This window comes from Micromonospora sp. AMSO12t (assembly GCF_008806585.1).
Lineage (GTDB): Bacteria > Actinomycetota > Actinomycetes > Mycobacteriales > Micromonosporaceae > Micromonospora > Micromonospora reichwaldensis.
In genome coordinates, this window is the sequence record NZ_WAAS01000019.1 from 1 (window position 1) to 48,066 (window position 48,066).

At 75.0% G+C, this 48,066-nt stretch carries 44 protein-coding genes and 2 pseudogenes; 27 read left to right on the forward strand and 19 right to left on the reverse strand.

Annotation, left to right across the window (positions count from 1 at the left end; genetic code table 11):
- The coding region (locus F6X68_RS04830) for a GerMN domain-containing protein (protein ID WP_151453117.1) at positions 1–444 on the forward strand (444 nt) is incomplete at its 5' end.
- A 223-nt stretch (positions 445–667) separates the two neighbouring features.
- Here F6X68_RS04830 and F6X68_RS34820 read toward each other — a convergent pair.
- Positions 668–3,203 (reverse strand): annotated as a pseudogene (locus F6X68_RS34820) (CDP-alcohol phosphatidyltransferase family protein); the annotation flags it as partial.
- Between the two features lie 92 nt (positions 3,204–3,295).
- Here F6X68_RS34820 and F6X68_RS04845 point away from each other — a divergent pair.
- The 7 genes from F6X68_RS04845 to F6X68_RS04875 are packed head-to-tail and all read left to right on the forward strand — an operon-like array spanning position 3,296 to position 8,872.
- The gene (locus F6X68_RS04845) at positions 3,296–4,276 is read left to right on the forward strand and encodes a zinc-binding alcohol dehydrogenase (RefSeq protein ID WP_151453120.1); all 981 of its coding nucleotides are present in this window, start codon (positions 3,296–3,298) and stop codon (positions 4,274–4,276) included.
- Positions 4,277–4,279: 3 nt separating this feature from the next.
- Positions 4,280–4,678, forward strand: a complete 399-nt coding sequence (locus tag F6X68_RS04850; RefSeq protein ID WP_151453121.1) for a 6-carboxytetrahydropterin synthase — start codon at positions 4,280–4,282, stop codon at positions 4,676–4,678.
- Complete coding sequence (locus F6X68_RS04855; protein WP_151453122.1) at positions 4,679–5,716, forward strand: glycosyltransferase family 4 protein; 1,038 nt, start codon at positions 4,679–4,681, stop codon at positions 5,714–5,716.
- A complete protein-coding gene (locus F6X68_RS04860; protein ID WP_151453123.1) occupies positions 5,713–6,534 on the forward strand; it encodes a methyltransferase domain-containing protein in 822 nt (273 codons plus the stop codon). Before F6X68_RS04855 ends, F6X68_RS04860 begins: the two co-directional genes overlap by 4 nt.
- Positions 6,535–6,592: 58 nt before the next feature.
- Positions 6,593–7,519 carry a lysylphosphatidylglycerol synthase transmembrane domain-containing protein gene (locus tag F6X68_RS04865; protein WP_151453157.1) on the forward strand — a complete coding sequence of 309 codons (927 nt, stop codon included), beginning with the start codon at positions 6,593–6,595 and terminating at the stop codon, positions 7,517–7,519.
- Positions 7,520–7,530: 11 nt separating this feature from the next.
- Positions 7,531–8,187, forward strand: a complete 657-nt coding sequence (gene ribA / locus F6X68_RS04870) for a GTP cyclohydrolase II (RefSeq protein WP_151453124.1) — start codon at positions 7,531–7,533, stop codon at positions 8,185–8,187.
- The gene (locus F6X68_RS04875; protein WP_151453125.1) at positions 8,180–8,872 is read left to right on the forward strand and encodes a dihydrofolate reductase family protein; all 693 of its coding nucleotides are present in this window, start codon (positions 8,180–8,182) and stop codon (positions 8,870–8,872) included. Before ribA ends, F6X68_RS04875 begins: the two co-directional genes overlap by 8 nt.
- Here the strand turns inward: F6X68_RS04875 and F6X68_RS04880 are convergent.
- Complete coding sequence (locus tag F6X68_RS04880; protein WP_151453126.1) at positions 8,839–9,975, reverse strand: aromatic acid exporter family protein; 1,137 nt, start codon at positions 9,973–9,975, stop codon at positions 8,839–8,841. The two genes, F6X68_RS04875 and F6X68_RS04880, sit on opposite strands and share 34 nt — an antisense overlap.
- 333 nt (positions 9,976–10,308) lie before the next feature.
- Between F6X68_RS04880 and F6X68_RS04885 the strand changes: the two genes are divergently transcribed.
- Together F6X68_RS04885 and F6X68_RS04890 are read left to right on the forward strand one after the other, a co-directional pair.
- Complete coding sequence (locus tag F6X68_RS04885) at positions 10,309–14,862, forward strand: HAMP domain-containing protein (protein WP_151453158.1); 4,554 nt, start codon at positions 10,309–10,311, stop codon at positions 14,860–14,862.
- A 221-nt stretch (positions 14,863–15,083) separates the two neighbouring features.
- Positions 15,084–16,694, forward strand: coding sequence for a hypothetical protein (locus F6X68_RS04890; RefSeq protein ID WP_151453127.1), 1,611 nt, complete (start codon positions 15,084–15,086; stop codon positions 16,692–16,694).
- 49 nt (positions 16,695–16,743) lie between these two features.
- On the opposite strand, the gene F6X68_RS04895 is transcribed toward F6X68_RS04890, so the two are convergent.
- The 4 genes from F6X68_RS04895 to F6X68_RS04910 form a co-directional block, all read right to left on the reverse strand.
- Positions 16,744–17,310 (reverse strand): GNAT family N-acetyltransferase, encoded by a 567-nt coding sequence (locus F6X68_RS04895; RefSeq protein WP_151453128.1) that lies wholly within the window; start codon positions 17,308–17,310, stop codon positions 16,744–16,746.
- A 100-nt stretch (positions 17,311–17,410) separates the two neighbouring features.
- A complete protein-coding gene (locus F6X68_RS04900; RefSeq protein ID WP_151453129.1) occupies positions 17,411–18,250 on the reverse strand; it encodes an ABC transporter ATP-binding protein in 840 nt (279 codons plus the stop codon).
- A gap of 47 nt (positions 18,251–18,297) precedes the next feature.
- Positions 18,298–19,323: an iron chelate uptake ABC transporter family permease subunit gene (locus F6X68_RS04905; protein WP_151453130.1), complete on the reverse strand. Its 1,026-nt coding sequence runs from the start codon at positions 19,321–19,323 to the stop codon at positions 18,298–18,300.
- Complete coding sequence (locus F6X68_RS04910; protein ID WP_370518908.1) at positions 19,320–20,396, reverse strand: FecCD family ABC transporter permease; 1,077 nt, start codon at positions 20,394–20,396, stop codon at positions 19,320–19,322. Before F6X68_RS04910 ends, F6X68_RS04905 begins: the two co-directional genes overlap by 4 nt.
- A 90-nt stretch (positions 20,397–20,486) precedes the next feature.
- Between F6X68_RS04910 and F6X68_RS04915 the strand changes: the two genes are divergently transcribed.
- On the forward strand, positions 20,487–21,524 hold the full coding sequence (locus tag F6X68_RS04915; RefSeq protein ID WP_151453132.1) for an ABC transporter substrate-binding protein: 1,038 nt from the start codon (positions 20,487–20,489) through the stop codon (positions 21,522–21,524).
- Entirely contained in the window at positions 21,521–22,366 is an 846-nt protein-coding gene (locus F6X68_RS04920) for a siderophore-interacting protein (RefSeq protein ID WP_151453133.1), read from the forward strand. Before F6X68_RS04915 ends, F6X68_RS04920 begins: the two co-directional genes overlap by 4 nt.
- Positions 22,367–22,430: 64 nt before the next feature.
- Here the strand turns inward: F6X68_RS04920 and F6X68_RS04925 are convergent, their stop codons facing one another.
- Together F6X68_RS04925 and F6X68_RS04930 are read right to left on the reverse strand one after the other, a co-directional pair.
- Entirely contained in the window at positions 22,431–22,916 is a 486-nt protein-coding gene (locus F6X68_RS04925; RefSeq protein WP_151453134.1) for a GNAT family N-acetyltransferase, read from the reverse strand.
- A gap of 93 nt (positions 22,917–23,009) precedes the next feature.
- Positions 23,010–23,507, reverse strand: a complete 498-nt coding sequence (locus F6X68_RS04930) for a DinB family protein (RefSeq protein ID WP_151453135.1) — start codon at positions 23,505–23,507, stop codon at positions 23,010–23,012.
- 202 nt (positions 23,508–23,709) lie between these two features.
- On the opposite strand from F6X68_RS04930, the gene F6X68_RS04935 reads away from it, so the two are divergent.
- A complete protein-coding gene (locus F6X68_RS04935) occupies positions 23,710–24,150 on the forward strand; it encodes a hypothetical protein (protein ID WP_151453136.1) in 441 nt (146 codons plus the stop codon).
- 146 nt (positions 24,151–24,296) lie between these two features.
- Here F6X68_RS04935 and F6X68_RS04940 read toward each other — a convergent pair whose 3' ends face one another.
- On the reverse strand, positions 24,297–24,584 hold the full coding sequence (locus tag F6X68_RS04940) for a hypothetical protein (protein WP_225851988.1): 288 nt from the start codon (positions 24,582–24,584) through the stop codon (positions 24,297–24,299).
- Between the two features lie 243 nt (positions 24,585–24,827).
- Here F6X68_RS04940 and F6X68_RS04945 point away from each other — a divergent pair, with 243 nt between their 5' ends.
- The 4 genes from F6X68_RS04945 to F6X68_RS04960 all read left to right on the forward strand — a co-directional run bounded on the left by F6X68_RS04945 (position 24,828) and on the right by F6X68_RS04960 (position 27,662).
- Positions 24,828–25,190 carry a YciI family protein gene (locus F6X68_RS04945; protein ID WP_151453137.1) on the forward strand — a complete coding sequence of 121 codons (363 nt, stop codon included), beginning with the start codon at positions 24,828–24,830 and terminating at the stop codon, positions 25,188–25,190.
- Positions 25,191–25,205: 15 nt separating this feature from the next.
- Positions 25,206–25,601 carry a YciI family protein gene (locus F6X68_RS04950; protein WP_151453138.1) on the forward strand — a complete coding sequence of 132 codons (396 nt, stop codon included), beginning with the start codon at positions 25,206–25,208 and terminating at the stop codon, positions 25,599–25,601.
- Complete coding sequence (locus F6X68_RS04955) at positions 25,598–26,842, forward strand: RNA polymerase sigma factor (protein WP_151453139.1); 1,245 nt, start codon at positions 25,598–25,600, stop codon at positions 26,840–26,842. Before F6X68_RS04950 ends, F6X68_RS04955 begins: the two co-directional genes overlap by 4 nt.
- Before the next feature lie 121 nt (positions 26,843–26,963).
- Positions 26,964–27,662 carry a class I SAM-dependent methyltransferase gene (locus tag F6X68_RS04960; RefSeq protein WP_151453140.1) on the forward strand — a complete coding sequence of 233 codons (699 nt, stop codon included), beginning with the start codon at positions 26,964–26,966 and terminating at the stop codon, positions 27,660–27,662.
- Between the two features lie 141 nt (positions 27,663–27,803).
- Here the strand turns inward: F6X68_RS04960 and F6X68_RS04965 are convergent, their stop codons facing one another.
- Positions 27,804–29,381 carry an NAD(P)/FAD-dependent oxidoreductase gene (locus F6X68_RS04965; RefSeq protein WP_151453141.1) on the reverse strand — a complete coding sequence of 526 codons (1,578 nt, stop codon included), beginning with the start codon at positions 29,379–29,381 and terminating at the stop codon, positions 27,804–27,806.
- A gap of 227 nt (positions 29,382–29,608) precedes the next feature.
- On the opposite strand from F6X68_RS04965, the gene F6X68_RS04970 reads away from it, so the two are divergent.
- On the forward strand, positions 29,609–30,862 hold the full coding sequence (locus F6X68_RS04970) for a hypothetical protein (protein ID WP_225851990.1): 1,254 nt from the start codon (positions 29,609–29,611) through the stop codon (positions 30,860–30,862).
- A gap of 6 nt (positions 30,863–30,868) precedes the next feature.
- Here F6X68_RS04970 and F6X68_RS04975 read toward each other — a convergent pair whose 3' ends face one another.
- Together F6X68_RS04975 and F6X68_RS04980 are read right to left on the reverse strand one after the other, a co-directional pair.
- Entirely contained in the window at positions 30,869–32,101 is a 1,233-nt protein-coding gene (locus F6X68_RS04975) for an MAB_1171c family putative transporter (protein ID WP_151453143.1), read from the reverse strand.
- Positions 32,102–32,113: 12 nt separating this feature from the next.
- On the reverse strand, positions 32,114–32,587 hold the full coding sequence (locus F6X68_RS04980) for a hypothetical protein (RefSeq protein WP_151453144.1): 474 nt from the start codon (positions 32,585–32,587) through the stop codon (positions 32,114–32,116).
- 258 nt (positions 32,588–32,845) lie between these two features.
- Between F6X68_RS04980 and F6X68_RS04985 the strand changes: the two genes are divergently transcribed.
- Positions 32,846–33,454: a phosphoesterase PA-phosphatase gene (locus F6X68_RS04985; protein ID WP_151453145.1), complete on the forward strand. Its 609-nt coding sequence runs from the start codon at positions 32,846–32,848 to the stop codon at positions 33,452–33,454.
- An 18-nt stretch (positions 33,455–33,472) separates the two neighbouring features.
- Here the strand turns inward: F6X68_RS04985 and F6X68_RS04990 are convergent, their stop codons facing one another.
- Positions 33,473–33,877 carry a helix-turn-helix domain-containing protein gene (locus tag F6X68_RS04990; RefSeq protein ID WP_151453146.1) on the reverse strand — a complete coding sequence of 135 codons (405 nt, stop codon included), beginning with the start codon at positions 33,875–33,877 and terminating at the stop codon, positions 33,473–33,475.
- A 440-nt stretch (positions 33,878–34,317) separates the two neighbouring features.
- Positions 34,318–35,382: a LacI family DNA-binding transcriptional regulator gene (locus tag F6X68_RS04995; RefSeq protein ID WP_151453147.1), complete on the reverse strand. Its 1,065-nt coding sequence runs from the start codon at positions 35,380–35,382 to the stop codon at positions 34,318–34,320.
- A 290-nt stretch (positions 35,383–35,672) separates the two neighbouring features.
- Between F6X68_RS04995 and F6X68_RS05000 the strand changes: the two genes are divergently transcribed.
- From F6X68_RS05000 to F6X68_RS05025, 7 genes and pseudogenes are all read left to right on the forward strand, one after another.
- The gene (locus F6X68_RS05000) at positions 35,673–36,824 is read left to right on the forward strand and encodes a Gfo/Idh/MocA family protein (protein WP_151453148.1); all 1,152 of its coding nucleotides are present in this window, start codon (positions 35,673–35,675) and stop codon (positions 36,822–36,824) included.
- Between the two features lie 114 nt (positions 36,825–36,938).
- Positions 36,939–38,093, forward strand: coding sequence for a dihydrodipicolinate synthase family protein (locus F6X68_RS05005; protein WP_151453149.1), 1,155 nt, complete (start codon positions 36,939–36,941; stop codon positions 38,091–38,093).
- 124 nt (positions 38,094–38,217) lie between these two features.
- Positions 38,218–39,015 carry a sugar phosphate isomerase/epimerase gene (locus tag F6X68_RS05010; protein WP_151453159.1) on the forward strand — a complete coding sequence of 266 codons (798 nt, stop codon included), beginning with the start codon at positions 38,218–38,220 and terminating at the stop codon, positions 39,013–39,015.
- Between the two features lie 54 nt (positions 39,016–39,069).
- Positions 39,070–39,513, forward strand: a complete 444-nt coding sequence (locus F6X68_RS05015) for a hypothetical protein (RefSeq protein WP_151453150.1) — start codon at positions 39,070–39,072, stop codon at positions 39,511–39,513.
- Positions 39,514–39,718: 205 nt separating this feature from the next.
- Positions 39,719–41,104, forward strand: coding sequence for an FAD-binding oxidoreductase (locus F6X68_RS05020; RefSeq protein ID WP_151453151.1), 1,386 nt, complete (start codon positions 39,719–39,721; stop codon positions 41,102–41,104).
- Positions 41,101–41,328, forward strand: a pseudogene (locus F6X68_RS34825) (4Fe-4S dicluster domain-containing protein); the annotation flags it as partial. The gene F6X68_RS05020 and the pseudogene F6X68_RS34825, both read left to right, overlap by 4 nt.
- A gap of 35 nt (positions 41,329–41,363) precedes the next feature.
- A complete protein-coding gene (locus tag F6X68_RS05025) occupies positions 41,364–42,044 on the forward strand; it encodes a (Fe-S)-binding protein (RefSeq protein WP_225851991.1) in 681 nt (226 codons plus the stop codon).
- Positions 42,045–42,096: 52 nt separating this feature from the next.
- On the opposite strand, the gene F6X68_RS05030 is transcribed toward F6X68_RS05025, so the two are convergent.
- The 3 genes from F6X68_RS05030 to F6X68_RS05040 are packed head-to-tail and all read right to left on the reverse strand — an operon-like array spanning position 42,097 to position 45,562.
- On the reverse strand, positions 42,097–44,364 hold the full coding sequence (locus F6X68_RS05030) for an ABC transporter permease (protein ID WP_225851992.1): 2,268 nt from the start codon (positions 44,362–44,364) through the stop codon (positions 42,097–42,099).
- Positions 44,361–45,041 (reverse strand): ABC transporter ATP-binding protein, encoded by a 681-nt coding sequence (locus F6X68_RS05035; RefSeq protein WP_151453152.1) that lies wholly within the window; start codon positions 45,039–45,041, stop codon positions 44,361–44,363. The genes F6X68_RS05030 and F6X68_RS05035 overlap by 4 nt, the downstream gene beginning before the upstream one ends.
- Complete coding sequence (locus F6X68_RS05040; RefSeq protein WP_151453153.1) at positions 45,038–45,562, reverse strand: PadR family transcriptional regulator; 525 nt, start codon at positions 45,560–45,562, stop codon at positions 45,038–45,040. The genes F6X68_RS05035 and F6X68_RS05040 overlap by 4 nt, the downstream gene beginning before the upstream one ends.
- 80 nt (positions 45,563–45,642) lie before the next feature.
- Between F6X68_RS05040 and F6X68_RS05045 the strand changes: the two genes are divergently transcribed.
- Complete coding sequence (locus tag F6X68_RS05045; protein WP_151453154.1) at positions 45,643–46,218, forward strand: GNAT family N-acetyltransferase; 576 nt, start codon at positions 45,643–45,645, stop codon at positions 46,216–46,218.
- Here F6X68_RS05045 and F6X68_RS05050 read toward each other — a convergent pair.
- Both F6X68_RS05050 and F6X68_RS05055 read right to left on the reverse strand, forming a co-directional pair.
- Positions 46,189–46,776: a TOPRIM nucleotidyl transferase/hydrolase domain-containing protein gene (locus F6X68_RS05050; protein WP_151453155.1), complete on the reverse strand. Its 588-nt coding sequence runs from the start codon at positions 46,774–46,776 to the stop codon at positions 46,189–46,191. The genes F6X68_RS05045 and F6X68_RS05050 overlap by 30 nt on opposite strands.
- Before the next feature lie 243 nt (positions 46,777–47,019).
- On the reverse strand, positions 47,020–48,066 hold a 1,047-nt coding region (locus F6X68_RS05055; protein ID WP_151453156.1), incomplete at its 5' end, for a chitinase.

The following is a 48,066-nucleotide window of genomic DNA, read 5'->3' on the forward strand; positions in this document are numbered from 1 at the left end:
ACACCGACCCCCACCCTGACGGCGGGGCGGACGACGGAGGTGCTCTGCTTCGTCAGCGACGACCGGCTGGTCCGCGTCGAGCGTCGGGTCGACGGCACGCCCACCGTCGACGCCCAGCTCCAGCACCTGCTGGCCGGCCCGACCACCGCCGAGCGCGACCGGGGCCTGACGACGGCGCTGCCCGGGGCCGTGCCGGTCGCCGCCGCCCGGCCGCGGGGCAACGAGGTCGACGTGGACCTCGGCGGGGCCGGCGACGAGACGGGCCGCAGCGACGAGGTCCTCGCCTTCGGGCAGATCGTCTGCACCCTGACTGCCCGTTCCGACGTCGACACCGTGGCCTTCTTCCGGGGCGGGGCCCCGCTGGGGGTGCCGCGCGCCGACGGGTCGCTGTCCCGGCGGCCCCTGGCCGCCGACGACTACGCCGGCCTCGTGGCACCCCGCTGACGGAACCGGCCCGTGCCGCGGACGCCCCGCCGGGACCTGCCCGACGGCGGCCTCCGTCCGGTGCCCCGACGGCGGCCTTGTCCGGTGCCCCGGAGGCGGGCCGCCGGTGTCCCGACGCGGCTTGCCCGCGCTCCGGCGGCGGCCCCTTCGGCTCCCGCAGGCGCTCCGTCGGGCGTTCCGGGGGCGGCCCGCCCACGGTGTCGCGCGGGCGGGGTCAGCCGCCGAAGGCGGTGAGGAACCGGTCGCGGAAGGCGTCCATCGGCCAGACCGGCGCGCGCGGCCCGGGCCGGAGTCCGTCGTCCCAGCCCCATCCCGAGATCCGGTCGAGCACGGCCGGGTCCCGGGCGACGACGGTGACCGGCACGTCCCGGCCCGCCCGGGCGCCGGTGACGACCGGGGCGGGCTGGTGGTCGCCGAGGAAGACCAGCACCAGGTCGTCGTCGCCGTGGGCCTCCAGGTAGGACACGAGGGTGCCCAGGGAGTACTCGACGGACCGGCGGTAGCCGGCGCGGGGCTGCGACGACGGGTTGCCGGTGGTCTCGCCGTGGAAGACGGTCCCGTCGCCGACCCGCGACCAGTCGACGAGGCGCGGGATCTTCGTCCAGGGGGAGTGGCTGGACACGAGCGCGATCTCGGCCATCACCGGGGCGCGATCCGCCCGGGTGCGTTCCAGGCGCTCGAAGGTCGCCAGGGTGTACTGGTCGGGCATCGGGGCGTAGCTGAACTTCGGCCCCCGGTAGCCGAGGCTGCGGGCGTCGTAGAAGCGTTCGTAGCCGAAGAAGGCCCCCTCCGGCCAGGGCCGGGTGGCCGCCGGCATCACACCCACCGTGCGCCAGCCGGCCCGCCGGAAGGCGCCGCCCAGCGTCAACCGGTCGCTGGCCAGCAGGCTGCGGTGCCGCTGGTCGTTGTCCACCCACATGCCGGACAGCAGCGTTGCGTGGGCCAGCCAGCTGCCGCCGCCGGTGGTCGGCGAGGTGAGGAACCCGCTGCGCGAGGCGAAGCCGGCGGCCCGCAGCCGGCGGTCCCCGTCGGCCAGCACGGCGCCCACGCCCGGGGCGTACTCCGGGTTCTCCACCGCGTCGCGCCCGTAGCTCTCCACGAAGGCGACCACCACGTCCTTGCCGCGCAGCGCGGTCAGCAGGCGGTCGCCGGGGGCGTCCCGGAACGCGTCGACGCCGACCTGGGCCGCGAAGACCTCCCGGTCGCGCAGCCGGGCGCGTACCTGGCGGGCGTGGTCGCCGACCAGGTCGGTCGCGGCGGCGTCGGCCACCGGCACGCCGGGGGACACGCGCACGCCGAACGTGGCGCAGGCCAGCCAGACCACCACCAGTGCGGCGACCGTGCGCCGGGTGGCGGCGCGGTGCCGCACCAGCAGGGGGGTCAGCCGCAGCACGGACCGCGTCGTCGCGAGGAGCACGGCGGCGAGCAGCAGCACGGTCGCGACGACCGCCCCGGCGGCGCCCGCCCGCCCGGCCGAATCGGTGAGGAACCCGAGCGCGTCGTCGAGCAGGGCCCAGTCGAGCACCAGGTCGAAGGGGCGGCCGAGGGTCGCGAGGAAGCCCAGGTCGGCGACCTTCAGCAGGGCCAGCAACCCGAGCAGCGCGCCCGCGAGCGCCGCCACCGGCCGCCGCGCGCGGGCCGGCAGGGCGAGCAGCACGGCGACCACGAGCAGGCCTTCGAGGGGCACCCGCACGAACGCGCCGGGCGTGAGCCGGGCGGGCTGGTGCGGCGCGGTCAGGGCGACCAGCACGAGCAGGGCGGCCAGCGCGGTCGTCACCCGCGCCGCGCCCCGCCGCCTCCCGCCCGCTCCTTCGGAGGTACGGCCGCGCGCCCCGACAGCCGACCGTCCGGTCCCGGGCGGCGACGAGGGCCGGTCGTTCGCGGGCGGCGACGAGGTTGCGGGGGGCGACGAGGGCCGGCCGTTCGTGCGCGGCGACGAGGGCGGCTCGGTCCCGGGCGGCGACGGGGGGCGGTCAGTCACGGGCGGTGACGAGGTCGGGGCGTACCGCCGCGGGCCGGATCCGGCGGCGCGGGGCGCCCGGTGGCACCGCCCAGACCGAGCGGCGCCGCCACAGCCACCCGACGTCGCGGCCGAACGACTCGACGAGCAGGGCCAGCGCGACTGCCAGCACCAGCGCGTCGCCCGGTCCGGGCAGCACCCCGGCAGCCGCGACCAGCAGCAGCACGCCCTGCGCCGCCGCGACGACCTTGCGCCAGTACCTCGGGGGCAGCGGCCGGCGCAGCCAGGGCAGCACCCACCCGGCGGCGACGAACGCGTACCGCATGGCGCCGAGGGCGAGCACCCAGGCACCCACGGCGGGCGCGACGGCCGCCCCGAGGACGAGGATGAGGAACGCGTCGACCTCCATGTCGAAGCGGGCCCCCAGCGCGCTGGCGGTGCCGGTGCGCCGGGCCACGTACCCGTCGACGGCGTCGAGGACCAGCGCCACGGCGGTGAGGGCGACCAGCACCCCGACCGACGCGGCCCGGTCGACGGCGGTCGGGGCGAGCGCGTCCCCGGTCAGCGCCGTCACGCCGCCGACGAGGAGCGCCCGGGCCAGCGTCACCCGGTCGGCCGGCCCGAGGGCGTGCGAGCCCGACCGGCGCAGCCCCCGGTCGAGGATCAGGCACAGCGCCGCCCCGTACGCGGCCCCGGCGAGCCAGCCCGCCGGGCCGAGACCGACCGTCGCGGCCAGCCCCGCCAGCAGGACAATCTGGACGATCAGCCCGATCGCCGGGTCTTTTCGAACCGTGGGCACCGTGCCTCCGTGTCTATCGTCGACGACATCCGACAGGAACTACGGGAAATACCGCCGTTCGGTTCGCCCCGGATGCGGGTGAGGAGGAGCCGGTGACCGGTGAGGCGCGCGCCTTCTGGCTGCGTACGCCCGGCGAGGGTGAGATCCGGTCGGCACCGCTCGCCGACCCCGGCCCGGACGAGGTGCTCGTCCGCAGCCGGTACTCCGGCGTCAGCCGGGGCACGGAGACGCTGGTCTTCGCCGGCCGCGTCCCCGCCGACCAGCACGCGGCGATGCGCGCCCCGTTCCAGGAGGGGGACTTCCCGGCGCCGGTGAAGTACGGCTACCTCAACGTGGGGGTGGTCGAGCGGGGCCCGGACGAGCTGCGGGGCCGCACCGTGTTCTGCCTGCACCCGCACCAGACCGCGTACGTGGTCCCGGCCGGCGCGGTGGTGCCCGTGCCGGACGCGGTGCCGCCCGCCCGCGCGGTGCTCGCCGGGACGGTGGAGACGGCGGTGAACGCGCTCTGGGACGCCGCGCCCCTGGTCGGCGACCGGGTGAGCGTGGTCGGCGGCGGCATGGTCGGCTGCTGCGTGGCGGCGCTGCTCGCCCGCTTTCCGGGCGTGCGGGTGGAGCTGGTCGACACCGACCCGGCCCGGGCGACCGTCGCCGCCGCACTCGGCGTCGGCTTCGCCCCGCCGGAGGAGGCCGCCGGCGGGCGGGACCTCGTGGTGCACGCCAGCGCCACCGCCGCCGGCCTGCAACGCTCGCTGGAGCTGCTCCGGCCGGAGGGCACCGTCGTCGAGCTGAGCTGGTACGGCGACCGCACCGTCGCGCTGGCGCTGGGCGGGGCGTTCCACTCCGGACGGCTGAGCGTGCGCGGCAGCCAGGTGGGCGCCGTCGCGCCGGCCCGACGGGGCAGCCGCAGCTTCGCCGACCGGCTGGGGCTCGCCCTGGAGCTGCTCGCCGATCCCGCCTTCGACGCGCTGCTCACCGGCGAGTCCCGCTTCGCGGAGCTGCCCGACGTGCTGGCCCGGCTGACCGCCGGCAGTCTCCCCGCACTGTGCCACCTCATCACCTACGACGGAGAGTGACCCGTGTTCAGCGTGACCGTACGAGACCACATGATGATCGCCCACAGCTTCCGGGGGGAGGTGTTCGGTCCGGCGCAGCGCCTGCACGGGGCGACCTTCGTCGTGGACGCCACCTTCCGCCGCCCCGACCTCGACGCCGACGGCGTGGTGGTCGACATCGGGCTCGCCACCGACCAGCTCAAGGCGGTGCTCGGGGAACTGACCTACCGCAACCTCGACGACGACCCGGCCTTCGCCGGGGTGAACACGACCACCGAGGTGCTGGCCCGCGCGGTCGCCGACCGTCTCGCCGAGCGGGTACGCGCCGGCGACCTCGGCGCGGGCGCGCGCGCCCTGGCCGGCATCACCGTCACGCTGCACGAGTCGCACGTCGCCTGGGCCAGCTACGAACGGTCGCTCTGAATGGCGACGGTGCACGTCGTGCTGCCGAACGACATCGACGACCCGGCCGAGCCGAGCGGCGGCAACGGCTACGACCGCCGGCTCTGCCGGGGCCTCGCGGCGGCCGGCTGGACGGTCCGCGAACACGCCGTGCCCGGCGACTGGCCCCGCCCCGACCGGGCTGCCCGCGCCGGGCTCGCCACGGTGCTCGCGGCGCTGCCCGACGGGTCGCCGGTCCTGCTCGACGGGCTGGTCGCCTCCTGCGTGCCGGAGGTGCTCGCCACGCACGCCCGGCGGCTGCGCCTCGTCGTCCTCGTGCACCTGCCGCTGGAGCACGACGCCGAGGCCGCCGCCCTGGCCGCCGCCGGCGCGGTCGTCACCACCAGCGAGTGGACCCGGCGGCGGCTGCTCGACCGGTACGCGCTGCCGGCCGACCGGGTGCACGTCGCCCGGCCCGGCGTGGACCCGGCCCCGCCCGCGCCCGGGTCACCGGCCGGCGGAAACCTGCTCTGCGTCGCCGCCCTCGCCCCGCAGAAGGGGCACGACGTGCTGGTGGAGGCACTGGCGGCGGTCGCCGACCTGCCCTGGGGCTGTGTCTGCGTGGGGCCGCTGACCCGGGACCCGGGGTTCGTGGCGGCCCTGCGGCGGCGGGTGACCGGGCACGGTCTCGCCGACCGGGTGCGCCTGGTCGGCCCGCGCACCGGGGCGGCCCTGCACGCCGCGTACGCCGCCGCCGACCTGCTGGTGCTGGCCTCGCGCCGGGAGACGTACGGGATGGTGGTCACCGAGGCCCTCGCGCGGGGCGTGCCGGTGCTCGCCACGGCGGCCGGCGGGCTGCCCGAGGCCCTGGGCCGCGCGCCCGACGGCGCGGCGCCGGGACTGCTCGTGCCGCCCGACGACCCGGCGGCCCTGGCCGGCGCGCTGCGGCGCTGGCTCGGCGAGCCCGACCTGCGTCGGGCGCTGCGGCGGGCGGCGCGCGGGCGGCGGCGCACGCTCGACGACTGGACGGTCTCCGCGACCGTCGCTGGCGCGGTGCTGGCCGGGACGGCTGCGGCATGACCGGGCACCTGCCGCCGCGCTTCGCGCACTGGCTGGCGCTGCGGGAGCCCGCCGACGCGGCGGCCCGCGCCGAGGACCTGGTGGACCTGGTCCGCCCCCGGCTGGCCGGCGCCGGACCGCTCGTCGTGCACGACCTCGGCACCGGCACCGGCGCGATGGGTCGCTGGCTCGCGCCGCGGCTGCCCGGCCCGCAGCACTGGATCCTGCACGACCGGGACGCCGACCTGCTCGCCCGCGCGGCCGCCGGGATGCCCGCCGCCGGCGACGGCGGCCCGGTCACCGTCGAGGTCCGCCGCGGCGACCTCACCCGGCTGACGGCCGCCGACCTGGCCGACGCGTCGCTGGTCACCGCGTCCGCGCTGCTGGACATGCTCACCGCGGCGGAGGTCGAGCGGCTCGTCGCGGCCTGCGCCGGGGCGGGCCGTCCGGCCCTGCTGGCCCTGTCGGTGACCGGCCGGGTGCGGCTCACTCCGGCGGATCCGTGGGACGGGCGGATCGCCGCCGCGTTCAACGACCACCAGCGACGCACGGTCGACGGGCGCGCCCTGCTCGGGCCGGACGCCGTGCACGCCTGCGCGGCGGCGTTCGCCCGGCACGGCGTCGACGTGGTCCTGCGGCCCAGCCCGTGGCGGCTCGGCCCGCAGCGGGCGGAGCTGGTTGGCGAGTGGTTCACCGGCTGGCTCGACGCCGCCTGCGAGCAGCGGCCAGAGCTGACGGGCCCGACCCGGGCGTACGCCGGCCGGCGCCGCGCCGAGATCGCCGCCGGCCGGCTCGACGTGCTGGTCGAGCACCTCGACCTGCTGGCCGGCTGTGGCTGAACCGGGCGCCCCGCCGGTGCGCGCCCACCGGCGAGGCGAGCGTCCGGGACGGGCCCGGCTGGTGGCGCGCCGGTGCTGGCCATGGGTGCGGACGCTCGGCGGCGGGGGCGTGCTGGCCGTGCTGCTGGGCTGGCTGGGTGCCGGCCCGTTCCTCGCCGGGCTCCGCCTGGTCGACGGCCCGGCGCTGGCCGCCGCCGTCGCCATCGGAGCGCTGACCACGGGCTGCTGCGCCTGGCGGTGGAGCCTCGTCGCCAACGGGCTGGGGGTGCGGCTGCCGCTGCCGACGGCGCTCGCGCACTGCTACCGGGCGGTGTTCCTGAACTCGACTCTCCCCGGCGGTGTGCTCGGCGACGTGCACCGGGCGGTGCGGCACGGCCGCGACGTCGGCGACGTCGGCCGGGGGGTGCGCGCGGTGGTGTGGGAACGCGTCGCCGGGCAGGTCGTGCTGGCCGCCGTGGCGGTGGTCGTGCTCGCCGCGTTCCCGTCGCCGGTGCGGCCCCACCTGCCGGTGGTGGCGGCGCTGCTGGCCGCCGCCGGGCTGGGCGTCGTCCTGCTGGCCCGCGCGCTGCCCACCGCCGGGCCGTCGCGGTGGGCGCGCGCGGCGCGTGCGGCGGTGGCCGACGTGCGCGCCGGGCTGCTCGGCCGCCGCGCCTGGCTGGGTGTGCTCGTGGCCTCCACCGTGGCCGTCGCCGGCCACCTCGCCACGTTCGTGCTGGCCGCGCGTACCGCCGGCTCCACCGCGCCGCTGACCCTGCTGGTGCCGCTGACCCTGCTGGCGCTGCTGGCCATGGGGGTGCCGGTGAACGTCGCCGGCTTCGGCCCCCGCGAGGGCGTGGCCGCGTGGGCGTTCGGCGCCGCCGGCCTGAGCGCCGCCGAGGGCGTCGCCACCGCCACGGTGTACGGGGTCCTGGTGCTCGCCGCCAGCCTGCCCGGCGCCGCCGTCCTGCTGGTCCGCCGTGCCCGCGTGCCCGCCGGCACCGTCTGACGAGGAGCCCGATGTCCGAATCCCCGCCCGCCGCCACGGTCCGTACGCAGGTCACCGTGCCGCTGCGGTTCCCCGACGGATACCTCACCACCGCCCGGGTGTTCTCCTTCGACGGTCTCGTGGACGGCCGGGAGCACCTCGCGTTCGGCCTGGGTGACCGGGCCGGTCCCGTCGACAGGGCCACGGCGCGCCCGTCGCCGCCGCTGGTCCGCCCGCACAGCGAGTGCCTGACCGGGGACGTGTTCGGCAGCCGGCGCTGCGACTGCGGCCCCCAACTGCGCGAGGCGGTCGAACGCATCGCCGACGCCGGCGGCTACCTGCTCTACCTGCGGCAGGAGGGACGCGGCATCGGCCTGTACGCCAAGCTCGACGCGTACGCGTTGCAGGACGCCGGGCTGGACACCTACGAGGCGAACCTGGCGCTGGGCCACCAGCCCGACGAGCGGGACTACACCGTGGCCGCGCAGATGCTCGCCGCTTTGGGCGTGGACCGGGCCGCCCTGCTGAGCAACAACCCGGACAAGGCGGCACAGCTTCAGCGGCTCGGGGTGACGGTCACCGCGCGCGTACCCACCGGGGTGCACCTGTCCCCGGCGAACGCCGGCTACCTGGCGGCGAAGGCCGGGCGTGGTGGGCACGCCCTCGACCTGCCCCTCGTCCGTGACTGACCGCCCGTACGTCCTGCTCAGCTGCGCCACGTCGATGGACGGCTACCTCGACGACGCGAGCGGGCAGCGGCTGCTGCTGTCCAACGAGGCCGACCTGGACCGGGTCGACGCGGTCCGGGCGGGCTGCGACGCGATCCTGGTCGGCGCGGGCACGGTCCGCCGCGACGACCCGCGTCTGCTGGTCCGTTCCGCGCGGCGGCGCGCCGAACGGGTCGCGCGGGGCCTGCCCGCCTCCCCGACCAAGGTGACGGTGACCGGCTGCGGCGACCTGGACCCGACGGCCCGCTTCTTCACCACCGGCGACGCCGACCGGATCGTCTACTGTGCCACCCCGGCCGTGGCGAAGACGGGGGAGCGGCTGGCGGGCCGGGCCACCGTGGTGGACGCGGGCGAGCCGGTGGACCCGGCGTGGCTGCTGGCGGACCTGGCCGGCCGGGGCGTGGACCGGCTGATGGTGGAGGGCGGGGCGAGCGTGCTCGGGCAGTTCCTCACCGCGGGCCTCGCCGACGAGCTGCACCTGGTCCTGGCCCCGTTCTTCGTCGGTGACGGGCGGGCGCCCCGGTTCGTCGGCGACGGGAGCTTCCCCTGGCATCCCGGTCGCCGGGCGCGGGTGGCGGAGACCCGCCAGATCGGCGACGTCGTGCTGGTCCGCTACGCGCTCTCGGAGCGCTGCGACGCCACCTGAGCGGGCACCACCCCGAGCGCCTCGTCCACCCGCTCCAGCACGGCGACGTCGTCGTGGCCGACCCCGCGCAGCAGGTCGATGGCGGTCGCCCGGATCTGGCCGACGATCATCGTGACGGGCAGCGCCGGGTCGGACGCGAGCAGCCGGCCGGCGACCCGGACCGCGGTCATGGCCGCCTCGTCGGCCCGGGCGGCGTGCCGGGCGGCGTCCTCGCCGGTCAGGTCCGTCGCGACGGCCTCGCCAGCGGCGCGTACGGCGGCGGCCAGGGCGGGGATCGCGTCGCCCAGTTCCGGCGGCGTGTCGGTGCACAGCCGGGTCAGCGTCACCCCGGCGCGGGCCAGGACCCGGACGTTGCGCACGGCGTAGTCCAGCTGCCGGGCGGTCGCCTCCACCTCCCGTACCTGCCCGACGTGCCGCCGCCGGCGGACCCGGAACCGCAGCGTCTCCCCGGTGGCCCGGACCGCCGTGCGCAGCCGGTCCACGCAGTCGTCCAGTTCCCGGGCCCGGTCCAGCGCGGTCCGGGCGACGGTCTCGTCGCAGCGGGCGAGCGCGTCGTCGAGCGCGTCGAGCACCTCGGCGAGGTCGGCGAAGCTCTGCCGGGCCTCCCGCACCAGCGGGGCGAGGGGGTCGCGGGCCGCCAGGAGCTGGCTCGCGGCCAGCGCGACCACGCCGCCGATCAGCGCGTCGACGAATCGGAAGGGCATCAGCGTGCCGCTGGGCGCGGCGACCGCCACCAGGTACATCGCGGAGACCGCCGCCTGCACCACGAGGGTGGTGCGCGCCCCGATCGCCACCATCAGGCCGGTGGTCAGCAGCAGCACCAGGAAGACGGTGCCGGTGCCGGGGCCGAGCGTGTACACCAGCAGCTCGGCGACGAGCACCCCGGCCGCGACCCCGAGCAGGATCTCCACCGTCTGCCGGACCCGCCGCCCCCGTGCCTCGCCGAGGACGACCAGCGCGGCCGTGGGCGCGAAGAACGGGTCCGGGTGGCCGATCACCCGCGCGGCGAGCATCCAGGCGACGGTCGCGGCAAGGGTCAGCTCGACCACGGTCATGCCGTCGGCGCGGATCCGCCCGCGCGCGCCCCGCCACCACTGTCGCACCGTCGGCACTCCTTTTCCGGCGGGGCGCGCTCCACACCGGACCCGCTCGCCGGGCCGGCGTCGAGGACCGCCCCGGCGAGTCCCCCGTTCCGGTCGGACCGGTTCGAGCGTCGCCTCTACCCGCGCCGCGCCCCTGGTAACCGTGCTGGTGCGCAGCCGCCGGACGGCCGGCGCCGCGGGGTGCCGGCCGGCGCGCGTGCGGCGACCGGGCTGTGCATACTTGCGCGGTCGATGTTGTGCCGGCGGGCAGGCCCCCGGCTGCTGCGCGAGGTGGTTGTGGTGGTCGAGAAGACGGCGTCGCGGCGCAACCCGGCGACCGGAGGGGCCGCGGCGATGGCCGATCCGGGGCTCCGGCAGCTGCTGGCCGGCCTGACGGCGGTACGCGACGGTGACTTCGGCACCCGGCTGCCGGAGGACGCCGACGGCCTGCTCGGGGAGATCGCCACCGTCTTCAACGGCATGGTCGACCAGTTGTCGCTGTTCACCTCCGAGGTGACCCGGGTGGCCCGGGAGGTGGGCACCGAGGGGCAGCTGGGCGGCCAGGCCGAGGTGCCCGGGGTGTCGGGCACCTGGAAGGACCTCACCGACTCCGTCAACGCCATGGCGGGCAACCTCACCGACCAGGTCCGCGACATCGCCGAGGTGGCCACGGCGGTGGCCCGGGGCGACCTGTCGCAGAAGATCACCGTGGACGTGCGCGGCGAGATCCTGGAGCTGAAGATCACCATCAACACGATGGTGGACCAGTTGTCGTCGTTCGCCGACGAGGTGACGCGGGTGGCCCGGGAGGTCGGCAGCGAGGGCCGCCTCGGCGGCCAGGCCGAGGTGCCCGGCGTGGCCGGCACCTGGCGCGACCTCACCGACTCGGTGAACTTCATGGCCGGCAACCTGACCAGCCAGGTCCGCAACATCGCCCAGGTCACCACGGCCGTGGCCCGGGGCGACCTGTCGCAGAAGATCACCGTCGACGCCCGGGGCGAGATCCTGGAGCTCAAGAGCACCATCAACACGATGGTGGACCAGCTGTCGTCGTTCGCCGACGAGGTGACCCGGGTGGCCCGCGAGGTCGGCACCGACGGGCGGCTCGGCGGTCAGGCCCAGGTCAGCGGCGTGGCCGGCACCTGGCGCGACCTCACCGACTCGGTGAACTCGATGGCGGTCAACCTCACCGACCAGGTGCGCAGCATCGCGCAGGTGGCCACGGCGGTGGCCCGGGGCGACCTGTCGCAGAAGATCACCGTCACCGCGCACGGCGAGATCCTGGAGCTGAAGAACACCATCAACACGATGGTGGACCAACTGTCGTCGTTCGCCGACGAGGTGACGCGGGTCGCCCGGGAGGTGGGCACCGAGGGGCGCCTCGGCGGCCAGGCGGACGTCAAGGGCGTCTCCGGCACCTGGAAGGACCTCACCGAGTCGGTCAACGTCATGGCGGACAACCTCACCGCCCAGGTGCGCAGCATCGCCGAGGTGACCACCGCGGTGGCGAAGGGCGACCTGACGCAGAAGATCCGGGTCGACGCGCGCGGCGAGATCCTGGCGCTGAAGGAGACCATCAACACGATGGTCGACCAGCTCTCCGCGTTCGCCGACGAGGTGACGCGGGTGGCCCGGGAGGTGGGCACCGAGGGCCGCCTCGGCGGCCAGGCCCGGGTGTCCAACGTGGCCGGCACCTGGAAGGACCTCACCGACAACGTCAACGAGATGGCCAACAACCTCACCAACCAGGTGCGCTCGATCGCGCTGGTCGCCACGGCCGTCGCCCAGGGCGACCTGAGCCGGCAGATCACCGTGGAGGCCAAGGGCGAGGTGGCCGTGCTCGCGCAGACCATCAACACGATGGTCGGCACGCTCGGCGCCTTCGCCGACGAGGTGACCCGGGTGGCCCGGGAGGTCGGCACCGAGGGCCGCCTCGGCGGGCAGGCGCGGGTGCCGAACGTGGCCGGCACCTGGAAGGACCTCACCGACAACGTCAACTCGATGGCGAACAACCTCACCGGCCAGGTCCGCAACATCGCCCAGGTCACCACGGCCGTGGCCCAGGGCGACCTGACCAAGAAGATCGACGTCGACGCGCGCGGCGAGATCCTGGAGCTGAAGACCACCATCAACACGATGGTGGACCAGCTGTCGTCGTTCGCGGCGGAGGTGACCCGGGTGGCCCGGGAGGTCGGCAGCGAGGGCCGCCTCGGCGGCCAGGCCGAGGTCGAGGGCGTCTCCGGCACCTGGAAGCGGCTCACCGAGAACGTCAACGAGCTGGCCGGGAACCTCACCCGCCAGGTGCGCGCCATCGCCGAGGTGACCAGCGCGGTGGCCACCGGCGACCTGACCCGCTCCATCACCGTGGACGCCCCCGGCGAGGTCGGCGAGCTGAAGGACAACATCAACTCGATGGTGGAGTCGCTGCGCGAGACCACCCGCACCAACCAGGAACAGGACTGGCTCAAGACCAACCTGGCCCGCATCGCCGGCCTGATGCAGGGCCACCGCGACCTGGACGTGGTCGCCGGTCTGGTGATGAACGAGCTGGCCCCGCTGGTCTCCGCGCAGCTCGGCACGTTCCTGCTGGTGGACGACGGCCCCGGCGGGACCGGCCTGCGGGTCGTCGGCGGGTACGGGCACGACACCTCCGGCCGCCGGTACGCCCTCGGCGACTCGCTCGTCGGGCAGGCCGCGGTGAGCAAGCGGGCCATCGTGGTGGACACCGTGCCGGCCGACTACGTCACCGTCTCCTCCAGCCTCGGCGCCGCCGCCCCGCTGCACCTGGTGGTGCTGCCGATCCTCTTCGAGGACCAGGTGCTCGGCGTCATCGAGCTGGCCAGCATGAGCCGCTTCACCGAGGTGCAACGCGACTTCCTCGACCAGCTGACCGAGACCATCGGCGTCAACGTCAACACCATCGTCGCCAACGCCCGTACCGACGTGCTGCTCACCGAGTCGCAGCGCCTCGCCGCGGAGTTGCAGGCCCGCTCGGAGGAGTTGCAGGCCCGCTCCGAGGAGCTCCAGCGCTCCAACGCCGAGCTGGAGGACAAGGCGGCCCTGCTGGCCCGGCAGAACCACGACATCGAGACGAAGAACTCCGAGATCGAGCAGGCCCGGCAGGAGCTGGAGGCCCGCGCCCAGCAGCTCGCCCTCGCCTCCAAGTACAAGTCGGAGTTCCTCGCGAACATGAGCCACGAGCTGCGTACGCCGCTGAACTCGCTGCTCATCCTCGCCCAACTGCTCGCGCAGAACCCGAACCGCAACCTGACCGCCAAGCAGGTGGAGTACGCGACGGTCATCCACTCGGCCGGCACGGACCTGCTCCAGCTGATCAACGACATCCTCGACCTGTCCAAGGTGGAGGCCGGGAAGATGGACATCAACCCGGAGACGTTCGAGCTGGCCGCGCTGCGCGACTACGTCGACGCCACCTTCCGGCCGCTGACCACGCCCCGGGGCCTGGAGCTGGAGATCAGCACCGGGCCGGGCGTGCCGACCGAGCTGCACACCGACGAGCAGCGGCTGCGGCAGGTGCTGCGCAACCTGGTCTCCAACGCGGTCAAGTTCACCGAGAAGGGGCGGGTACGGCTGCGCATCGAGCGGGCCGCGCCGGGTGAGTTGCCCGAGGGGCTCGCCCAGACGGACGTCTTCCTCGCGTTCCGGGTGATCGACACCGGCATCGGCATCGCCGAGCAGCACCTGACCGCGATCTTCGACGCCTTCCAGCAGGCCGACGGCACGACCAGCCGGCGGTACGGGGGCACGGGCCTCGGGCTGTCCATCAGCCGGGAGATCGCCCACCTGCTCGGCGGCCGGATCCAGGCGCGCAGCGTGCTCGGCCGGGGCAGCACGTTCACCCTCTACCTGCCCGTCGGGCCGGTGCCCGCCGGGACCGGCGACGCGGCGGTCCCGCACGACCGCCCGACCGGCGCGCTGCCGGCCGCGGGCCGTGCCGGCGCGCTGCCCTGGACGTCGCCGGCCACCCTGCCGTGGACGCCCCCGGCCACCCTGCCCTGGACGCCGCCGGCCACGCTGCCGCCGGCCGTGACCCTCCAGCCCGGCGAGGTCCGCCGGATGCTGGTGTTGGAGCGTCACGACAAGGGGCTGCTGACGCTGCTCGCCCAGGGCGTCGCGGCGGACCTGGGCGACGCCCACCCGCCGGTGGAGATCTCCACCGCGGTGGACGTGGCCTCGGCGGTCGAGGCGCTCGCCGCCGGGCGGCACCACGTCCTGGTGCTCCAGCTCGACCTGCCCGACGACGGCGGTACGAACCTGCTGAAGGCGCTGCACGACGATCCGGCGCTGCGCGGGGTGCCCGTGCTGGCGTACCACGGACACCCGCTGCCGTCGGGCTCGCAGGCCCTGTTGCAGGCGTTGACCCACGAGCGGCCGCTGGAGGTCCTGCGCAGCCTGGACGACCTGCGCGAGCGGATCGCCCTGCACCTCACGGCGGTGACGCCGGAGCGGGTGCTGCCGTTCGCCCCGGCGCTGCCCGACGTCCGTCCCGTCGTCGACGCCCTGCCCGGCGACCTGGCCGGGCGCAAGGTGCTGGTGGTGGACGACGACGCGCGCAACGTCTTCGCGCTGACCAACATCCTGGAGCTGCACGGGCTCGACGTGGTGTACGCGGAGAACGGCCGGCAGGGCGTCGAGACGCTGATGCGTCACGACGACATCGACCTCGTGCTGATGGACGTGATGATGCCGGAGATGGACGGCTACGCGGCGACGGCGGCCATCCGCGCCATGCCCCGCTACGCCGACCTGCCGATCATCGCGGTGACCGCGAAGGCCATGCACGGCGATCGGGAGAAGAGCATCTCCTCCGGCGCCAGCGACTACGTCACGAAGCCGGTCGACGCCGCCGACCTGTTGCAGTGCATCCACCGCTGGCTGCACGGCTGAGGCCTCCCGCCGGGCCCCGAGGGCGTACCGCCGGGTGGCATCCGCCCGCTGCCGCCCTTCCGCCCGGGCGGCTCCGCCCCCGTCGCCGGTCCCGGCGGCGGGGGCGAGTCGGATTTCGGCCCGTCGCCAATGCGACTTGCCGCATCCGCGCGGTGACGCCGGGTGCTCCCATGTCTCCCACTGGTCCGCACCGGGCGGGCCGACGGAAACGGAGAGTGCGAGTGGGACCCAACCTGCTGCGCCGCGTCGCCACGGCGACCGTGGCGCTCAGCTGCGCCGTCATCGGGACGGTGGTGGCGGCGACGGGGCCGGCGGCGGCCAGCCCGATCCGCAACAGCACCCCCTGGTCGGTGCTGCTCTGCAAGTTCAGCGACAAGCCGGCGGAGCCCCGGGCGCCGTCGTTCTTCGCCAACTTCCTCACCGACGCCGGCCTCGGCACCTCCGGGGTGGCGGACTACCTGGCCGACCAGTCCGGTGGCCGGGTCTCGCTGGCCGGCTCGGCCGTCCGGGGCTGGTACACGATGCCGTACACCCTGGCGCAGTACCAGTCGATCGACCGCGGCACCCGCATCCAGCGCTGCGTCGACACCGCCGCGGCCAACGGCTACACCGTCCCCGCCGGGCACCGCACCGCCGTCATGCTCAACGACTGGGTCGACTCCGGGGCCGCCGGCGGGCGGGTGCTGCTCGACCCGGGCGCCTGGAACGTCGGCTTCGCCGCCCACGAGATGCTGCACGGCTACAACCTGGGGCACTCGTTCTCCAACGACACCACCTACCAGAACGCGCCGTGGTCCCAGCCGGGGGAGTACGACGACCCGTGGGACGAGATGAGCGCGATGCACATCCACGCCTTCGCCACGGCGAACTACGGCACGAGCGCGGTCGGGCTCAACGCGTTCCACCGCGACGAGCTGGGCTGGCTGCCGAAGAACCGGGTGTTCACCATGGCCGCCGACGGGGTGGGCTCGCGGAGCATCACGTTGGCGCCGCTGGAGGTGCCCTCGACGAGCGGCCCGCAACTGGTCCGGATCCCGTTCGACCCCGCCGACACGTTCCACTACTACACCGTGGAGTTCCGCCGCAAGACCGGCTGGAGCGCCGGCATCCCGGCCGACACGGTCCTGCTGCACGAGGTCCGCAACGGCACGCCCACGCTGCTGCGTACCGGGCCCGGCGGCGGTCCGGCCCAGTCGCTCAACGCCAACGGGGTCCAGATCGGCGTGAACTGGATCTCGGGCAACTCCGCGTCGGTCACCGTCACCACCGACGTGGTGAACCGCTGCCTGCAGGGGTACGTCTGGCGGGAGGCCCGGCCGGGCGACATGGTCTGCGTCACCGGGGCGACCCGCAGCCAGGTGTGGGCGGACAACGCGGCGGCCCCGAGCCGCTGGACCAACGGCGCGTACGGCCCGCACACCTGCATCTCCGGCTACGTGTGGCGGGAGGCGTACGCCGGTGACGACGTCTGCGTGACCGGCGCCCAGCGCACCCAGGCGGCCTCGGACAACGCCGCCGCGGCGAGCCGCCGCAACCCGGCGCGCCTGGTCGCGGGGCCGAACACCTGCGTCAGCGGGTACGTCTGGCGCGACGCCGACCAGTCCGACTACGTCTGCGTCACCGGGACGACCCGCTCCCAGGTGCTCGCGGACAACGCCGTCGCCACGAGCCGCTGGGTCAACGGCCCGTACGGCCCGCACACCTGCGTCGCCGGCTACGTGTGGCGCGACGCGTTCCTCGGTGACGACGTCTGCGTCACCGGCACCCAGCGCAGTCAGGCCGCGGCGGACAACGTCGCCGGCCCGGGCCGGGTGCTGCGGCCGGGCGGCTGAGCCCCCGACGCTCCCCGGGTGGGCGATCGCCCGGGGAGCGTCCCGCGTCTCAGGGCCGGCCGGCCTCGAAGGTCTCCCGGTCGAGGAAGAGCAGCCGGGCCCGCTTGCCGTTCACGTCGATCAGCGGGCCGGCGACGAAGCCGGTGCGCCGGAGCCGCTCGACCGCCTTGTCGTTGCGCGCGTCCGGCTCCATCACGACGCGCCGGTGTCGCGGGTCGGCGAAGACGAAGTCGAGGAACACGCGCAACAGGGTGCCGGTGAAGCCCCGCTCGACCGCGCCGGGCGGGCCGATCAGCAGGTGGGCCCCGTGGTCGCCGGGCTGGACCGGGTAGCACTCGCCGACCGGGTCGGCGGCCGGCTCGTAGGTCTGGAACAGCGCCACCGGTGTGCCGTCGCGGTGGGTCAGCCAGGCGTGGTGGGTGGGCAGCGAGTCGAGGTAGCGGTAGATTTCCTCGACCCGGTCGCGGCCGGCGTCGCGCATGCCCCAGAACCGGGCGCGTTCCTGGCTGACCCAGGCGTGGATCAGGTCGATGTCGGTGTCGGGGTCGACGGGTCGGATCGTCACCCGGCCGAAGCCGTCGACGTCCTGTCGGTAGGTGCTGGCGAGATCACGCATCGTGTGCCACCGTACGGTGATTCCGGTCGATGCGCGAGTAGGTCGACCCGTGGCGCGGCGCGGGCCGGCAGGCGGCCGGCGCCGGCGGCGCGAACGCCCGTCACCCGCCCACCTTGCCTCCGCCGGCGGTGACCGCCGGGGCGCTCGCGGCGGCCCGGCGGCGGGCGGCGGGGACCACCAGCGGGGTACCGGTCTCCGGGTCGTCGATCACGCGGCAGGGCAGCCCGAAGACCTCCTCGACCAGCTCGGCGGTGACCACCTTCCGGGGCGCGCCGGCGGCGACCACCTCCCCCTCGCGCATCGCGATCAGGTGCGTCGCGTAGCGGGCGGCGTGGTTGAGGTCGTGCAGCACCGCCACCAGCGTGCGGCCCTGCTCCTCGTGCAGCCGGGCGCAGAGGTCGAGGATCTCGATCTGGTGGGCGATGTCCAGGTAGGTGGTCGGCTCGTCGAGCAGCAGCAGGGGGGTCTGCTGGGCCAGCGCCATCGCGATCCACACCCGCTGCCGTTGCCCGCCGGAGAGCTCGTCGACGGCCCGGTCGGCCAGGTCGGCGACCCCGGTGGCGGCCATCGACTCGGTGACCACCCGTTCGTCCTCGCGCGACCACTGCCGCAGCAGCCCCTGGTGCGGGTACCGGCCGCGGGCGACGAGTTCGGCCACGCCGATGCCGTCCGGCGCGATGGACGTCTGCGGCAGCAGGCCGAGGGTGCGTGCCACGCTGCGGGCCGGCTGCCGGTGGATGTCCTCGCCGTCGAGCAGGACCGCCCCGGCGGCCGGCTTCAGCAGCCGGGACAGGGCCCGCAGCAGGGTGGACTTGCCGCAGGCGTTGGGGCCGATGATGACCGTGAAGGACCGGTCGGGCACGGCGACGCTCAGGTCCTGCGCGATGGTCCGCCGCTCGTAGGCGAGGGTCATCGCGGTGCCGCTCAGCCGGGACTGCATGCTCGGTGCTCCGTTCTCGTCGTGGGTGGCCCGCTGGCCGCGTCCGGTCACAGTCGGCCGGCCCGGCGCTCGGTGGCCAGCAGCCAGACCAGGTAGGCGCCGCCGAGCACGCCGGTGACGACGCCGACCGGCAGTTGGTGCCCGGGGAAGGCCCGCAGCGCGAGCTGGTCGGCGGCGACCAGGAGAACCGCGCCGACGGCCGCCGAGGGCAGCAGGTTCGGCCCGGGGGCCCGGGTCAGCCGCCGCGCGAGGTGTGGCGCGGTGAGGGCCACGAAGTTCACCGGCCCGGCGGCGGCCGCCGCGAGGGAGACCAGCAGCACCGCCGCCGCGAGCACGACGAGGCGCAGCCGCTCCACGCGTACGCCGAGGGCGGCGGCGGTGTCGTCGCCCATCTCGACCAGCCGCATCGCCGGCCCGTAGCCGGCCAGCATGAGGGGCACCAGCACGCCCAGCGCGATCAGCAGCGGCAGCGCGTTCGACCAGCCGCGACCGTCGAGGCTGCCGGTGAGCCAGAGCACGGCGCGGGCGGCGTCCATCAGCGGGGCCCGGGTGAGCAGCCAGCCGTTGACGCCGGTGAGGATCGCCATGGTGCCGATGCCGACCAGGATCAGCCGGTACCCGTGCACGCCGCGCCGCCAGGACCGCGCGTAGACCAGCGCGCCGGTGACCAGCCCGCCGACCACCGCCGACGAGGCGAGCGCCACGCTGCTGCCGCCGAGCACCACCACGACGAGCGCCCCGGTGGCCGCGCCCTGGGTGAAGCCGAGCATGTCGGGGCTGCCGAGCGGGTTGCGTACGAGGGACTGGAAGACCGCGCCGGCCAACGCCAGCGCGGCGCCGACGCAGAGGGCGGTGACCACCCGGGGCAGCCGCAGCTCGGTGACGATGAACTCCTCGGCCGGGGTGCCCCGGCCGGTGAGGGCGCGCAGCACGTCGGCGGGGCTCATCGGGTAGTCGCCGCTGCCGATGGCGAGCACGCCCAGCGCCAGGGCCAGCAGCACGCAGGTGACGCCGACGGCGACGGCGCGGGGACGCAGCCGCAGGGACAGGCCGCCGGTACGCAGGGTGATCACGGGTGGGCCACCCGTCCGCGCTGCACCAGCCAGAGGAAGAGCGGCCCGCCCGCCACGGCGGTCACGAGCCCGACCTGGAGCTCGCCGGGGCGGTTCAGCACCCGCCCGAGCACGTCGGCGCCGAGCAGCAGCACCGGTGCCAGCACCGCGCAGTACGGCAGCAGCCAGCGCAGGTCCGGCCCGGTGAGCGCACGCACCAGGTGCGGCACCAGCAGCCCGACGAAGACGATCGGCCCGCAGGCGGCGGTGGCGGCGCCGCAGAGCAGCGTGATCGCCAGGATGACCGCGCCCCGGACCAGGGCCGGGCGGGCGCCGAGCGCGCGCGCCGCGTCGTCGCCGAGGGCGAGGGCGTTGAGCGGGCGGGCGACGGCCAGGGCGACCAGCAGGCCCGCCGCCATGAACGGCGCGACCGTGCGGACGGTCGACGGCTCGGCGCTGGCCAGCGAGCCGACCGTCCAGAACCGCAGCCGTTCCAGCGAGGCCGTGTCCACCAGCATCACCGCGCTGACGTACGAGTAGAGGGTGGCGTTGAGCGCCGCGCCGGCCAGCGCCAGCCGGGCGGGGGTGGCCCCGCGCCCGCCGCCGACGGCGTACACGGCGGCGGTGACGGCGGCCGCGCCGAGCAGCGCGAACCACACCTGCCCGCCGACGCCACCGACGCCGAACAGCAGCGCCCCGGTGGCCACCGCCGCCGCCGCGCCGGCGTTGATGCCGAGCAGGCCGGGGTCGGCGAGCGGGTTGCGGGTCAGCGCCTGCATGACCGCGCCGGCGACGCCGAGCGCCGCCCCGGCGAGCAGGCCGAGCAGCGTACGCGGCAGCCGCATGCGGTGCACGACGGCGTACTCGGCGGCGTCGCGGTCCAGCAGGCCCTGCCACACGTCGGTGAGGGGAAGTTGTTTGGCGCCCACGGCGATGCTGAGCACCGCGACGGCCGCGAGCAGCAGCACCGACGCCGCGAGCCCGGCGGCCCGCAGGGCTGCCCGGCCGGGCCGGCGTACGGCCGGCGGTGCCGGCGGCGCGCCGACGCGGGGGGAGAGGGTGGCGGACAGTGTGGGCTCCGATTGGTGCGGAATTCCGAACGGGACTTGACAGCCGTTTAGGTTAGGTTAACCTAACCCCGCTGTCCATGGTCATTCGCCCGACCCTGATCGAAAGACACCGCCATGCCGCATCCCGTGTCCGCCCGCCGCCTCTCCCGCCGGGGCCTGCTCGCCGCCGGTGGCGCCGCCACCCTGGCAGCCCTGCTCGCCGGCTGCGGCGGGGACGAGGACTCCGCCACCCCGGCCGCCAAGGACTCCGGCGGGCCGTGGTCGTTCACGGACGACCGCAACGAGAAGGTGAGCGCCCCCGCCCGGCCGACCCGGGTGGTCGCCTTCACGGGGGTCGCCGCCGCGCTTGTCGACTTCGGGCTCGACAAGCAGATCGTCGGGGTGTTCGGCGAGACCAAGCGCTCCGACGGCAGCAAGGACCCGCAGGCCGGCGACCTCGACGTCGAGTCCGTGGAGATCCTCGGCAACGTCTGGGGCGAGTTCAACCTGGAGAAGTACGCCGCCCTGCGGCCCGAACTGCTCGTCACCCACATGTACGACCCGGGCGCCTTCTGGTACGTGCCGGACGAGAGCAAGGGCAAGATCCTCCCGCTCGCCCCCACCGTCACCGTGACCACCGCGCGGGTGCCGATGACCAAGCCGATCGAGCGGTACGCGCAGCTCGCCGAGTCCCTCGGCGCCGACCTGTCCGCGAAGAAGGTCACCGACGCCAAGGCCCGCTTCGAGGCCGCCGCCGAGTCGGTCCGCCAGGCGGTCAAGGCCAACCCGGGCATCAAGGTGCTCGCCTGCTCCGGCAGCCCCGACCTGTTCTACGCCTCCAACCCCAAGGTCAGCACCGACCTGATGTACTTCGCCGAGCTGGGCGTCGACATCGTCGTCCCCACCAAGCTGGAGGCCGGCGACTACTTCGAGGCGCTGAGCTGGGAGAACGCGGGCAAGTTCCCGGCCGACCTGCTCCTGCTCGACAACCGCGCCTCGGCCCTGCAACCCAAGGACATGGCCGCGAAGCCGACCTGGCAGCAGCTGCCGGCGGTCAAGGCCAACCAGGTCGCCGCCTGGGACGCAGTGCCCCGCTTCTCGTACGCCGGCGCCGCGCCGCTGCTGGAGAACCTGGCCGCCGCCATCAAGGGCGCGAAGAAGGTCACGTCGTGACCACCGCCGTCGCCGTGCAGTACCGCCTCTTCGCCGCGCGGGTCGTCGGCGCCCGCCGCGTCGGCGCCTCCCTGGTCCGGGTCACCTTCGGCGGGCCGGAACTGGCCGACTTCGCCGGTGGCGGCCGGGACCAGAGCGTCTCGCTGTTCCTGCCGCACCCCGGTCAGCCCGAGCCGGTGCTCCCCGTCGGGGCGGGGGAGGACTGGTTCGGCGCCTACCGGGCCATGGACCCCGACGTGCGCGCGGTGATGCGCTCGTACACCATCCGGGAGCAGCGCCCCGAGGTGGCCGAGGTGGACATCGACTTCGTCAGCCACGGCGACACCGGCCCCGCCTCCCGCTGGGCCCGCCACGCCCTGCCGGGCGACCGGGTGGTGCTGCTCGGCCCGGCCGTGCACGACAACCGCAGTGTCTGCTTCCGGCCCCCGGTCGGCACGGACTCGGTCCTGCTGGTGGCCGACGAGACCGGGCTGCCGGCCGCCGCCGGGATCCTGGCCTGGCTGCCGCCCGGCACCCCGGTGCGGGCCTGGATCGAGGTTCCCGACGCGGGAGACATCCAGGAACTGCCCACCGAGGCGCGGGCCGAGGTGCGCTGGATCGTGCGCGGCGCCACCGCCCCCGGCAGCACCCTGCTGGCGGACGCGGTGCGCGCCGCCCGGCTGCCGGCCGGCACCCCGTACGCCTGGATCGCCGGCGAGTCCTCGATGGTGCGCTCGGTGCGCCGGCACCTCGTCGGGGAGCGCGGCCTGGACCGCCGCCACGTCACCTTCTCCGGCTACTGGCGCCGGGGCGCCTCCGAGGACAACCTGCGCGCCGAGGCCGTCGCCAAGGCCGCCGTCTGACGATGCCCGCCGCGCGCCGCGTCCCGCCCCGATGGGACGCGGCGCGCGGCGTCCGGCCGGTCGCTCAGAACTCCCGGTACATCACGTGCAGGCCCACCCGGCCGAGGGTGGGATGCCGGAACGCGCCGGGCACCGTGCCCACCACGTCGAACCCCTCCCGCCGGTACAGCTCCACGGCGGTGGCGTTGCTCGCCACCACGGCGTTGAACTGCATGCCGGCGTACCCCCACTCGCGGGCCCAGTCGACCGCGTGCCGGCACAGCGCGGTGCCCACGCCACGCCCGCGCGCCGCGCGGGCCACCATGAAGCTCGCGGTGGCGACGTGCGCGCCCGGCCCGGGGCGGTTGGTGCCCATCTTCGCGGTGCCCAGCACCGCGTCGCCGTCGACCGCGACCACCGTCCGGCCGGGCGCGGCCTCCACCCACATGTCGTACGCCTGCTCGGCGGTCAGCTCCGGGTCGTAGGGGAAGGTCTCCCGCGCCCGGACCACCTCCTGGACGATCGGCCACACCTGGGCCCAGTCGGACTCGTGGAACTCGCGGATCCGCATCCGGCGGATGCTAGGGACGGCCCGGGTGCGGCGGCAAGGCGTTTACCGGCGGAGAGGGCGCGGCCCGGGTCGGCGGGGCGGACGTTGGGCGCACTAACCGTCGACGAGCTGCTCCCGGAGAATGTCCGCGTGCCCACAGTGCTGGGCGAGCTCGCGCAGCACGTGGAGATACACCCACCGCAGCGGAAGCGGGCCCCGCCGGTGCCCGTGCAGGATGTCGTCCAGGCCCAGGGACGACGTCGCGCGGCGTGACGCCTCGCAGGCCTCGCGGTGTGCGCGCTGGACGGTGGCGATCGTGTCGTCGTCATCGAGGATGAACGACTCGTCCGGCGTCGCGGGGATGCCGATCTCAGCGCGCGACCGGCACGTGACGGCCTCGTCGAACCAGACCTTCTCGACGAAGGTCACGTGCTTCACGAGGCCCAGCAGCGTGGTCCGGGAGGCCACCAACGAGCGGCGCGCCTGTTCCTCCGTCAGCCCGTCCAGGCAGCCGTTGAGCGCGCGACGGTGCTCGTCGAGGAACGCCTCGAACTGGGCCCGGGCTGGCTGGGCGACGACCTGGTCGGCGAAGGTGGGCGGGTAGGAGGGCATGGGAGAAGCATTCCAGACCGGCGCCCGGGAGCAGTGTCGGACATCGGCAGGTGGCCCAGGCCGAGGGCGGATGGTGCGGCTGGTACGGCGGGTCTGCGGACGTGACCGCCGACGGGTGCGCCAGGACGACGTCGATGACGCGGACCCGCTCGCCGCGGCCGGGGCTGTCGTCGGCCGGCGGTCGACAGGCTAGTTTGCTCGGATGAGTTCCCTCGATGACGTCGCGAGGCGTGACGGCTGGCGGTGCTGGGTGTGCGACGAGCCGGTCGACGCCGGCATGTCGGTGAACGACCCGCGTGGTCCCAGCGTCGACAGCCGCACCGCCGACAGGAAGGCCAAGGTCGCCGAGCGACTCGCGCACCGTGCCTGCAACACCCGCAAGGGCGCGGTCAAGGTGGTCATCGCCTGGCCGGACCACCTGCACGTGGTGGAGCCCGCGCCACTGATCACCGTCGCCGAGCGACTCGAACGCAAGGGCGGTCGCGAGCTGGTCGCCCGCTGTCCGAGCAGGAAGGACGCCCAGGCGGCGGCGGACTGGCTGGTCGACCGGTTCTCCCGGCTGGTGCCCGGACTGCCGGTGACCGCGAGCGTCGACGCGGGCGGCGGACAGTACCTCGTCGCCCTGGCCGCCGGCCGCCGCTGACGGGTGGCCCTGGTCGGCGCGTCGCCGACCAGGGTCCGATCCGTGAGCGTCCGGCAGCCCGGGACCCGAGCCGCCCCGGCGCTGCGGCACACCGCGCTCACCGGCCGTCTCCAGCCGGTGGCGTCGGTGGGCGATCAGTTCCCCGATCAGAAGGGGGGTGCGTCCTCGCCCATCAACGCCAGCACGACGCCTCCCTTCCCGCTCTTGAGGCCCTGGACCACGACCTTGCCGGTGCTGCCGTCGGGCAACTCCAACGTGAAGGTCTTCCCGACCGCGTTCTTGGGGCCGTTGCCGGCGCTGTTGGCGGGTCGGAAATCGCCCGCCCACGGCGGGGTCCCACCCTTGCGGGCGGGCTCGGCGAAGAGCGCGGCGGTGCCGGGGGTACGGGTGCCGTCGGAGGAGAGGAGCACTGAGGCGCTGCGATAGGTAGCCATATGCGCCAAGGCTATCCCGGATCGTGCCCGTTCGCGCCACCACAACTGCCGGGTGACGCGAACGGCTTCGGCAAACGACGGTGACCTCGTCTCACCCCTCGTGCCGCATCCTGGACCTCGATTCTCCGATGATGGTGTCGTATCGGGGCGTGGCCGTTCGTGGAACCAGTGTGCGGCGGCCGGCTGGGCCGTCAGACACGAGGAGCCGGCAGGGCCCTCGTCCGGGACCGAGAGGAGACAACCATGACGGAGTACCTGATCACCTTCAACGACGAGTGGGTGCCCGAACACACGGCGGAGCAGCTTCGCGAGAAGAGCAGGGCCGGCTGGGCCGTGATGGCGGACATGCAGGCCGAGGGCGTCCTGCTCTTCAGCAACGGGGGGCTCGACCGGTCCACCGCGGTGTGCAGCGTCGAATCGGTCGACGGCAGGCCCGTCTTCACCGACGGCCCGTACGTCGAGACCAAGGAGCACCTCGGCGGCTTCGCCGTCGTGGACGTGCCCGACGACGAGGCGGCGCGACACTGGGCCGGCAGGCTCGCGACCGCGCTCGACTGGCCGCAGGAGGTGCACCGGTTCAGAGGCCCCGGGGCGCGCCCGGCGTAACGGCGCCGGGGAGAAGTGAGCGTGGTGCCCAGATACCTGCTGTCCGTCCACGGACCGGCCGAGCCCACCGAGCTCGGCACCCACCCCTCCCAGGAGGCCGTGCCGCAGGCGTTCGCCGACACCGGCGCCTTCGACGAGAGGCTCCGGCGGGACGGTCACCTCGTCTTCACCGGCGGCCTGGCGCCCGCGACGACCGCCACCACCGTCGACGGGCAGGGCGAGCGGCCCGTTCTCACCGACGGGCCCTACCTGGAGACGAGGGAGCACCTCGACGGCTTCTGGGTCATCGAGGCGGCCGACCTCGACGTGGCCCTGGCCCTCGCCGCCGAGGGGTCGAGAGCGTGTCGCGGTACGGTCGAGGTGCGTCCCTTCCGAACCGGGGCATCCGTCCGAGCGCTGCCGGAGCCATGACCGATCCCACCGTCGAGCAGGCGATCACCCGTGTCCACCACGAGGAGTGGGCGCGGGTGGTCGCGGGCCTCGCGCGCCGTTTCGGCGATCTCGACGTCGCCGAGGAGGCGACGGCCGAGGCGTTCGTGGCGGCCGCGGAGCGGTGGCCGCGCGAGGGCGTACCGTCCAATCCCGGCGGTTGGCTCGCCACCACCGCGACCCGCAAGGCGATCGACCGGCTCCGTCGCGAGTCACAGCGCGACGCCAAACACCAGGCGGCCCGGATCATGTACGACGACACCCCTGCTGAGCCGACCGGCCCGGTCGAGGACGACCGGCTCAGACTGATCTTCACCTGCTGCCACCCCGCGCTCGCGTCGGAGGCCCGGGTGGCGCTCACCCTGCGCCTGCTCGGCGGCCTCACCGTGCCCGAGATCGCCCGCGCCTTCCTGGTGCGGGAGACCACCATGGCGCAACGGATCACCCGCGCCAAGACGAAGATCAAGGCGGCGCACATCCCCTACCGGGTGCCCTCGGCCGACGACATCCGCGAGCGGCTCGCCGGCGTGCTCGCGGTCGTCTACCTCGTCTTCAACGAGGGCTATCTCGCCAGCGAGGGGGACGCCCCGGTGCGCGTCGACCTCACCGACGAGGCGATCCGCCTCGGCCGCCTGCTCCGGACCCTCCTCCCGGACGACGGCGAGGTGGCCGGCCTGCTCGCCCTGATGCTCCTCACCGACGCCCGGCGCCCGGCGCGCGTGTCCCGCACCGGGGAGCTGGTGACCCTCGCCGAGCAGGACCGCGGCGCCTGGGACCGCACCCTCATCGCCGAGGGCAACGCCCTTCTCCGCGAGCGGATCGAGGCGATGGTGACCGGCGGCGACCCACCCGGGCGCTACCAACTGCAGGCCGCGATCAACGCGGTCCACACCGACGCCCCGTCCGCCCGGGACACCGACTGGTCCACCATCGTCGCCCTCTACGGGCGCATGTCGCTGCTCGACCCCTCACCGATCGTGCGGCTCAACCGGGCGGTCGCGGTCGCCGAGGTCGACGGCCCCGGGGTCGGGCTCGCCGAGATCGACCGACTTGCCGACGCCCTCGACGGCTACCACGCCTTCCACGCCGCGCGCGCCGACCTGCTGCGGCGACTCGGGCGCGGCGGCGAGTCGCGGACGGCGTACGACCGGGCCATCGGTCTCGCCGGCAACCCCGCGGAGCGGGCCTACCTCACCCGCCGCCGCGACCAGCTCGCCGGCTGACCGCCACCTGGAGCCAGCCCGTTGACTGGTGTCGACCGGAGCGCGGCAGGGGCAGTGGCGGCTCGACGACCGTGGCAGGATCGCGCTTTCGACCCCGCCGCGATGCCGAGGAGACAGCCTGGTGAAGGCCGACCACTACGACAGCTTCGCCGAGCGCTACAGCGCGGACAACGAATCCAACCTGATCAACGGCTACTACGAGCGGCCCGCGATGGTCGGGCTCGCCGGGGACGTGGACGGCCGGCGGATCCTCGACGCCGGCTGCGGTTCGGGTCCCTTGTCCGCGGCGCTTCGCGAGCGAGGGGCCGTCGTGACCGGCTTCGACTCCAGCCGGGCGATGGTCGAGCTGGCCCGACGGCGGCTGGGCGGGGACGCCACGCTGCTGGTGGCCGACCTCAGCGAGCCGCTTCCCTTCGCCGACGGCGCGTTCGACGACGTCGTCGCGTCCCTGGTCCTGCACTACCTGGAGGACTGGACCGCGCCCCTGGCCGAGCTGCGACGAGTCCTGAGGCCAGGGGGTCGCCTCATCCTGTCCGTGAACCACCCGATGGTCTACCCGGCGGTGAACCCGGGCGCCGACTACTTCGCCCTCGCACGGTGGTCGGAGGAGTACACCTTCGACGGGCACACCGCGGAGCTGACCTACTGGCACCGGCCGCTGCACGCGATGACGGCTGCGTTCACCGACGCGGGCTTCCGCCTCTCGGTCGTCAGCGAACCCCCCATGTCTCCCGAGACCCCGCGCGAGATCCTGCCCCCACATCTCGTGGACCGCACCACGTTCATCTGCTTCATCTTCTTCGTCCTCGAAGCGCACTGAGCCCGGGCCGGTCCGCCGCCGCACGCCACCGGCCTTCCCTCCCGGGCCTGCGCCGACGGTGCCGAACCCTCCCGAGCATCCGCCGATGGTGCCGAACCCTGCCGGGCCTGCGCCGATGGTGCCGAACGTGCAGCCGGCGGCTCAGCCGAGGCGCACGTGAGCCGGCCGTTCGGGCCGGGCGGTGCCGGTGCCGGTGCCGGTGCCGGTGCCGTCGAGCGTCGTGCCGACCGGAACGGCGGGCCGGGCCGGTACGACGGGCGCGTCCCGGCCGGTGCCCCGGTGGCCGTCCCCGTCGTGGCTCGACTCCTCGTGGTAGTCCTGCTCCACGTTGACCGACCACACGTCGTGCCGGGTGCCGCAGGCGATGTTCTCGGCGGTGAGCATCGCCGTCAGCATCGAGTGGTCCTGGTTGTTGTAGCGGTGCATGCCGTTGCGGCCCACCGGGTGGACGTTCGGCACCTCACGCGCCAGCCAGTCCCGGATCACGTCGACGTTGTGCTGGTAGCGCTCGTCGTAGACCGGGTACGCCTTCGGCATCCGCACCACGTACCCGGCCTCGACCACCCCCGGCCGGACCAGACCGAGCCGCTCCAGCTCGGCCGTCGCGGCGGCGACCAGCCCGGCGTCCGGCGTACGCCAGGTCTCGTCGTCCTCGAACACGAAGTACTCCAGGCCGAGGCAGGTGCGGCCGTCCTTGACCAGGTGCGGCGACCAGGAGCCGAAGTTCTGGATCCGGCCGACCTTCACCGCCGGGTCGTGCACGTAGATCCAGTTGTCCGGGAACGAGAACTCCTCCGGCACCACCAGCGCGACGGTCAGGAAGTCCCGGTACCGCAGGTCGGCCGCGGCGGCCAGCACCTCCGGCGGGGCCGCCGGGCGCAGCGCGGCGACCAGCTCGGAGATGGGCATCGAGGAGACGACGTGCTCCGCCGGCTCGGTACGCTGCCCGCCGGCCCCGTTGACGGTCACGGCGACGGCCCGGCGGCGCTCCGGGTCCCGGTGCACGGCGGTCACCCAGGTGCCGGTGTCCACCCGGCCCCCGCGTCGGCGCACCTCCTCGGCGCAGCGTTCCCACATCATGCCCGGGCCGAGCTTCGGGTACTGGAACTCCTCGATCAGGCTGGTCACGTCCTTGCGGTTGCGTCTGGGCAGCACCGCGTTGCGGACCGCCTTGGCCAGCGACAGGTTCTTGATCCGCTGCGCGGCCCAGTCGGCCTGCAACCGGTCGGCCGGCATCCCCCAGACCTTCTCGGTGTACGTCTTGAAGAACATCGAGTAGAGCCGCCAGCCGAACCGGGCGGAGACCCACCCCTCGAAGTGCGACTGGTCCTTCGGCGGGCGCAGCCGGGCCCGCGCGTACGAGCCCATGCACAGCGCGGCCTCCCGCACGCCGAGGTTGCGCAGGGCGTTCGCCGCGCTCAGCGGGTAGTCGAACAGGGCGCCCCGGTAGTAGATCCGGCTCATCCGGGGCCGCAGCAGGAAGTCCTCGTCGGGCAGGATCTCGTGCCAGAACTCCTCGACCCGGGCCACCTTCGTGAAGAACCGGTGCCCGCCGATGTCGAAGCGCCATCCGTCCCGCTCGACGGTACGGCTGATCCCGCCCACCACCTCGTCGGCCTCGAACACCCGGACCGCGCTGTCGCGCCGGAGCAACTCGTACGCCGCGGTCAGGCCCGCCGGTCCCGCGCCGATGACCACCGTGCCGTGCTCTTCGCCCATGCCCGTCGCCCCCTGCTTCCGCCTCCCGGAGGCGGCCCGCTTACCCGGCACCGGCCCGAACTCACCCCGGATCCCCGTCCGCTCCCGGGACACCCCGACGGGCGGAGCGCCCGGGACGCCCCGCGACGCGCCTGGCGCCCGGTTCCGCGCCGGGATCGCGCCGACGTGTCAACGGCCCCGGAACGGGGATGTGGCACCGGTCGGGCCGCCGGACCGGGAGACGCGTGATGGACAGTGGGCGGGCCGTCTCGGGCCGGCGGTGGCGCACGCTGCCGGCCCGGCTGGCCGGGCGCGGGCACGACCTGCGGCGGGCGGCGTCGCGGGCCGCCGGCCGGATGCCGACGCCGTGGCTGTTCGTCCTCGCCGTCTTCCTCGGTACGAAGATCGTGCTCAGCGCCCTCGGGGTGCTCGCGCTGAGCGCCTTCGACGACGTGCCCTGGGCCCCGCCGCCGGACGAGACGATGATGCGCGAGCAGCAGCGGGCAGTCTCGGGGCACCGCGCGGTCGCGCTCTGGTTCGCCTGGGACTCCTTCCTCTACGACCGCCTGGCGCAGCTCCCGCTCGACGAGCCGTGGCCCGACTTCGGCTTTCCCCTGCTCTACCCGTTCCTGGCCCGTCCGCTGGCCCCGCTGCTGGGCGGGGACACCGCACTGGCGTTGCTGCTCGTCGCGAACGTCGCGCTCCTGCTGATGCTCTTCTACGCCCACCGGCTGGGCGAGCGGCTGCTCGGCGACGACGCCTCCGCCCGCCGGTTCGTCCGCTACCTCGTGCTGCTGCCGGCCGGGTTCCTGTTCCAGGCGGCGCTGACCGAGTCGCTGTTCCTCTGCCTCGCGCTCGCCGCCTTCCACTACGCCGAGCGGCGGCGCTGGCTGCTCGTGGGCGTCGTCGGCTTCTTCCTGGCGACGAGCCGCTCGGTCGGGTTCCTCGTCGTGCTCCCGCTGGCCCTGGTGCTGCTACGGCAGCACGGCTACCGGCTGGGCCCGCGCGCGTGGTGGGCGTACGTGCGCGTCGGCTGGCCGCTGGCGCTGGTGCCCGCCGGCTGGCTGGCGTTCATGGCGTTCTGCCGATGGCAGAGCGGCGACTGGTTCGCCTACAAGCACGCCCAGGAGACGGGTTGGGGCATCCGGGTGCAGAACCCGCTGGCGGTGCTGTGGCACGGCCTGACCGGCAGCCCGCCCCGCGACGCCCTGCGGGTGTGGGTCGCCGTGCTGGTGCTGGCGGTCCTGCTCGCGGGCGCCCGCCGACTCGGGCTGCCCTATCTCGTGTACGGGCTGACCATGGTCCTGGTGCCGCTGTCGATGGGGCCGCCGGTGTACAAGAGCCTGCTGCGCTATCTGCTGGCCGTCTTCCCGGTCGGCCTCGTGCTGGCCCGCTGGGCCCGCCACGCGGGCGCCGACGCCTGGCTGACCGCCGCCCTGGCCCTGCTCCAGGGCGCGCTCTTCGTCACCTGGCTCGCCTACTGGACCCACTTCATCATCTGAGCCCGCCTACGCCTCCCGCCCGCGCGCCGGGGCGTCCGGCGTACGGGCGGCGACCGCGCGCACCAGCTCCTCGGAGAGCGCCGTCGAGACCAGCGCCAGCCGACTCGCGTCGGCCTGCACGTCGGCCTGCGCGACCGCCACGCTCTGCGACTCCAGGGCCGGATCGACCTCCCGCGTCGCCGTCGCCCCCGAGGTGAAGCGCCGGAGCGCCACCAGGACCGCCGCGGCCTCACCGGCGGCGTCGGCACGCTCGATGCTCCAGCCGGCCGCCATCGCCCGCTGCCGGGCGGCGCCCGCCACGGACTCGTCGAGCGGGCCCAACGCACGCAGGCCGTCGCTGATCTCGACGCAGCGGCGGTAGAGCCGTTCGCCCAGGCGCCACGCCCACCGGGGGTCGACCTCCGGCCGGCGCGGGGGATGCAGGGCGATGGTCGGCATCGCCCGGTACAGCAGGTACCACAACGCGTGCAGGTCGCGGTGCGTGGCGTACCGGCGCGGCCAGGCGCGGACGCCGTCGACCGCCTTGCGGGCCGTCGCCAGCACGAAGCTGGCCCCGATCAGCGACACCGACAGCGTGATCAGCGTCTGCGTCGCGGCCGGCTCGGGCCACGGCGGCGCCACCCCGGCCAGCTTGAGGCAGATGAACAGGGCCTTGTGCGCGACGAATCCCGCACCGAAGGCCGCGCCAGCACTGAGCAGCCGCATGCTGGTCCTCAGCCGGGCGCCGGCGTAGCGCGCGTAGCCGGCGGACACCCGCAGGATGTCCACGACCGTCACCCCGAGGCAGGTCAGGAACGCGAGCATGTAGACGCCGACCGGTGGCAGGTCGCCGTACCGCTCGGCGAAGTGCAGGGGCTCGGACTCGGGGAAGTCGGCCCGCGAGAACGCCGCGACCATCACGCCGAACGCGACGGCGAGGAACACGCCCCGCCGCGCCATCAGCCGGCGTGCCCGCCCCGGGTCGCCCAGGTGCAGGAAGAGGAACTGGATCGCCGCCGCGGCGAGCAGCGCCGAGCCGTGCTCCACCAGCTTGGCGAGATTGGCCACGCCCGACACGCGGTCGAGCAGGCTGTGCACCGGCGCCCACCCGGCGGTGACGGCCACCCCCATCCCCAGGCAGATCCCCGCGCTCGCCAGGATCCTCGGGTTGGCCGGATCCCGACCCAGCGCCCTGAGCTTCACCAGGAACGCCACCGCGGCGACGCTGGCGGCGACCAGATGACCGACCGTGACGAGCACCGGATCTCCCGCCTAGTCCGTCAACGTCGCGGCGATGCGGTGCATGACGGCGGCCGTGACGCCGCCCAGCTCGTCGAAGGCCACGTCCTCGCCGCCGCCGTCGAGCCGTGCCCCCAGGTACGTCGCCAGCAGCTCCGCGTCGTGCTCCTGCTGCTCGTCGAACGTGGCGGGGGAGCGGGCGAGCACCCCGTGCGCCGCCGCCGGCTCACCCGTTCCGCCGGAGGGCACCGCCCGCGCGGTGTGCCGCAGGGCGATGTGCATCAGCTCGTGCAGGATCGTCTGGACGCGCAGCACGGGCGGCGCGTCGCGACTGAACAGGACGTAGTCGGTCCCGGCGGTCGCCACCCACAGCCCGCAGGGACCGGCCTGCCCGTCGACGCTCATCGCGGCGAGTTGGATGCGCCGACCGCGCGTGGTCTCGAGCGCGGACACCAGGCCCCGCACCGTCAGGGGCGACGGCAGGTCCACGTCGAGCTGGCGCAACAACCGCTGTCTCCGACGCCGTCGGTGCCACATCGTCCGCCATCACTCTCCCCGACGGGCCGCCAGCCCGAGAGACCCCCGTGTCGTGTCACCCGACCGTCGCGTCCACCCCGGACGGTCCACGCCCGTGCCGGCCGCGACGGCGCGGGTGCGGGCAGCATAGCCAAGCGCGACGACACTGTGACGCCCGAGCGGGGCGGAACGTGACAGCTCACGCCCGCGGTGCGCCCGCCGCCCGGGGCGGTCGGCAGAATGTGGACCGTGCACGACGTCATCGACCGCCCCGACCGCATCAGCAGGCTGCTCGCCCGCGCCGCCACCGAGGTCTTCGCCCCGGCGCTGCTGGCCGCGCTGATGCCCGTCGTCGTGGGCCTGCACGCCGCGTCGCCCGTCGAGGTGGGCCTCGCCTGGGCCCTGGTCGGCTCCCTGTTCTGCTCGATCATCCCCAACAGCCTGATCTGGTGGGGCGTACGCCGGGGCCGGCTGACCGACCACCACATCAGGCGACGGGAACAGCGCCGGCGGCCACTGGCGTACGGGCTGCTGTCCGTGCTGGTGGGCCTCGCCGTGATGATCGGGTTCGGCGCCCCGCGCCCCGTCCTGGCGATGGTCGTCGTCATGTTCGCCCTCGGCCTCGCCGTGACCGTGGTCAACCTGGCGTGGAAGCTCAGCATCCACGCGGCCGTGGCGGCCGGCGCGGCGGCCGTGCTCGTGATCGAGTTCGGACCGGCGCTGCTCGCCTCGGCGCCCGTGGTGGCGCTGGTCGGCTGGTCGCGGGTACGCCTGCGCGACCACACCGTCGGTCAGGTGGCCGCCGGCACCGTCGTGGGGACGCTCATCGCCGCCCCCACGTTCCTGCTGCTGCGGTGAACGGAGGCGGGAGCCCGCTCACGTCCGGCCGCGCCCCGAGGTCTTGTTGCGTGCCTCCAGCGCCGCGACCTGCTCCACGATGGCGCGTAGGCTCGCCCTGGGCGCCCCCGGCGGCATCCGGCGGGCCAGGACGGTGATCGTCTCCAGGTCGGGGTCGCCCTCGCCGTCTGCGGTCACGGTGTCGAAGAAATAGCCCGGGGGCACCCGGAAGAAGTTGGCGAGCTGCTGGATCGCCGACCGGGTGGGATTGTCCCGCTCGCCGCTCAGCAGGTAGTTGACGTAGCTCGTCGAGAGCCCCGTGGCCCTGGCGACCTCCTCTGGCGAGAAGGGCCTGTCGCTGCCGGGCCGGCGATGCGTCTCGAACAGGTGCCGCAGCCGGTCGGCGAAGGACGTCGATCCGCTGGCCTCGCCGCCGTCGGCCATGACACCCCTCCCGATCCGACCCGAGGACGCCCACCATAGTGGTTGGGCCGGGCTGCGCCGCCACAATGGTTGCGGGCCGTGGCGGACCGTGCTTGACTGACCACGCCGACCACTGTTGTGGCAGTGACACCGTAGCGGACAACCATAGTGTGTTCCAGGACACCCGCACCAGCGTGTGTCGACTCCGCGTCGGCGCGTCGGCCGACGACCGCCAGGCGCGGCACAGGGGGGACGGAAACGGGGGATGCGCAAGCCGCTCAGGGCGCGCACCGCACCGCACGCCGAGAAGCAGCCGGCAGGGGGGACCGCAGCCGGTACGGCCGCGCGCATCTGGGGGGCCGTCCTCCGCGCGACCTGGCGCCAGGTGGCCCCGGGCGCCATGCCCGGGGCCACCGACGACGGTGTCCACGTGGCCGGCCGTCCCGGTGACCGGAGGGTCGTCAGCCGGCTGACGCGCCCGATCCCGCCGCCCGTGGGCGGACCGGGGTGACCTCGGGGGCCGGCCCGGTGCTGTCCCGGCGCACCACCTCGGCGGGCAGCACCTCGACGCGGGGCGCCGCGGCCCCCGGGTCGAGTGCCAGCGACATCGCTCGGGCCCCCATCTCGACCAGGGGCAGCCGGACGGTGGTCAGCGCCGGGGTGACGTCCCGGGCGATCGGCATGTCGTCGAAGCCGATGACCGACATCTGCCGGGGCACCGCCACCGACCGGGAGCGCAGCAGCGCCAGCGCGCCGATCGCCATCGAGTCGTTGAGCGCCACGACGGCGGTCAGCTCGGGGTCGGCGTCGAGCAGCGCGGCCGTGGCGGCGACGCCGCCGTCGCGGTCGAACTCGGCGTGCCGGACGCGGTGCTCGGGCAGGCTCAGCCCGTGCGCGGCGAGGGACTCCCGCAGGCCGGTGAGCCGGTCGGTGGTGGTGGTGAGCACGGCCGGCCCGGCCACCACCCCGATCGCCCGGTGGCCGAGTTCGTAGAGCTCCTCGCCGATCAACCGGCCGCCGGCGCGGTTGTCCGGCATCACCGCGTCGCCGGAGTGCTCGTGCCGGCCGATGACCGCGACCCGTCCGCCGGTCGCCTCGTACGCGGCGAGCTTCTCGTTGAGCAGCCGGGTGAAGGTGGCGTCGTGGTAGCCCGAGCCGGCCAGGATGATCGCGGCGACCTGCTGGCCGCGCAGCAGCTCGACGTACTCCAGCTCGCGGTCCGGGTCGCGGTAGCTGTTGCAGATCATCAGCAGCCGGCCCTGGTCGGTGGCGACCCGTTGCAGGCCACGGGTGATCTCGGCGAAGTACGGGTCGGAGACGTCGTGCACGATGACGCCCACCGCCACGCGGTGCGAGCGGGCCAGCAGTTGAGCGTGCGCGTTCGGCACGTACTGGAGCTCGGCGACGGCGCGCAGCACGCGCTCGCGGAGCTCCTCGGTGACGGGCTTGCTGCTGCCGTTGATCACCCGGGAGGCGGTCGCGGGCGAGACCCCCGCCCGCCGGGCCACGTCGGACAGGGTCGCCACTGCCGCCCCCTCGGTCGTTTCTCGACGGCCGCGCCCCGGTGCCGGCCATCCGTCACCGTACCGCAGCGAAAGCGCTTCCCCGCCCCGCCGCCCGCGTGGCCCGGCGGGCGGCGCAGGCCGCGAGACGGGTCGGACAGCCCCTTGCCTGAGGAGGGAGGCGTTCCCTACGCTGCCCAGGAAAGCGCTTGCCTGAGAATCGCCGCCGGGGGCCTCCCGGCGGCGGCGCAGGCGTGGAACAGGTCGCCCGCCGCCGGTCCCGGTCGGAGGCGCCCGCGGAGGGAAGGAACACCATGACCCGCAGGTCGATAGGCATCATCGTCAACGGCGTCACCGGCCGGATGGGCTACCGGCAGCACCTGGTGCGCTCCCTGCTCGCCATCCGCGAGCAGGGCGGCGTGCCCCTGGCCGACGGCACGTCGATCTGGCCCGAGCCCGTCCTGGTCGGGCGCAGCGAGACCAAGCTCCGCGAGATCGCCGAGCGGCACGGGCTGACCGACTGGACCACCGACCTGAGCGCGGCGCTGGCCCGCGACGACGTCGAGATCTACTTCGACGCCCAGGTCACCCAGCAGCGGGAGAAGGCGATCCGCCGGGCGCTGGACGCCGGCAAACACATCTACACCGAGAAGCCGCTGGCTGAGGACACCGAGGGCGCCCTCGACCTGGCCCGGGCGGCGCGCGCCGCCGGCGTGCGTACCGGGGTGGTGCAGGACAAGCTCTTCCTGCCCGGGCTGCGCAAGCTCAAGCGGCTCATCGACGGCGGCTTCTTCGGCCGGATCCTGTCGGTGCGCGGGGAGTTCGGCTACTGGGTGTTCGAGGGCGACTGGCAGCCGGCCCAGCGCCCGTCCTGGAACTACCGCAGCGAGGACGGCGGCGGCATCGTCGTGGACATGTTCCCGCACTGGCAGTACGTGCTGGAGGAGCTCTTCGGCCGGGTGCGTACCGTTTCCTGCGTCACCGCCACACACGTGCCGCAGCGGGTCGACGAGGCGGGCCGCACCTACCCGGCTACCGCCGACGACGCCGCGTACGGCATCTTCGAGCTCGACGGCGGCGTGGTCGCGCAGCTCAACTCCTCGTGGTGCGTCCGGGTGCACCGCGACGAGCTGGTCGAGTTCCAGGTCGACGGCACCGAGGGCAGCGCCGTGGCCGGGCTGCGCAGCTGCCGGGTGCAGCACCGGGCGGTCACCCCGAAGCCGGTGTGGAACCCCGACCTGCCGGTCACCGAGCCCTTCCGGTCGCAGTGGACGGAGGTGCCGGACAACGAGGAGTTCGACAACGGCTTCAAGGTGCAGTGGGAGGCGTTCCTGCGGCACGTCGTCGCCAACGAGCCGTTCCCGTGGGACTTCCTGGCCGGCGCGCGCGGCGTGCAGCTCGCCGAGCTGGGCCTGCGGTCGGCGCGTGAGGGCGCCCGCCTGGACATCCCGGAGCTGGACCTGTGAGCGCGAGGAGTGAGCCGGGGTCGCGAGCCCCGCAGTCGCGAACGGAGGTGGCGCTGTGAGCGCGAGGAGTGAGCCGGGGTCGCGAGCCCCGCAGTCGCGAACGGAGGTGGCGCTGTGAGCGGGGCCGACGTGGTGCTGCCCGGCGGGCGGCGGTACCGGCTGACCGGAGGCGAAGGCTTCCCGCGCCCCGCCGGGCCGCCGAGCAGCCGGATCGCGTACGCCGCCGCGCACGTGGTGGCCGATCCGACGGCCGAGAACGTCCCCGGCGCCCCGGCCGTGCTGGACTGGGACCGCACCCTGGCCTTCCGGCACCACCTGTGGTCGTACGGCTTCGGGGTGGCCGAGGCGATGGACACCGCGCAGCGCGGCATGGGCCTGGACTATCCGGCCACCCGCGAGCTGATCCGGCGCAGCGCCGCCGAGGCCCGCGCGGTCGGCGGGCGGATCGTCGCCGGGGTCGGCACGGACCAGCTCCCGCCCGGCCCGGCCACCCTGGCCGAGGTCGCCCGCGCCTACCGCGAGCAGCTCGACGACGTGCGGGCCGCCGGGGCCCGCCCGGTGCTGATGTGCAGCCGCCACCTGGCCGCCGCCGCCCGCAACCCGGAGGACTACCTGCGGGTGTACGACGAGCTGCTCTCCGTCGCCGACGAGCCGGTGGTGCTGCACTGGCTCGGCCCGATGTTCGATCCGGCGCTCGCGGGCTACTGGGGGTCGGCCGATCTCGACGAGGCCGCCGACGCCGTGGTCGAGCTGATCAAGGCCCACGACGCCCGGGTGGACGGGATCAAGGTCTCCCTGCTGGACGCCGACCGCGAGGTGGCGTTGCGCCGCCGGCTGCCCGCCGGGGTACGCCTCTACACGGGCGACGACTTCCACTACCCAGAGCTGATCCGGGGCGACGCGAGCGGCTACTCCGACGCGCTGCTCGGGGTGTTCGCCGCGATCGCACCGGCCGCCGCCGCGGCGTTCGCCGCACTGGACCGGGGGGAGCTGGCGACGTACGACCGGATCTTCGCGCCGACCGTGCCCCTGGCCCGGCACATCTTCGCGGCCCCCACCTGGCACTACAAGACGGGCATCGTCTTCCTGGCCTGGCTGACCGGGCACCAGGACCACTTCACGATGGTCGGCGGGGCGCAGTCCGGCCGCTCGCCGGAGCACCTGGCCACCCTGCTCACCCTCGCCGACGCCGCCGGGCTGCTGCCCGACGCGGACCTGGCGGCCGCCCGCGCCCGGGCGCTGTTCACAGTGGCGGGGGTTGACCAGTGAGTGCGAGGAGTGAGCCGGGTTTGCGAGCCCCGCAGTCGCAGACCGGAGGTGGCCCTGTGAGCGCGAGGAGTGAGCCGGGTTTGCGAGCCCCGCAGTCGCGAACGGAGGTGACGCAGTGAGTGGGCTGGAACGGTTCTCGTTCAACCAGGCCACGTCGCAGCACTGGCCGTTGCCCGAGGTGGTCGACGGCTGCGTCGCGGCCGGCGTGCCGGGGATCGGGCTCTGGCGGGAGCCGGTGGCCGAGTACGGGTTGGCCCGCGCCGCGAAGCTGGTCCGCGACGCCGGCCTCGAGGTCACGTCCCTGTGCCGGGGCGGCTTCTTCACCGCCGACGGCTGGCGGGAGGAGAACCTGCGCGCCATCGAGGAGGCCGCCACCCTCGGCACCTCGGTCCTGGTGCTGGTCTCCGGCGGGCTGCCGGTGGGCAGCCGGGACATCGACGGCGCCCGCCGGCAGGTCGCCGACGCCATCGCCGAGCTGGCCCCGCACGCCGCCGCGGCCGGGGTGACGCTGGCGATCGAGCCGCTGCACCCGATGTTCAGCGCCGACCGCTGCGTGGTGTCCACCCTCGGCCAGGCGCTCGACATCGCCGAGCGGTTCGACCCGGGCGTGGTCGGGGTCGTCGTCGACGCGTACCACGTGTGGTGGGACGACACGGTGTACGCGCAGATCGCCCGGGCGGGGGCGCGGATCGCCGCGTTCCAGGTGTGCGACTGGATCACCCCGCTGCCCGAGGGGGTGCTGCTCGGCCGGGCCCTGCCCGGTGACGGCTGCATCGAGCTGCGCCGGCTGCGGGAGGCCGTGGACGAGGCCGGCTACACCGGGCCGGTCGAGGTGGAGGTCTTCTCGGCCGAGGTGTGGGCCCGGCCCGGCCGGGAGGTCCTCGACGCGTCGGTCGCGGGTTACCTGCGCCACGTCGCCTGACGACGGGTCCCGGCCGGTCGGGCGGCCGGCCGGGATCCGGGCGAGGATGAGGGGGTGACCGACCGACGGGTGCACCTCGACGACCTCGGCGCGTGGCTGATCAAGGGCAACGCGGACCGGGTCGACCTGGCCGGCCGCTTCGCCCGTGATCCGCGGGTGACGGCCTGGTGCGTACGCCCCGGCTACCGGGCCCGGCTGATGCGTCCCGGTCAGCCGGTGGTCCTCTGGGCCAGTGGCAGCCGCGGCCGGCTCGCGTACGGCGTCTGGGGCGTGGGGTTGGTGGCCGCCGCCGCCGTGCCGGGGGAGCCGGGCGCGGCCTGGACGGTGCCGTTGGACCTGACGGTCCTCGCCGAGGCGCACCGGGTGCCCCGGGAGTCCTTCCGGGGCGACGCGCGGCTGGCCGGCGCGGAGGTGCTCCGGCAGCCGCAGGGAGCCAATCCGTCCTTCCTCACGGTGGCCGAGTTCGCCGCGCTGCGCGAGCACCTGCCGCCGCGCTGACGGCCAGGACCCGGCCGGCCCGATCCGGACCGTCGGCGCCGGGTGCGCAGCGGGCGGCGAGTGCGGTGACCCGGACGTGGGCCGGGCGGCCCGCCGTCTTCACCCGGCCCCTCCGGCTCTCTATGATCGGTGAAAACTGTCGCCAGACAGCCGGTCGCGAGCCGGCAAAAAGCTACAGGCGCGACCGGCGCCGGGAAGGGTGGGCATGGCGCTGTCCGCGACCGTCCTCGCCGAGCTGCGCGGGATCGTCGGTCCGTCGCACGTGCACGACGCGGCCGGTGACCTCGTGGCGTACGCGCGGGACGCGACGCCGCTGTTCTCGCACCGCCCGGACGCGGTGGTCTTCCCGGCCGACACCGCCGAGGTCGCCGCGGTGCTGGCACTCGCCACCCGGCACCGGGTGCCCGTGGTGCCCCGCGGCGCGGGCTCCAACCTGTGCGCCGCCACCGTGCCGCTGCGCGGCGGGATCGTGCTGGTTCTGACCCGGCTCAACGCCATCCTGGAGGTCAGCGGGGACGAGCTGCTCGCCCGGACGCAACCGGGCGCGACCAGCGCCGCCCTCGCCGACGCCGCCGCCGCACAGGGCCTGCTCTGGGCGCCCGACCCCGGCAGCCGGACCGTCGCCACGGTCGGCGGCACCATCGCCACCTGCGCGGGCGGGCTGCGCGGCCTGAAGTACGGCGTGACCCGCAACTACGTGCTGGGCCTGGAGGCGGTGCTGCCCACCGGCGAGGTGATCCGCACCGGCGGCCGGCTGTGGAAGGACGTCGCCGGCTACGACCTGACCCGGCTGCTCACCGGCTCCGAGGGCACCCTCGCCGTGATCACCGAGGCGACCGTGGCGCTGCTGCCCGCACCGGCGTCGGCGAACACCGGGGTCGCGTACTTCCCGACGCTGGCCGACGCGGGGGAGGCGGTCGCCCGGGTGATCCGGGCCGGGGTGGTGCCGGCGACGCTGGAGTTCCTCGACCGGGCCTGCATCGACGCCGTGGAGGACTTCGCCCACCTGGGGCTGCGTACCGACGCCGGCGCCCTGCTGCTCTTCGGCGACGACGGCCCGCCCGACCTCGTCGCCGCCCACCTGGACCGGATCGGCGCCGCCTGCGTCGAGGCCGGCGCGGTGGAGGTCACCACGGCCCGCGAGGTCGCCCAGGCCGAGGCGCTGCTGGCCGCCCGGCGCTGCGCGCTGCCGGCGCTGTCCCGCCGGGGCGGCGTGACCATCCTGGAGGACGCGACCGTGCCCCGGCCGCGCATCGCCGAGATGGTCGACCGGATCGACGCCATCGCCGCCCGGCACGACGTCGCCATCGCCACCTTCGGCCACGCCGGCGACGGCAACCTGCACCCCACCTGCGTGCTCGACTCGGCCGAGGACCACGACGCGGTACGCCGGGCCGAGGCGGCCTTCGCCGACGTCTTCGCCGCCGCCATCGACCTCGGCGGCACGATCACCGGCGAGCACGGGGTGGGGGCGGCGAAACTGCCGTTCCTCGCCGCCCGCCTCGGCGAGGACCAGCTCGCCCTGCTGCGCCGGATCAAGAGCGCCTTCGACCCGGCGGGCATCCTCAACCCCGGAAAGCTGGGATCATGACCGGCGACGTGTTCGACCCGGAGCAGCTGTCCCGCTGCATCTCCTGCGGGTTCTGTCTGCCGGCCTGCCCGACGTACGCGATGACCGGCGACGAGGCGTCCTCGCCGCGCGGCCGGATCACGCTGATGCGGGCGTTGCAGGACGGCACCCTGCCCCCGGACGACGGCACCCTCGCCGAGCAGTCCTCGTTCTGCCTGGGCTGCCGGGCCTGCGAGCCGGTCTGCCCGGCCGGGGTGGAGTACGGCAGCCTGCTGGAGCAGTGGCGGGTGCCGCAGGCGGGGCGGGCGCGCAGCTCATGCTGGGCTGCGTCGAGCGGGGCCTCTACCCGGCGGTCAGCCGGGCGGCGCGCGCGCTCGCCCCCGAGTTGGCCGTCCCCACCGGTCAGGGCTGTTGCGGCGCGCTGCACGCGCACAACGGCGACCTGGCCGGGGGCGAGCGGCTGGCCGAGCGGCTCGGCGCGGACCTGCCGGGCACCATCGTCACCACCTCCGGCGGCTGCGCCGCGCACCTCGCCTCCGTACTCGGCCGGGACCGGGTGCGCGAGCTGTCCACCTGGCTCGCCGACCGGCCCGCCGGGGCGGAACTGCGGGTGGGCAGCCGACGCGCCCGGGTCACCCTCCAGGACTCCTGCCACCTGCGCAACGGCCTCGGCGTCTTCGCCGAGCCCCGGACGCTGCTGCGCCAGGTCGCCGACTACGTCGAGCTGCCGTCGGCAGCCGCCTGCTGCGGCGCCGCCGGCACGTACTCGCTGCTGCGGCCGAAGGACTCCCGGCGGATCCTGGACGCGAAGCTCGACGAGATCGAGGCCGCCGGCGTCGATCTGGTGGTGGCCGTCAACCCGGGCTGCCTGCGCCAGTTGCGCACGGGGCTGCGCCGGCGCCGGTCGGCCGTACGGGCCGTGCACCTCGCCGAGCTGCTCGCCCGCGTCGAGCCGCCGTAGCCGCCCGGCCGGCGCCGCCGCCGGGCACACCCGCGGTGCACCCGGCGGAGGATCACTCCGTACGGATGCCGTCCGGGCGGGTGAGCCGCCACAGCACCGGCAGGCTGAGCCCGGTGACCAGCAGCACGACCGCCGCCCCGAGGCCGGTGGAGATGCCCAGCGCCGGCCAGTCGACGGTCACCGGCGTCTGCACCATGCGCAGCAGCGCCGCGCCGAGGCCGAGGCCGAACACCACCGCCAGGGCGAGCCCGATCACCACCGGCACGGCGCTCTGCCACAGCACCGACCAGCTCAGCGTGGAGCGCCGGGTGCCCACCGCGACCAGCATCGCCAGCAGCCGGCGGCGCTCCCGCAGCTGCTCCAGCACGCCGACCAGCATGCTGGCCCCGATCAGCAGCAGGGTGACCACCGCGCCGACGTAGAGGCCGCGCTGGACGTTGACGAACTGCGTGGCCCGGCGCTCCCCGGTCAGCGTGAGCACGGAGGCGTACGGGTCGGCCCCGAGGGCGGCGTTGCGGACGTGCTCCACCGCGTCCGGCTGGCCCGGCGCGAGGCGCAGGTACGCCTCCGCACCCAGCGGCCCCAACCGGGCGGCGTCGACCGCGCCGGGGGTGACCAGCACGCCGCCCTGCCGGTAGCCGGACGGGTCGTCGCGCACGGGCGCCTCGCGGGCGGTGCGGGGGACCTGCCAGGTCACCCCGCTGACCGCGACCGTGCCGCCCGGCCGGATGCCGGCGGACTGGCCCTCGGAATCGCGGACCAGGAACACGTCGCCGTCGGCGCACCGGTCGAGCCCGGCGAACTCGGCCAGCGCCGCGCAGTCGCCGATCCGCAGCGTGGCGTACCCCCCACCCGCCGCAGTGACCTGGGTGGTCAGGGTGGCGTGGCTGGCGGTGACCCCGGGCGCGCCGGCCAGCCGGTCCAGCCCCGCCGCCGCGTCCGACCGCGGGAAGAACTGCACCTGCACCTGGGCCCGGGAGGTGTCCTGGCCGGTGTCGAAGGTGAACCGGCCGGCGACCCCGGCGAAGAGCATCTGCAAGCCGATGGTGCCCGCCACGGCGACCGCGATGCCGTTGACCAGCCGTGCGGAGGCGGCGCTGTCGAGCTGGAGGCGGCGCACCGCGAGCTGCCACGCGACCGGGCCGCCGCGCAGCCGGCGTACCAGCAGGTCGGTGAGCCAGGGCAGCAGGGTGACCACGCCGACCAGCAGGAGCACGGCGCCGGCCGCGGTCTGCCGCTCGCTGCCCAGCGGCGCGATTCCGGCGGCGCCGGCCAGCAACAGCCCGAGCCCGGCGGCCGGCAGCAGCAGCCGCCACACCAGCCGCCGGCGCACGGGCGTCGCCCGCCGGGTCACCCCGAGCGGCTCGACCAGCACGGCGCGCATCGACACCAGCGTCACCACGACGGCGAGCGCCGGCACCGCCAGCGCGACGGCCGCCACCAGCGGCAGCGGCGGGCGCACGTCGGCGGCGTACACGCTGAGGTCCAGGAGGGTGACCAGCGGCACCACCTGCCGGCCGAGCGCGAAGAGCACGCCGCCGGCCGCGACGCCGAGCAGGGCACCGGCGGCGGCCTCCCCGGCGGCGATCCGGCGGACCATCGCGGCGTCGGCGCCCACCAGCCGCAGCGCGGCCAGCCGCCGGTCGCGCCGCTCACCGCCGAATCGCACGGCCGCGCCGAGGAACACCGCGATGGGCAGCAGCAGGACCACGAAGATGACGACCACCAGCACCACCAGCACCGGGTCGAAGGCCTCGCCGGGCAGCCCGCCACCGAACGCGTCCAGCCGGGTCGCGTCGTCGGCGGCGAGGGTGTCGCTGCCCAGGTAGTAGGCCAGCTCGCGGGGGCCGGCCAGCCCCTCGTCGGCGATGACGCCGGTGACCGTGGCCCCGCCGAGACGGGGGGCGAACAGCGCGCCGTCGGCGGAGCCGAGCAGGTCGCGCAGGGCGGGGGAGACCAGCACCTCGCCGGCCCGGGGCAGCGCGGCCACCCCGGGCGGCGCCGGCGCGGCCGGCCCCTCGGGCCGCAGCACCCGGCCACGCACCGGCTGCCCCCGGAACTCGGTGTCGGTCTGGCGGATCAGCACGGTGTTCGCGGCGGCCGGGATCTTCTCGCCCATCCGCAGGTCGTCGCGGGCGTCGCCGCGCGCCTGCCGGGCGTCCAGCGCGCCGGGCACCGCGGCGGCGAGCAGCAGCATCGCCACCCCCACCCCGACGCCCACCGCCGTGAGCACCGCCCGCAGCCAGCCGTCCCGACCGCCCGTGAACGCCATCCGGGCGCCCATGACCAGGTCGGCCGCGCGGTCGCGCAGCCGCGTCACGCCGCCACCTCCAGGTCCCGGGTGCGGCCGTCGCGGACCACGACCTCCCGATCGGAGTACGCGGCGACCCGCGCCTCGTGCGTCACGAGCACCACGGCCGCCCCGGTGTCCCGGGCGGCGGCGGTGAGCAGCCGCATGACCCGCTCGCCGTTGAGCGAGTCGAGGGCGCCGGTCGGCTCGTCGGCGAAGACCACCCGTGGCCGGGTGACCAGTGCCCGGGCGACCGCCACCCGCTGCCCCTGCCCGCCGGAGACCTCGCCGGGCCGCTTGCCGGCCACCTCGGCGACCTCCAGGCGGTCCAGCCACTCGGCGGCCCGCCGCTCCGCCTCGCGCCGACCGACCCGGCCCAGCCGCAGCGGCAGCGCGACGTTCTCCAGGCAGGTCAGCTCCGGTACGAGCTGGCCGAACTGGAAGACGAAGCCGAACTCCTCGCGGCGCAGCGCGCTGCGCTCGGCGTCGCTCAGGGTGGCGAGGTCACGGCCGGCGTAGCGGACCCGGCCGGAGTCGGGCCGGGCGATGCCGGCGAGGCAGTGCAGTAGCGTGGACTTGCCGGAGCCCGACGAGCCCATCACGGCCAGCACCTCGCCCGGGTGGACGCGCATGCTCGCCCCGGCGAGCGCCCGGGTCGGGCCGAACGAGCGGTGCAGGTCCTCGGCGAGGAGCAGCGGGGCGCTCACGAGCGCACCGTCGCGGCCAGCTCGTCGAGGCGGGCGGCGGTCAGCTCCAGCCAGCGCAGGTCGGCCTCCAGGTGGAACAGCGCGTGGTCGCAGACCAGCTGCTCGGCGAGGTCGCCGTCGCGCTTGCGGCGGGTCAGCTCGCGCATCATCCGCAGGTGCTCGGCGCGCTGCACGTCGAGCACGTCGGCGGCGGGGCGGCCGGTCAGCAGGGCCAGCACCACCTTGGTGTAGAGGGTGCTCTGCAGGTACGGCTCGGGTTTCTCGGCCCGGGCCAGCCACTGCGCCACGTCGGTGACGCCCGCCTCGGTGATCGCGTACCGCTTGCGTTCCGGGCCCTCGCCGGGCTCCACCGCCTCCACCTCGACGAGGCCGCCACGCAGCAGCCGGGACAGGGTGGCGTAGACCTGCCCGTACGCGAGCGGACGGGCGTGACCGAAGCGCTCGTCGTAGAGGCGTTTGATGTCGTAGCCGTGGCGGGGGGTGGCCTCGAGGAGGCCCAGGAAGGTCTGTCCGATCGACATGCCGGCGACTATACACACCGCGTATACCCGGGGTGTATAGCGGTACATTGCCCGCTCAACCGTCTGCATCGGAGGTCACCGTGTTCGCCCTGTCCCTGACCGAGGACGTGGAACTGCGTCCCCTGGAGCCCTGGCGGGCCGAGGAGTTCCTCGCCCACCTCGACCGGGCCCGTACGCACATCGCGCCCTGGGTGTCGCCCTCGTTCCTGGTCGACGACCTGGCCGGTGCCCGGGCCGTGCTCCAGCGCTACGCGGACCTGTGGGCGCGCGACGCCGGCGGCATCTGGGGCATCTGGCGGCGGGGCGAGCTGGTCGGCGGAGTCATGTTGGTCTCGTTCGACGCCGCCAGGGGCGTCTGCGAGGCGGGCTGCTGGCTGGAGCCCGCCGGCGAGGGGCACGGGCTGGTCAGCCGGGCGGTCGGCCGGCTCGTCGACTGGGCGGTACGGGAGCGCGGCATCCACCGCGTCGAGTGGCGCACCAAGCCGGACAACACCCGCAGCATCGCCACCGCCCGGCGGCTCGGCATGCGTCACGACGGGACGCTGCGCCAGGTCTATCCCGGCCCGTCCGGACGGATCGACATCGAGGTGTGGTCGGTGCTGGCGCCCGAGTGGCGCGGCTTCCGGTCAGACGCCGGCGAGCACCGCGTCGAGTGAGCGGGGCACCCGGTCCGGCTCCAACGCCTGCACCAGCAGCCGCGCGTACGCGCTCTTGCGGCCGGACCGGGTGCCGAGGAACCGGCGCAGCTGCGCCTCGACGGCCCGACCCCGCTGCGCCGGCTGCCGCTGGAACAGGTCGAACGAGCGCAGCTCGCCCTCGGCGGCGAGCACCGCCCGCACCCCGGCGACGCCGACCGCCCGGATCAGTTCGTCCTCCAGGTCGGCCACGCAGACGTGGAACCCGAGGGCCGTCAGGTCGGCCCGGGACAGGTCAACGCCGAAGCCGCAGCGTTCCAGCCCGCGCCGGAAGTAGCCCTCCTCGGCTTCGTCGTAGAGGCCCGCCAACCGCAGGCCGCGTCCCGCTGGGCCGAGCTGGTCGAGGAAGTGGCCGACGTTCGTCGCGCCGCCCATGGCCACCACCCGTACGCCCTCGGCGCCGAGGTCCCGGCCGCGGCGCGCGGCGAGGGTCTCCAGGGCGACCCGGTCGCTCGGCCCCTCGACGAGCACCACCGTCCGCGCGTCGGTCCCGGGCGCCAGGTCACCGATGCTCCGCACTCCGCCTCCCCGTCCCCCGATGCCGCAGCGCCCGCCCGGGGGCGGCCCGGCGGTCCGGCCCCGATGTGCGGGACGTACCACCGGGGACGACCTGTGTCGGGCGGCCAGTGCGGCCCGTCGCCCCGCGAGGGCAGCGTGGACCGGGCCGGCCCCCGGCGCAACCGGATTGCGGGCGGCAGGCAACCGCCGGAGTCGGTGGCCGTGCCGCCGCCCGGGCCGGGTGACCCGGGCGGCGGCACCGGCTCAGGGCAGCGACCGCAGGAACGGGCCGTGGCTCAGGCGGAACTCCCAGGCGTAGAACCGGTCCCAGTTGATCGACCAGGTCATCAGGCCCCGGAGGGCGGGGTTGGTGCCGCTGCGCGGGGTGTAGGGGCCGCAGCCCTGCCCCTTCACCAGGCAGGTCACCGCGGCCTGCACCCCGGCCGGGGCGAGGTAGCCGTTGCCGGCGCTGGGGGAGGAGGGGGCGCCGAAGGCCACCTGGTCCTCACGCAGCGGCGGGAAGACGCGGTCGGCGTTGCCGGCGACGGGGAAGCCGGCGAGCAGCATGTCGGTCATCGCGATGTGGAAGTCCGCGCTGCCCATGGTGTGGTACTGGTTGTCGAGCCCCATGATCGGCCCCGAGTTGTAGTCCTGCACGTGCAGCACGGTGATGTCGTTGCGCAGCGCGTGGATCACCGGCAGGTACGACCCGGCGCGCGGGTCCTGCCCGCCCCACGGGCCCGAACCGTAGTACTGGTAGCCGAGCTGGACGAAGAACGTCTCCGGCGCCATCGTGAGCACGAAGCCCGCCCCGTACCGCTGCTTGAGGGTGCGGATCGCGGAGATCAGGTTGACGATCAACGGCGTGGTCGGGTTGCGGAAGTCGGTGTCGCCGGTGTTCAGGTAGAGCGAGTGGCCCTCGAAGTCGATGTCGAGCCCGTTTAGGCCGTACCGGTCGATGATGGCCGCCACCGACCGGACGAAGGTGTCCCGGGCTGCGGTCGTGGTGAGCTGGACCTGGCCGTTCTGCCCGCCGATGGAGAGCAGCACCTTCTTGCCCTGTGCCTGCTTGGCGCGGATCGCGGCGATGAACTCGGCCTCGGTCTCGACGCCCGGGCACTCGGCCGCCGGGCAGAGCTGGAACCGGATGTCGCCCGAGGTGACCGTGGTGGGTTCGCCGAAGGCGAGGTTGATGATGTCCCAGTCGGCGGGCACGTCGGCCATCCGCAGGTAGCCCGAGCCGTTGGCGAAGCTGGCGTGCAGGTAGCCGATCAGCGCGTGCCGGGGCAGCCCACCCGTCGGCGGCGGCGT

Bases quoted from the DNA above. Each gene is read 5' to 3' on its own strand.
- F6X68_RS04940 (WP_225851988.1), bottom strand. From the start codon at position 24,584: ATGGCTACCTATCGCAGCGCCTCAGTGCTCCTCTCCTCCGACGGCACC.
- F6X68_RS04895 (WP_151453128.1), bottom strand. From the start codon at position 17,310: ATGCGTGATCTCGCCAGCACCTACCGACAGGACGTCGACGGCTTCGGC.
- F6X68_RS04900 (WP_151453129.1), bottom strand. From the start codon at position 18,250: ATGCAGTCCCGGCTGAGCGGCACCGCGATGACCCTCGCCTACGAGCGG.
- F6X68_RS04930 (WP_151453135.1), bottom strand. From the start codon at position 23,507: ATGCCCTCCTACCCGCCCACCTTCGCCGACCAGGTCGTCGCCCAGCCA.
- F6X68_RS05000 (WP_151453148.1), top strand. From the start codon at position 35,673: ATGACCCGCAGGTCGATAGGCATCATCGTCAACGGCGTCACCGGCCGG.
- F6X68_RS04965 (WP_151453141.1), bottom strand. From the start codon at position 29,381: ATGGGCGAAGAGCACGGCACGGTGGTCATCGGCGCGGGACCGGCGGGC.
- ribA (WP_151453124.1), top strand. From the start codon at position 7,531: ATGTCCGAATCCCCGCCCGCCGCCACGGTCCGTACGCAGGTCACCGTG.
- F6X68_RS04990 (WP_151453146.1), bottom strand. From the start codon at position 33,877: ATGGCCGACGGCGGCGAGGCCAGCGGATCGACGTCCTTCGCCGACCGG.
- F6X68_RS04955 (WP_151453139.1), top strand. From the start codon at position 25,598: ATGACCGATCCCACCGTCGAGCAGGCGATCACCCGTGTCCACCACGAG.
- F6X68_RS04935 (WP_151453136.1), top strand. From the start codon at position 23,710: ATGAGTTCCCTCGATGACGTCGCGAGGCGTGACGGCTGGCGGTGCTGG.
- F6X68_RS04885 (WP_151453158.1), top strand. From the start codon at position 10,309: ATGGCCGATCCGGGGCTCCGGCAGCTGCTGGCCGGCCTGACGGCGGTA.
- F6X68_RS05040 (WP_151453153.1), bottom strand. From the start codon at position 45,562: ATGTCGATCGGACAGACCTTCCTGGGCCTCCTCGAGGCCACCCCCCGC.
- F6X68_RS04855 (WP_151453122.1), top strand. From the start codon at position 4,679: ATGGCGACGGTGCACGTCGTGCTGCCGAACGACATCGACGACCCGGCC.
- F6X68_RS04915 (WP_151453132.1), top strand. From the start codon at position 20,487: ATGCCGCATCCCGTGTCCGCCCGCCGCCTCTCCCGCCGGGGCCTGCTC.
- F6X68_RS04860 (WP_151453123.1), top strand. From the start codon at position 5,713: ATGACCGGGCACCTGCCGCCGCGCTTCGCGCACTGGCTGGCGCTGCGG.
- F6X68_RS04945 (WP_151453137.1), top strand. From the start codon at position 24,828: ATGACGGAGTACCTGATCACCTTCAACGACGAGTGGGTGCCCGAACAC.
- F6X68_RS05020 (WP_151453151.1), top strand. From the start codon at position 39,719: ATGGCGCTGTCCGCGACCGTCCTCGCCGAGCTGCGCGGGATCGTCGGT.
- F6X68_RS04925 (WP_151453134.1), bottom strand. From the start codon at position 22,916: ATGCGGATCCGCGAGTTCCACGAGTCCGACTGGGCCCAGGTGTGGCCG.
- F6X68_RS04970 (WP_225851990.1), top strand. From the start codon at position 29,609: ATGGACAGTGGGCGGGCCGTCTCGGGCCGGCGGTGGCGCACGCTGCCG.